Consider the following 57,671-nt stretch of genomic DNA (forward strand, 5'->3'; position numbering starts at 1 on the left):
AGGACCCGTCTGGTTGAACCCAGAAAACGAAACCAGCGCCCCTGAAATCAGAGACGCCGCATGAAATCGGCGGACAACTTGTTTGACAAACACCGAACGCAGAAGGATGGGTCGCATGGATGAATTGGTGGTCTCAACACCATGGCAAATCTTTTCGTGATTCTAGGAGCACTTGGGAGGCGTTCGAGAGCTGTTTTGAACAAGTGATGAGGGATGCCGCATGCCGCGCAGAAAAGAGCTGAGACTTCGACAAGTTTAATTTCGGCTAGGCCCCCCCGAAGCGGACTTGGAGAAATGCTTTCTCTTGCTCCGTTGTCGCCGTCAGCTTACTCGTCTATGACGATTATTCAGATTGGCTACAGACGAAAACGTTCACTCAAGTGCATCCCGACATTCAGAGGTATTATTCAGACGTAAGAGGTTTGGCTATCTCGAAGCCAGTTCCACATGTGAGCGCACAATGCCCTGACACAATCGCCTTCTATTTGGCGACAAAAGATTTGGTTCAAGCAAGCGGCTGGCACTGGCTTGGATATCTATACAACTTACCATGGATCGACGCTAACATGTGGAGGTTGGCAAACCTGTGTGTTCGAGCCGAGCGACGATTGCCGGGTTTGGGCATCCGCTACATTAATGAACTCGCGCACTTAGGTGGACCCGAACGCGACGAACGCCGTTACGAACAGATCTTACAGCTATTTGCCGAGGTGTTCGCGATCGATAGGGTTTTGGTGATGTATTGGAGTGACGAGGCACAGTTTTACTTCGAGCCACGAGGCACAAATGGACTTCGTCCTGAGTTCAGGGTTGTCGACAAAGACGGCGCTTACAATTTTGAAGTTAAGTCGCCAAGCCTACTGGCCCACCAGCGACTAAGAGCAGCAGCTAGCGCTCAACTCCCTGTGCGTATCACAAAGGAGTTTACCACTTCTGTCCGAATGAAAAGCCCAGACGCGCTGTTGCCGCGAGACAATCCAATAAAGGATTTTTTAGTTAGTGCAGATGCAAAGTTCTCCGGGTTCCCCAGAGACTTGGGCGCAAATATTCTGATTATTTTATGGGATGATTTTATTTACGAGCCTATCGGGAGTCTATTGTCAGATTTTGCCGGCCTACTGACAAGTAATTCATTTCATAGATCAGGCGAGGAAGCAGTCATCTTTGAGAATGTTGATGCTGTTATTTGTGTGCGTCAAATGAATGTTTTCCAGGAGGCATTAGCTGAGCGTGCGTTGCCAGATGATAGGACTGACATGTTCGATCTAAGCCACAATCCTTTCACTCCCAACGTATTCATTCCAACACCTTGGGGCAATGCATGCCCCCAATTCATACTCGAAATGTTTGGTGCGCTCATGCATGATGACGAGCGCCTCCAAACCATTGCTGAATATAGGATCCCTGAATACATTTTTTACGTGTAATCTTTGCCTCGAGTTCATTAAATCCGCTTGTCTGTTCCGGGCCGATGACGCAACTTTGCAAAACCCGCTTTCTGCGCTTCGCGGCCCTTCGCCCGAGCGGAGCAAACGACCGCTCTCCGCCCTTCGTGACGGCTGCCGCTTCCGGCGGATGCGGACTTTGGTGGACCAAAAGAAGTGGTCGCTTTGGACCAAATCTAGTAGGTCAAGACGCCTCACAGTCCTTTGGGGAAATAGTGTAAGTATGGGCGCAGCATTGGTTGATCCTTGTAGGTTGTCGTCTCTATGGACTCGTCCAATTCAACAAAGCCAAGCTCAAACCGTACTTTCCCTAGAGCTGCGGGTAGGCGACCGGCGCGTCTTAAGCGGAATTATCTTCTTTAATCGCAATGGCTTACGTTGGAGTGAGACTCCCGCGGAATATGGTCCGCCCGAGACATTGTATAACCGTTGGAAGCGATGGAGTGACATGGGTGTGTTCGCGCGGATCATGACGGGATTGGCGGCACCGAAACCTCAGTTTCAACAACGGTCAATCTTGATCTCCTAGCTCGATCATCACCGGCTCTTCCCCGTCCGTCAAAAACCGTCCAACGTACTGCAGGCCAGATGACGACCGAGCAGCACATTCAATCCGCGCAGGACCGGCGTATGGGTTTTCAAATAAGCACTCCCCCTCGACCAATTGAATGCCACCCGCCAGGACCACCCCATCTATAGGCTGTATCCGAACATTCGCAGACGGAGATTGCTGTTCTTGGCCTTGACCTGAAAAGGTGATGATTTTTCCTCCGGGCCCTTCCGCCATGAAGGCAAAGCCTATCCGCCCGTCGTCGTAATCGGTGTTAAACAAATTACCGTCACACGGCATGGCCTCCCCATCAATTACCAATTTGGCACAAGTTCCGCTAACTGCCATTAAGAACGCCATTTGACGATCAGTGTCCTGGGCGGAAGCAGCAACACCGATGATATTTATCAACAAGCTTGAGATGGTGAATAGTCTGGGTATCATTTGTGTGCCTCACATATCTCTATTACTTCTTCGCCCGCATCAGACAGGCCCTCAGGTGACCGACAGCATTCGCGCATACCTGCGGTGTTTGTCAAACAAGTTGTCCGCCGATTTCATGCCGCATCTCTGATTTCAGGAGCGCCGATTTCGGTTTCTGGGTTAAGCCAGACGGGTCCAGCGGATTGCCAGTTTCGGTTTTAACCTGGTCAAACCCAACACGCTCGATCGGATAATCGAAGCTGTTCAGGCAATCAGCGTCATAGAAGATGTCAGCGATACGATGGGTCATTTCTTTGCCCTTTTCTTCTTCTCAGAGCGGGGTCTTTTACCAGACTTGGCAATCTTTAAAGCTGGCAGAGTAGACCTTAACCTCAAAATCCGACGTCTAAGTTTGTCCATCTCTAGCGAAGAAACATCAGAAGCTGCGGCCCACAACTCCATCCGCTTCTCAAGTTTTAAAAGCTCCTCACGGTCAGCTTTCGTTCGTGCTTTTGCCGCCTTCTGTAGTCCGCGAACGCGTTCCTCTGGACGGGTTGCAGGCTGGTCAGTCGGTCCTCTTTGCCCTTCGGCTGGCTCTGAACCGTTTTGGCGCATCCGGTTGGTGCGATTTAGCTTTTCGTAGTCCAATCGATTTCCGCCCACCCCTAGACCCCCAACACCTTCGTCACCTCGTCTCCTAGATGGGCAAGGGTAAGCCGTTGTCGCCCAATGCTACAAACGACTTTTTGAAAAAGCACCTACAATATTTTCATGGTAAGCATCAATGCCTCGGCTAGCTTTGCGCAGTAATCGCACCTCAGGTCATGTCGAGAAGGAGGGGGTTCCCTGTATGCTTACCCATCGGCGATCACCGACTTCACAAGGCATTTCCCTTTCGAGCATCACCTCGCCTTTGGCATCGACGGCACATGAGCGAAGTGACACATCCAAACTGGCAAATATTCCATCATTCATCTCCCTTGTTCACAGTCTGCCTGTGATTTTAAAGGGAGCTCTACCTCTGAATAGGGGGCAGCCCAATTGCGCATGCTTCGAGCCTATTCAGTCACTCACGAGTTAGCAAATTTTGGGTTAGATCCAAGAAACGTCGTTGTAAGCGTCGTTCAAGTTTTACTTTTGGATCGTCCTCTTAAGACGGCGTCTAATTTTTTCTACTTTTTGCTTGGTATCTGGCTGGGTCTTTGCCCAAGCCAGTGGGCCACCTGAAGCATTGATTTCTTTTGCTATGTTGGTGGGAAGTCCTGATGTAGATGGCATCGCGCTCTCAGTGGCCATGGCCATTCTAATCTTTCCAAGAAACACAGATCGGACTCTACCAGAATCACGTGCTACCTTACTTGGGCCACCAATCGCAGCCTGGCCAACATTTAGGGGCATTCCACTATGACCTATTGGTGCGCCATCAATGGATACACTCCCCCATCTCCGAAGCCGCATTTCTCGACCTATACGCGACCAATTGAACCCACTTTTCATAGCACAACTTTAGCATAGTTTGGATCGCCGCAAAAGGCGAACGGCAGCAAGGTCCCGCATTGCTGACCTTGGTGCCTGGTGCAGATAGCGACGCGTCGACCTTCAGCCCTGAATGGCCGCTTCCATGTTTTTTAACAGGATGCGTTTGCACCTTCAGCGAATGGCGGCAATCCGCCCACATCGATGCTCATACAGGCCGCTTCGTTTGATCTGAAGAACCCCGCTTCATGGCAGTACGCTGATGGACGCGCCTCGGTAGCCTGCCACCATCTCTCGCAGCTGTGCCGGCTCAACCACCTCGACCTCCCTACCCCACTTGCCGAGATGCCAGGCCATCTCTACGAGGCCGCTGGCTTCGAAGCTGACCAGCAGCCCGCCATCGTCTAAGTCAACTATTTCCTGCTTGGAGTGAAACTCAAACTCTCGAGCAATCGCTGCGGCGGCAGGACTGAACCGCCACACGACCCGCGTGAACTCTTTGTCGGAGTGGAACGACCCAAATGACCTCGCCGCATAGGTTTCCAGATCGAAGTCCCTGTCCTTCTCAAACCATTCGTTGGTGATTTCGGCCTTTTCGATGCGATCCATGCGGAAGCGGCGCAGGTTGGTATCTTTGGCGGTGTCACGAGCAACAAGGTAATGCCGCGTGCCCAGCAGAATCCCATAAGGTTCGACGACGCGCTTACGTACCTTGGCATCCTGCGCACCCTTGTATCGAATAACCAGCCGGAACGGCCCTCTGAGAGCTGCTGATACAATGTTCAGCACGTCCGGGGAGGTTTTGACCTTTGGGCCTGGGCGGCAAGCATAGCCTTTGGCCTCGAGGATCGCCTCGGCATCCACCTCCATTTTTCGCGCTAGTGGAGACGGCAAGGTTGCTACCAAGCGGTCGCGCAGCGATCGTAGCGCCTTCACTTCCATATCAGCGCCCTCTCGCTCTGCCCTCGTAATGCTTACCTCAAGCGCGACGAGTTCATGCCTATAAAGCCCCTGCATGCCAAGCATGCTGGTGTCGCGCAGCTTCCACCTGCGACGCCGTTCACCATCGATATCATGCGACATGCTCGGGAATACGTCCTTCAACGCATAGATCATGCGCTGGGCGGTCCGCTCATTTACACAGAACTCCTCAGCCACCTGCTTCACGGTGATGCCGCTGTGTCGGCTCGCGGACATGCCGGCCAGCTTCAATAAGTCCTGTGCCTTTTGAAACGACATATTCGCACTATCCCCGACAGTTATTGACGTAGTGCCTGGTTTATAACTCAGAAGAGGTCGATTCGTCCTAACAAAGCTGATCGATTGAAGAATTTGGCTGCCGCCACTGTGCCACGATCAACGCGGCCCAGCTTCATCAATCGAGCGCCTCGACGTTCTCTCCTCACCGAAGCCCAGACGGATCCAGCCACTCCATCGTGGCAGGCCGTATCACCTTGAATCCAGAACTGGAGCCCGCATGGCACTACCTCAAAGAGCATTCCTCACCTTGCACGAAACCGCCTCCCGATGGGGGTGTACCATTGCCGACATTGGCGGCTGGGCCACGGAGGGCAAACTGGACATCGTGACCGGTATTCCAGTTGTGACCTGCGGAACCGAAAAGGTTTCTGGCAAGATTACAATCTTGCCCATGGACATGCTGCCTTTATTCCGCCGCAGCGGGACCGGTCCGACGGTCATCAAGCTGCAGCGGATCAAACCGGAACATTCGGATGACTGGTGCTACGTGACAGAGCCAGCCGAAGGCGTCGAAGTTTCTATCGCAGATCTGCTGCTCAGTGGGCTTGATGTGCTGCGCTTTGAAGACGAACACGATCTGCTGCGTCGCATCGGTGGTGGCACAGGTGCCCTTTCACCCTACGACTGGGAGGGGATGTATGTAGCGATGATCAAGCGCATCCACGAGCATGGCATCCCTGAAACTCAAGCGGAACTGATCGGAGAGCTGCAGGACTGGTTTGCCGATGTTGCTGAAAACGGGGATGTCCCAGACGAGAGCACCATCCGCCGACGTCTCCGGCCCTTCTGGCGCGCCCTGCGCAGTGAGAAGTAACCGCCCCCACATTCTCAAGCCCGCTTCGCTTCGTTCTGAGCATTTGCGTCATGCACAATCTTCGGCCGTGGCCGGAACATACCGGCCACCGCGTCAACACCGGCGCGCAGAGGCGAATCCATCAAATGCGCATAGCGCAGCGTCGTCTGCATCTGACTATGACCGAGCAGTTTGCCGATCATTTCCAGCGAGGCGCCGCCACTGACTAGAAGCGAGGCGAATGTATGGCGCAGGTCGTGGATACGCACCTCTGAAAGATCAGCTTGTCGCTGTACCGTCATCCAAAACCGGCGGATTTCCTTGACGGGTTGGCCCGGGACATCGCCTGGGAACAGCCAAGGGTTACCCTTTGGTACGACAAGCGCCCGTTGGCGCACGATCGCTGCAACATCAGCTGAAATCGGCACCCTGTGTATCTTGCGCTGCTTGGTGGTGGCAGCTGGCTTTGACCAAATCCCAAGCTCTAGATTGAACTGTTCAAATCGCGCCTGGCGCACCTCGCCCACACGAGAGCCGGTCAGCATGCAGATGCGGATGATACCAGCGGCGCGCTGGTCTTCGGCCGCATCCAGCACCTCGGCGAGTCGACCAATTTCTTCATGGGAGAGGAAGCGCTCACGGGCGGTCTCAACGCGCTTCTTGAAGCCGGCGGCTGGATTGTCCGTGCGCCAGCCCCACTGGATGGCGAGGTTGAACATCTTGCGCAGCACTTCGCCGATCCGGTTGGCACGCACCGGTGTGGGCTTGCGCCCTTGCAGCTTGCGCGCGCGGTTGTTCGGCTTCGCCTTGGATGGCCGTGCCCTGCCCTCTGCGATGAGGTTCAGTAGTTTTGCCACATCATGCGGGGTGATTTCTGTGACCAGCCTGTTTCCCCAATGGGGGGCGACCAGCTTGGTCAGGAAGGATTTGTGATCGGACGCACTCAAGGGTGTCAGGGTCGAGGCGTGCTCGACAAGATAGCGCTCAATCATGTCATCAAAGCGGGGCGCCTCGCGCAGCGTGTCCCGCTCTTCCATAGGATCTGTGCCCTCGTCGATCAGGCGGCGTAATTCGCGGGCGCGCTCTCGGGCCGCGGTTACGCTCCACTCAGGCCAGCGCCCGATCGCCATACGGCGCTGTCGGCCCGCGAAGCGATAGTCCATCGCAAATGACCGCTCGCCCGAGGGCATAACGCGAATGGAGAGTCCTCGTATCTCGGTATCAAAGACCTGGTAAGCTCGATCCTCTTCCGAGATCTGCTCACGCACAGTTTTATCATTTAGTCGCAATCGGTTAACCATGACCACTTCTCCTTTTGCCCATCACACATGCGTAAATGCGAGGGTCTAGCAAGCGAAGCATGGTCCTTTGAGCGGCACATAGGCAGTGACCGGCGGTGATGCGCCAAAACCCTGCCGGTCATTGAAAACATGGGAAAAAATGTCGGGCGGCTTTCATCGCGTTCGGCGAATCCGCTGGGCAGCAGATTGGATTTTGCGCAAAAAGCGCGATCCAAAGGGCATCTTGCTCTCAGATTAGGGGCTGATTTTGTAAATTTCGTTTAAAATCAATGACCGGCAAAGGTCCGGACCCCTTGCCGGTTGGGCGAATGCGTCTGCGCGCCCGTGAAACCTCCTGAAACACGGCGAAATCTTGTAAATTGGCTGATTTTGGGCGGCCACGACTCTGCGCCCGCCAATTTGCGCAGGCTCGACGCCGTCCTTCGCTTTGCACTCTACCGCCACCGCAGCCGAAAAAGATCAATGTTATCAATGACCGGCAGCCATTTGGCGCATCACCGCCGGTCTCCGCCTTCCCGCCACCCTTTCCGCTCTGCGTTTCTGAACCCCTGAACTCTGCCCTTGTCGGGCCAAACCCAGGAGAAACAAGATGCCAAACCTTGGAACCTTACCCCGATCCAGCGGCCCTCAACGCCTTATGAGCGGTTGGATCAGCCGCCTCGACCTCGCCCTCGAGCTTGGTGTCACCGTCGAAACCCTGCACCGCTGGGAGAAAATCCGTTTCGGCCCGCCCTGCGTGCGCGCTGGCCGGAAAATCTATTACCGGCGAGATGCCGTGCAGGACTGGCTGATGCTGCAGGAAGCCCCTGCGCCACGCCGCGCGGGGTCACGCCGATGAGCATCCCCCTTCCCTTCCGCAAGCCCAGCGCCCGGGACCGCGTCCGCCAGGAATGGATCGAAGAGCGTCGGCGCGAAGCGCGCATGGTGGTTGCCGATGTTGCGCACCATTCCGACCACATGCTGCGCCTCGCCTGCAATGTGCTGGTGCAACATGGTGAATCCCCCGAAGAGCGCGAGGACGCGCGCATCCTGCTTGTTGTCCTCGATGCGAAGACGCCAGGGCGGCTGCCCGCGCCAGATCGGGGTGGCCGCACATGAAGCGACGCGGAACTCCAGAAGCAGATTTGCAGCGCGCTGTTGTGACCGCGCTGCGCTTTGTCATACCCAAGGGCGCCATCATTCATCACAGCGCCAACGAGGTGAGCGAGGCAGGCCCGCGTGGTGCCAAGCGCCAAGCGATCTTGGTTGGCATGGGGGTGCATCCTGGTTTTTCCGACCTCGTCATCCTTTGCGACGGAAAGGTCCTTTTCCTTGAGCTAAAATCACTCAAGGGGCGGCTGAGCCCAGCGCAGGAGGCGTTCCGCGACGCGGTGCTGGCGCAAGGCTTCGGTTGGGCACTGGTGCGCTCGCTTGATGATGCGCTAGGCGCCTTGGCAGATCATGGGCTCACGACGCGTGTTGTCAGTGCTCCGAAGTCGTCAACATCAGAAACTGACGTCACCTCATCAGGGAGGGCTGCCCGATGAGCCATGCTGCCACCAACTGGGCCATCCAGCGCCGTGGGCTCAAGCCCACCACCAAGATCGTGCTCTGGCATCTGTGTGATCGCTTCAATCCCGACTACGGCTGTTTTCCCTCACAAGTGCGGCTGGCGCATGATTGCGAGATCAGTCGCTCGACCTTGAATGACCATCTTGGTCAGCTGGAAGCGGCGGGTTTATTGCGCCGTGTGCCGCGCATTCACCCTGTAACCAAACGACAGATGCCCACACGCTACATCTTGGGGTTCGAGCCCGGCTTTACCCCGCATGATCCGAACCCGTGTCCGGAAACCGGACACGGCGCATTGCCATTCGATGGGACAGTGTCAGGGGACCAGGATTCCTGCGAAGAACTGGCCGATGAACAGGACCCGTGTCCGAAAACGGGACACGGGATTGATGTGCGACCCGTGTCCGATTTTGACCCCGACCCGTGTCCGGAAAATGACCAAAGCCGTGTCCGAAATCCGGACACTAACCTTGTAAGAGAACCTTTAAGGGAACCAGTAAAGGAGGAGGAGGGTGCGCGCGGGCGCGAAATCAGTTTTGATGAATTTTTCAGTGACCTGCTGCAAGCGCTGGGCTTCGATTCCGACAGGGCATTGCCTGCCTGGTGGCAAGGCTGGCCAGCACGGCAACACGTGCAGCGCTGGATCGATGATTTGGGGATTTCGGAGGATCGGATCCTTGCCGTAGCCCGTGATAGCCGCGAAGTGCACCCTGCCCCGCCGGATGGGCCCAAGGCGCTTGATCGGGCGATGGAACGCGCCGCCCAGCGTGACGCGCAGCCCGCTACCAATTCTCTGAAAGCTAGGCGCAGCAACAAGTCCCAAAGCAAGCCACGGCCCAGCCCCGATGAAAAGGCTGCGTTCTATGCAGCCAAGGTGAACACCGACGAATACCTGCCCCAAAACATGATCAGCACTGCGACATGCGGATTGATGCTGGAACGCGGACTCGTCACCCTGGAACGCCTCCAGATGCGGGGTGTGCTATGAGCAAGTTTGATCGCAGATTGCCCCGCATGCGCGCACAGCCCAGCGCAGGCGCCAAGCCGAAACGCGGGCTGGGCGTGCAGGCCGCGCTGGAATGGGCCTTCCGGGTCGAGAAAGCTCAGCTTGAACTGCCACCGAGACAGGACGCCGAGGAGGAAAGTCGTGGCTTAGGGCTGGAGTATGTCCTGATGCAACGCGCCGTACTGGGCTGCAAGGTCGATGGCGGACAGTACAAGAGGGAAAGTTACACCCATCCAGACGCCGAGGTCATCGCGGCCACGGTGGCCGGCCTGCCCGACAGCTTGGGCGGGATACGCATGGCGCTACGCGTCACAGAGCTTGCAAGGGCCGGGATGACTCCTAACTGGATGCCGGGTGCGGTGCCGCGTTGTGTGCCGGTCGACATTAAGCGCAACCGGCATGGTGATCGTGCTGTCAGCGTGGTCGTCGGCACCGAGCGCACCCTAGTCGGCGGAAAATGGCGCGACGTGGAAGTTCGCGCATGTCCAGTTACATGGCGCCCCCACCCCGATCAGATTGTATCGGCGCGGCGTGGCTATGACGACTGGTGGGCTGCATTGAACTGGGTGCGCGATGGGTTGGCGGCTGGCGGGATGTTGCGGGAAGTGGAGACGACCGCAGTGATGCCGAAGGTGAGACCGTGGTCCGCTCGCTAAAGTGGTCGCAAAAAAGACCTAGCTTGATGCTTTCAATCATTATCGCACCCTCGATCAACAGAAATGCGCACGAAGAAGGCGTTGCAAAGTTGCGAACAGTGGTCGCCCTTCGATATCTGATAGACCCAGAATGGAGCTTCGTGCTCGACGCAGCTAACGACAGGAACGAGCCGTTAGCAACTAATGCTGCAAGCTGCACGAGCGGCAGCGATGAGAACGCTCCATGGCGCTTGTTTGATACCATTCACCCAAAATCATCTGGCAGCACAGCCTCCGGAATATTCTGATAGCTGACGGGTCTAAGGAAACGCCGAATAGACATTGTACCGACAGACGTAGCGCCGAAGTTAGTTGAGGCGGGGTATGGGCCCCCATGAACCATCGTGTCGCAGACTTCGACCCCGGTGGGAAAGCCATTGGCCAAGACCCGGCCAGCTTTGCGTTCCAGCACTGGCATTAACCTGCGCGCCATCACGGCGTCGCTGTCATCCATATGTAGGGTGCAGGTTAGCTGCCCCTGAAGCGATTGAGCTACGGCCAACATCTCATCCGCATCACAGGCGGTCACGACCATTCCAAGCGGGCCAAACACCTCTTCTCCCAAGGTGTCATTAGCCAGCCATTCCGCCGCGGTCGTGGCGAAAAGATAGGGCGTCGCGTTGCGGAAATCACATGTCGAAGTCATTACCTCGCGCACCCCACTTGTTCCTGAAACCCGATCGCGGCCGTTATGATAGGCCATTGCAATCCCGGCAGTCAGCATTGTCTGCGATCCTGTTTCAGCAAGGGCAGCGCCTGTCGCAGCGATAAACTCATCAGCGCTCGGCCCAGCAATCACAACTGCAACCCCTGGCTTGGTGCAGAACTGGCCGGCCCCCATGGTCAGAGAGCTGGCCCATCCGGCTGCAATCACATCGCCGCGCGCGGACACTGCTCCATCAAGGAGGAACATCGGATTAACCGAACCCAATTCACCAAAGAATGGGATCGGCTCTGGTCTTGCGGCACAAAGATCAAACAGGGCACGCCCCCCGCCCAGAGAGCCGGTGAACCCCACGGCTTTGATCAGCGGATGGGTCACTACGGCCTGCCCAACCGCACGGTTGCCACCTTGGATTTGGCTGAACGTACCGGGATGAACACCGCAGGTTTCTATCGCTGCAGCAATCGCCTGTGCCACAAAATCGCTGACACCGGGATGGGCAGAGTGGCCCTTGACAACAACTGGGCAGCCCGCCGCCAGTGCAGCAGCGGTGTCGCCACCCGCTGTCGAAAAAGCCAGTGGGAAGTTGGATGCGCCAAAGACGGCCACTGGGCCGATCGGGCGCTGCATCAGGCGAATGTCCGGGCGCGGCAAAGGTGCACGATCAGGCAAGGCAACGTCATGACGACGGTCCAAATAATCGCCCGCTTCAATGTGATCCGCAAAGAGCTTGAGCTGGCCAGTGGTGCGGCCTCGCTCACCAATCAGACGCGCTTCGGGAAGGCCGGTCTCCTTACATCCCATCGCGGTAATCGCGTCGCCGCGTGCGTCAATTTCATCTGCAATAGCGCGCAAGAACGTGGCCCGCTCTGAACGGGTCGAATAGCCATATGACCAAAACGCCTCTTCTGCAGCCTGCGCTGCCCGGTCCACCAGCTCTGGTGTTCCAATAGCAAAACTGTCTGGAGTTCCGCTGACAGGTTCATTGGTAAATGTTGCGTCGCCGCCAACCCATAAGCCAGCAATCAAATGTTTTCCCGTAAGCATGTCCATCGTCCTTAGATTAAATTGCGTTGTGCAAGATTGCGCATCAAATGGCTGACCCCGAAGGTCCATTCGGTACAGTCGGTCGAAAGCCTTACCGTATTTGTCAAAGTACCCAGCATGGGTGAGGATATCTCAACCACATCGTCTAGCTTATGGGTAAAGCCTTCGCCCGCATGGTCGCGATCCTGCGTTGGCGCAAACAACGTACCCAAAAATAGCATAAACCCGTCGGGGTACTGGTGATGGCGGCCACAGGTTTGGCGCACCAGATCCTCGGGGTCGCGGCTGATTTGCGCCATTGATGAATGACCATTGAGTATAAACCCATCCTTGCCCGTGACGATCAAGTCCAGCTCGGCATGTCGCACGTCATCGAGTGTGAAACTTTCATCAAATAGCCGGATCATAGGTCCAATCGCACAGGATGCATTGTTATCCTTGGCCTTGGATAACAACAACGCCGAGCGCCCTTCGATGTCGCGCAAATTGACATCGTTACCAAGCGTTGCCCCAACAATCCGGCCCCCTGATGAGACTGCCAGCACCACCTCCGGCTCTGGGTTGTTCCACTTTGAGATCGGGTGCAAACCCACGTAGGCGCCTTGTCCAACCGACGACAGTATTTGTGCCTTCGAAAACACCTCGGCATCGGGGCCAATACCCACTTCCAAATACTGGCTCCACAAACCTTCTTCGATCAGCGCCTCTTTGACTTTGTTTGACTCTGTCGAACCCGGAATAATATTGTTCAGGCTGTCGCCAATCCGCGCACCAATCCGGTTACGAATCTCCTGCGCTTTCAGTGGATCACCCGCCGCCTGCTCTTCAATCACTCGCTCCACCATGGAGCTGGCAAAAGTTACGCCGCAGGCTTTGACAGATTGCAAATCACAGGGTGCGAGGAAATGGGGTTTACTAAGGTCGGCAGCATTTGCAGACAACGCCTCAGCTGACCCCATATCAACACCCTCAGTCGCCCGAATGTAAGCGACAGGGTCGGCCATTTCACAAATGTCGCGCACCAGTGGCGCTGCAGCAGATGTGATGTCAAAAACACGACCTTCGCGGACGGTCACGACACAGGGACCTTGCTCCACAGGGGACCAGATACGGCCGAGAAGTGTGGCGTCGGAGGCGGGCAAAATCATTCTGAACTCCATGAAATTTCCATCCACGTCTGTATGGATTGAGAGGGCGCGAGGGGAACTAAGCCGGGGTGGCCGTTCAGATTGAAAGCATCGACCGGATGTGACACCGGCTCAAAGCAAAAGAAATCGGCCTTGGCATTTGGTGAATATACGATTGCCGTTGAAAGGTTTTCGGAGGCAGTGACGCGGACCGAAACGTGGTCTGCGCCCTGCGTGATCAGCGCGTGACCGCGCCAATCCGTGTAGCCGTTGTTCAGCAGATCGTCGGGAAGTGGCCGCGCGGACCGAAAACTCCAATCGGGAGTATCATCCAAGTTCAAGTTTCGGGTTGGCAGATGGTCGGCATCCTCCATCCACACACTTTTCGCCGAAAAAGATAGTCTGGTCGCAGCACTGCGCGGAAACCAGGGATGAAAACCGCACCCAAATGGCAAAGTCTGCGGCCCTGTGTTCACGAGCGTTAGCGCGACCTGCAATTCGTTTTGTGTAAGTCGAAAGACCTGTTCAGCGCGATATTGAAACGGTCCGATACGACCGGCTTCTAGAACCAATCTTGCCGAATCTACTGATGTTTCTTCGATCGACCAATGTCTTTGAAAACCGTCCCCGTGGATCGGATAAGCATCGCCCGGAAGGTTCGCTTTGATAGGGTGGTGGTCGCCATTCCAATTGATTCCACCGCCTGATATACGATTGGAGAACGGCACCAAGACATTGTTGGCAAGCGAAAACGGATTGCCTGTATCACCGTTCCATGGACGCAAAACCGGCCGTCCGGCAACATCCAGCCGTGCGATAGCACCGCCCAGAGACGGTGCTAAGACCAGCTGCGCTGGTCCCCGCGAAAATTTGAACAACTCCGCCAAAAGCTACCAACCACCATCAATGGCGTAGTTTTGACCCGAAATCATATCGCTCGCCGGAGACACAAGAAAATGCACAAGATCCGCCACGTGAGATGGCTGAATCCGCTTTTTTAGACTTTGGCGGTTAAGAACCCAGTCATTGTATTCATGCAATCGGTCGCCAAAAACTCGCTCCTCCGCCTCGGACACGATCGCCCCTGGTGCCACCGCGTTCACGGTGATGCCATGTGGGCCCAATTCGCGGGCTAGTCCCTTGGTAAGGCCCAACATTGCACCTTTCGACACGACATAAGGCACATAGCCGTCCCATTGCCCCGTCAAAGTAATGGAGGTGAAATTGATGATCTTGCCGTATTTACGGGCCTTCATCGCGGGCGTGCAGGCACGCGTCAGAACAAAGGCAGCAGAGGAATTCACACGTATCTGGTCTTCATATTCGGTTAGAGAAAACTCATCATGCGGCTTGTTAATAATCAGTGCGGCATTGTTAATCAGAATGTCGATGCCACCCATTTTCTCAGCCAGCGCGATAACCGCGGCTTCGGTTTTGGCCAAGTCATTTAGATCACATCCGAAAAAACTGATCCCAGCGCCCAATGCCGCTGCGCGCGCATCGGCATCCTCACTGTCCGGTCGATCCAGAACAATAACCCGTGCCCCTTCGACGTTTAGCTTTTGCGCTTGTGCCCGGCCCAGCGTGCCAAGTCCCCCAGTCAGAAGAACCGTTTTTCCAGCCAAATTTCCCATGATGTCCGCCTTTCAGAGTACGTCGAGAATTTCTTTCATGTTTGTATCTTCCGTGCGCTTGTCCAAAACGACTTCACCACGCGCCATCGCCACGATCCGGTCGCAGCATTCAAACACGTGGTGGATGTTATGACTGATGAAAATGCCGGTGATACCCAGCTCTTTCAAGGAGCGCACAAAGCCAATGACTTTCTGCGTTTCTTTAACCGCTAGATGGTTTGTCGGTTCATCCAAAATCATAACCTTGGATTTGAAATGCATGGCGCGTGCAATGGCGACACCCTGCCGTTGACCGCCGGACAATTCACCTACCAACGCATCGGGGGATCGCAGATGCAGGCCAGCGCCAGCTATCGCCTGCACGCTTTCCTCGGCCATTTTCTTACGGTCCATGACGCCAAGGCCGAACATCGAGTACTTTAGTGGCTCGCGGCCGATAAACAGATTCCGCGAAATGCTCATCGTGGGAACCATCGAGTTGTATTGATAGATCGTCTCAATTCCCAAATCCATTGCATCGCGCGGACTGTTGATTTTGACTGGCTTCCCTTCAAGCATTATTTCCCCCTCACTCGCGGGCTGTGCGCCCGAGAGAATATTGATCAAGGTGGATTTGCCAGCTCCGTTGTCGCCAATCAAGCCAACAGCTTCGTTTGGCGCGAAGTCAAGCGAGACACCTTTGAGGGCATGAACACCTGAATACCATTTGTGCACATTGCGCACCGAGATAATTGAAGTGCTCATGAATCAGGTCTCCAACTTGATAGCTTTGGCGCGTTTGCCAAGCCAGGCATTTGCAACAACTGCAAAGATTGTCAGGAAGCCGATAGCGAATTTGAACCAGTTGGCGTCGACCTGACTTAGGACCAAACCATTATCGATGACCCGGATTAGAACCGCTCCAATCACACCGCCAATAATAGTGCCTACGCCACCAGCAAGGGCTGTACCGCCAATCACTGCCGCGGCGACTGCCTGAAGCTCCCAGCCCTCGCCGATGGAAGGCAGAGGTGAGCCCAAGCGCAAAACCTGTATCATTCCGGCAAAACCAGCAAGCATCGAGCAGAGCATGAAACAGGCGATCTTAACTCGCGCGGTTGGAATACCCATTGCCTGTGCAGCAGGTAAAAAGCCACCGGTTGCGCGAACCCAGTTACCAAAATTCGTACGATTCATCAGAAGCGACATCAGAATAACAACCGCCGCGAACCACAGGAACGACATGCGGAAAATGTCGCCCGGTCCGACAAAGGCCGTGAACAACCACGTTGGCAGTTCGTTAGGTAAGAGTGGGGGAAACCCACCGGATACCACAATCGTCAGGGAGCGAGCGATAAACAGCATACCAAGTGTCGTGATAAAACTAGGTATGCTAAATTTGATTGTCAGATAGCCATTGATAAATCCAATCATCGCAGCAACAGCTGTCCCGATCAGAAACGCGAATATAAATGGCAACCCGTCAGCAAGCAGCACGGCCATGACCATCGGCATTAAGGCGAATACGGATCCTACAGACAAATCAAATTCGCCACAAATCATCAGGATCGTCACACCCACGACCATCAGTCCGATTTCGGGCAAAATGCCTAGAATGCCACGAAGGTTGTTTGCGTTTAGGAAGATGCCATCGGATTGGATCTGAAAAACTGCGATCAGCAGCACGAGAAGAACAAGCGCAGCAAGTTCGGGCTTTTCCATATATATCTTTAAGAGGCGTTTCACTTTCTGCCGATCCTTTTTCATATGCATCCGGGCCGTTCAAAGAACGCCCCGGATGGTTTTCCCGGTGAAGAATAAATTTACCGGAGACCTTGAGCTGCAAGCGTCATGATCTCATCAGCATCTGCAGGTGTCACAATACCTTGTCCGGTATCAATATCTGATGGCGACAACCCAAAGTTTGCAGCGAGATAAGCCTGCATTACAGGCATGAAGCCCTGCATGTATGGCTGTTGATCAACCTGTACTTGAATGTACCCAGCCTGCATTTGCTGCACGGCCTCAGGCACGAGATCGAACCCGCCCAACAATACTTCGCCCGGTGCGATGCCGCGATCGGCAAGCACACGAGCTACAGAAGCGTGCCAGAAACCAGTGTCGAAATACGCTGTTGTTGTTGGGTTTGCGTTCAGATAAGCACCGACGCGATCTGCAGTCACGGCCAGATCGGTTCCGCTATCGATGCGTTCAAATGTGAATTCACGATCTGGATTGTTGGCTTTGTAGTCAGTCAAGAAATCAAGAACACCTCCGCCGCGTGCTTCAGACCAGTTTTGGCCCGGCGCCGAGATACCAACAAGAACGTGAATTGGGCCTTCTGCGGGGAAGTTCGCAGACATTGCATTGCCGAGGGAATAGCCCGCTTGGCGGAAGCCCTGACCAACAAAAGCCGCGCGTGCATTGCCGTCAGCACCTTCACTGTCATCAACATTGACGGCGATGACGATGACGCCGTCAGCCACAGCCCGCGAGATGATATCGTCCAACGCTCGGTCGTCTACAATTGATGTGAACAAGGCATCAGGGCTGCGGGCAAGAGCCGCTTCCATATTGGCCGCTTGCTGCTCAATTGAGCCTTCGGTCTGCGTAAAGATCATCTGGCAGTTTGCCTCAATCTTTTCACAAGCATCGTTAAAACCTTTCTGGACAGCTTGCCAGAAGGTGTTTGACGCAGAGGAATGGTGGGTGAACACAATGTTCATCCCCTCGGCGTGAGCCGCGCCCCCCATCATCAGGGTAGCCAGTGCGGCGGAAGCAAGTAGCTTTTTCATCTCAGGTATCCTCCCATGAGCGTGTTTGGTGTCAGATGTCGCTCGCATCTGACGTTCTTCGATAGGTCGTGAAAGCCCGGTCAAGTTCCGGGTTTAGTTCCATCCCCAAGCCTGCGCCGGGGGGGACGGTGATCCGGCCGTTATTAACCGGTGGTAGAGCGGTAACGAGATCCCGATACCAAGTGCGATAAAAAGCTCGCACGCTTTCCTGAATCAGCGCGTTTGGCGCGTTCAGGGAAAGGTGGGTCGATGCACACAAAACGACCGGTCCGGTGCAATCATGAGGCGCAATTGGGAGATGCCATGCCTCGGCCATTGACGCGATCTTGCGTGCTTCCGACAAACCACCACACCAGCTGATATCGAGGTTGAATATCCCAGCAACGCCGGTTTCGATCAGATCGCGGAACGCCCAGCGGGATGCGAGCGTTTCCGAGGCTGCAATCGGAGCATGGGACGCATCCGCGTAGCGCTTGAGGCTGGACAGGCTATCCATCTTGATCGGATCTTCGTGCCAGTAGGTTTCAAACGGCCGCAACGCACGGGCGATCTCAATTGCTGGCAAGAGCTGCCACATCAGATGGAACTCCACCATGATGTCCATCTTGTCTCCCACGGCATCCCGAATTTTTTCGAAAGGCTTCAGACTGCTTTTCAAATCAGTCGTCTCGATGAACTGTCCTCGTGTCTTTTCAGCTACTAAGTCAAAAGGCCAAATCTTCATCGCGGTGATGTTGTCTTCCAACAGGGAATGGGCGAGATCATCGGCACAGTTCATGAAGGAGTTCAGATCGTCATACCCATCAGCAGTGCCAGTTTTCAGCGCATAATTGGCCGTATTTTGCCCGCTGGCTTTCTTGATATATTCGGTTCCCGCGCATGTGTTGTAGGTCCGGATGTCACGTCGGGTGAAACCTCCGAGCAGTTGTGCAATCGGCTGGCCTGTTACCTTGCCAAAAATATCCCAAAGCGCGATGTCAAAAGCCGAATTGCCGCGCGTTTCGACTCCAGTAGATCGAAAACCGAGATAGCCAACCAAGTCAGCCGAAAGCTTGTCTATCTCCAGTGGATCGCGGCCAATGACAATCGGCGCGAGCGTTTCATGAACATAGGCCTCAACCGCCTTTGCCCCGAAAAAAGTCTCGCCCAGCCCAATAAGACCTTCGTCTGTGTGGACCTGAATCCAAATTAGATTGGGTCGCTCTTCGATGCGAATGGTTTGGATTTTTGTAATTTTCATGTCATCCTCACGACATGCCGGCATCAAGAAGCGCTTTGATGCTGTCGTTAAAATGGGTGGTCATAAGTGCGTTCGCTTTTTGCGGATCACCAGTGGCAATCGCGTCCGCAATATCAACGTGAGTTTGCGCCATAGCTAGACGCTGACTGGGCTCTGTGCGACTACGCCAACCCACAGACCAGCTTTGGCGCGATACACCTTGAAATGCGCCGACAATCATCGAGAAAATCGGGTTGCGTGAAGCTTTTGCAATTTCAAGATGGAAAGCTAGATCATGCTCCATGACCAAATCTGGGTTTTCAACCTGCGTACGCATTTGCGCGGCATGGTAAAGAATGGTTTGCGCTTCAGCTTCCGTTCGACGCAGACTTGCAAGTGTCACGGTTCGCGTCTCAATCGCGCGACGGACATCGTAAATTTGCTGAACGCTGATTTGTTCCGTCACAACGCCATGCTCGATCATTAAAGACATCGCACCATGATCTAGATGGGCAACGGTCGCTCTTTTGCCTGCGCTTAGATTGATCAACCGCATTGCTGCCAGAGACTTAAATGCCTCGCGAACCACTGTCCGTGAAACGCTCAACTCTTTTGCAAGGTTGGTTTCACTGGGCAATCTGTCGCCCGGCCCAAGCTCATTAAGCCGGATGTGCTGCGTAATGACGCCGATCGTATTGCTGACGAGCGAATCTCCACTGATGTCCTGATTAGTCTTTTGCATGATCAACTATCTCGCTACTTTTATCAAACCTGTCCTACAAGTTTGTTGAATTTGATTGCTAGGTATGTTTAATCTTGTTGTCAATAATTATCTAATAAGGACATAAGATGACCGTTCAGATTGCATTGTCTGCGCCAAATATTGTTGGAGAAAGCGTTGTCTGGGACGACGTGCGAAATCAACTTTTATGGGTTGATATTGTTGGAAAATCTATCCACGCGTTTTGTCCTGAAACCGGGGATTATGGGCGATGGGATACCCCTGATTTTGTCACCTCAATCGGGCTGCGAAGAGATGGCGGCGCAATCGTGGCGTTTACTAAATCAATCTGCTTTTGGGATTATGAGGACCAGTTTCAAGTCTTTGCACAGATAGAATCGGAAGTGCCGGATAACCGGCTTAACGAGGGTGTCGTCGGACCGGATGGTGCCTTTTGGGCCGGGACGATGCAAAATAACATCGCCGCAGACGGGTCCCCTTCCGAAATCACCAAAGACACCGGACAGTTGTTCCGCGTAACAGCCGACGGGCAGGTGCAGCGCGTTTCCAACGACATGTTTGGGATCACAAACACATTGATCTGGGCACCGAACGGGCGCCTAGTTACCGCCGACACGCTTAAAAATGAAATCTATAGCTACGCAATCGACCCGGAAACAAATCAACTGACGGACCGCAAGGTCATCGTCGATGGCTTTGAGCGGGGATTGCCTGATGGTTCCGCAATAGATGCAGAGGGATACATCTGGAACTGCCGCGTCGTTGGGGGCAGTTGCCTTCTGCGCTTTCGCCTTGATGGCCAGATTGATCGAGTTGTTGAGTTACCGTGTTCATGGCCAACCAGCTGCGTATTTGGTGGTGAAAATCTCGAGACTCTATTTGTCACCTCCGCCCGCTTCACAATGGAAGAGTCTCATCTAAAAGCGCACAAGCATGAAGGCGCATTATTCGCGGTAAACGTTGGCGTCAAGGGGCTACCATGCAATCGATTTGGGTATTAATTCGTCGCGCGAAGGGTGCGCTCGTGGATGCCTACAGCACCGTCGCCCCTGAGGAATACCTGGTAACGCCCATGCTACAATAATCAACTGTTCCAAAACCCTATGGCCGGTCACTTGACTTGCATGGAATGACAGAGGCTTTGTCCCACTCAGCGGACCTCTGCGCATCGCGTAGCGAAGGGCGGCAACCCACACTAAGTGCCGGTGTCCTCGGTCGGGTCGAGCGCTACAACGGGTGTCGCAAAAGGTCTGGATGCTGTCCTACGCTGCGCCGGGACTGAGCGGCCGCTTCGGAGAATTTCGCGTCACAGTCTGACCTGCCGCTGTGCGCCGGGTACTTCGATACCCCCCGGCATGGTTCCTCCCTGGGCCTTAGCGTATACGGGGGGGCTTGGCGCGCCATTTCGCTAGCGCGTGGCTTTTTCACCGGGGAATCCACTTGGAAGCCAGCTTGGCCAGCCGGTTAAATAAAGTGACTCAATTACAAAGGGTTGGACGCACAAAACTGGCTCTCAAGGTGGATTCTTGAGTGGTTTAGTCAAGAATCCATCAAGCCAAAAGCGAGCCAGTTTGGCCAGCCAGGGAAGCCATGTGTCTCGAAACCACAGAGCCTTTACTGCGGTCCGCTCCTTCGTAAGCAATGACCCATGTCAGCCCCTAAGGAACATTCGACGAATTGCGTGTCGTCGGTGCCGCTCATGCAGGTTGGAGGAAACCGGTCATTGGCTTTGCTAGCGGAGAAAATAGGTTCAAATTTGCGAAAGCAGACATTCTTTGAACGGCGTCCAGATGGGATTTGATTGATCACTGCCCCTGTCTGGAACGAAGGAACTTGGGCCAAATCCGTCGCGTCAACGTCACCAACGCTGCCCAGCTGGATTTTGCATGGGAAGCCAAGAGCGTGCTGCCAAAACTACACAAGCTATCGCAAGCTATGCTCTCGCTGCTGTCTCGCGAACGCGGAAGCGCATCGACGACCGGTGTGGATCTGATCCACCGGATATGGGTTGGAACACCTAAGAACTCCATTGTACCTGTCGCTAAGTGCAGGACAGCTTCTCGAGCGCACCCATCGGGATCAACGCACCCTTCTGGCCAATGACCTGAGCGGCGATGTGGTGCCCCATCACAACCGCCTGAGCAAGGGGCGCGCCTGTTGTGATGGCGGCAAGGAATGCGCCATTGAAACTATCGCCTGCGCCCGTCGTATCGACCGGTTTCACCTTTTTGAAGTGATCGAATATCTGGGTTTCACCGTTCTGGTACCCGACGATCTCTGATCCGCCATTTTTGACAGCGACAATATCTGCGCCATGCGCTGCGTAGCGATTGATTGTGTCTTCGGGGTATGCGTCACCAAATGCCGTTCGTTCATCGTCGAACGAAGGCAGGACCAGGGTCGAAACACGTGCCATCTCGGTCAAAGTGTCTGCTGCAATCTGTAGATTTTCCCAAAGCCGCGGTCTCAGATTTGGATCGAAGGAAATCATAGCCCCTTCATTTTTTCGCTGGCGCAAAACATCTATCAGCGCGGCACGCCCCGCGGGCGGCAATATTGCAAGTGTGATGCCCGACACATGCAGGACTTGAGCGTCCGCGGTCAGGCCAAGAAGCCGGTCAGGATCATCAGCAAGTGTTCGGGCTGCCGATGCGTCACGCCAATAGGAAAAGCTGCGCTCTCCGTCCTCCAGCGAGATCAGGTAGAGACCGACGGACCGCGTGGGATGGGTCAGGACAAGGTCCGTTTCGATGCCGCTCTGCGCAAGAAATTTTGGGATGCGTCGCGAGACATCGTCGGTGCCGATGCAGGTCCCGTAGGCGACCGCCCAGTCCGACGGCAAGCAAGCCCGCGCATACCACGCTGTGTTCAGCGTATCGCCCGCGATCCCCATCCGCCAAAGGTCGCCTCCGGCAGAGGCAAGCTCGAGCATACATTCCCCGATTGAGACGAAGCGCATCACGCGACCTCCACCGAGATGACCTCGGACATGGGCCGCGTCAGCATCTCATGTAGAATGGACTGGACCGCATCCCAGAACGCCGCATCCTGCGAGACGTCGCGCGGCACGAAGGATGCGGCACGCACGGCTCGAACGATTTCCGGCGCGTCCCGATCTTGCGTCATAGTACGCAGCTCGTCAGCACGAGGGTCGCGCAGTTCATACGGCGCGCAATCGTGGGTGGACTGGGATAGGTGACGCAGCCAGGCTGCGGTCGCAAAGGCAAAGGCGCGAGTATCGCCACCACTGGCCCGTGCATCAGGAATCGCTGAAAAAATGCGCTGGGGCATCTTTTCGGAACCGTCCATCGCAATCTGATAGGTCGCGTGCGCAAGGTGCGGGTTGCAAAAACGCTCTGTAAGCTGATCGGCGTAGGCCGCAAAATCGACGCCGGGCAAAGGCGCCAGCGTGGCGGCGGCGGCTGACAAGTGACGCGTCACCAGCCGCGACAGGTCCGGGTCGGCCATCACGTCCCGCACAAAGTGGTGTCCGGCCGCAAATCCGACATAAGCCAGCATCGAGTGGGCGCCGTTCAGCATGCGCAGTTTCATGTTTTCGTAAGGCCGCACGTCGCTGGCAAATATCGCACCGCCGGCTTCCCAGTTCGGTCGGCCCGTCGGGAAATGATCCTCGATCACCCATTGATGAAAACCCTCGGTCTCGATCGCAGCTTCGTCCCTGTAGCCGGTCATTTGTTCGGCAAGATCGCGCGTGTCCTGCGTGGCGGCAGGTGTGATTCGATCCACCATGGTAGACGGGAAGGCCACGCCGTGGACGATGTGGTCTGCCAGATCGGGTGCTGCACGACGTGCAAAATCCACAAGCAGCCCGCGCAGGACCACCCCGTTTTCCGGAAGATTGTCGCAGCAAAGAACTGTAAATGGCGCGCGCCCCAAAGCGCGCCTTTGCCCAAGCGCCCAGACCAGCAGGCCCGCCAGCCCTTGCGCGTCAGAAGGCAGTTTGAGGTCATGCGCGATTGCCGGGTGTGCAGGGTCGACGCCCCCCGTTGCGCGGTCCAAGCCGTAGCCTTTTTCAGTTACCGTGATGGACACGATCCGCGTCTCAGCGGACAAGAGCGCGGCCTCGACCGCTTTCCTGTCGGTTTTCAGGCAATGCGCCGCGGCAATGGCCCCGATCACGCGTGCGCGGCTGCCCGCGGCGTCGCGTTCGATCAGCGTGTAAAGACCATTTTGCGGCCGAAGTTCGTCAGACGGTGCATCACTTCGCAGGCTGACGCCCACAATCCGCCAGTCGCCGCCCGTTTTGGACAGGGCGTCGTCAGTATAGACGGCTTGATGTGCTTTGTGGAACGCGCCCAGACCAATGTGGACGATCCCGACACCGTGATCTTCCCTTCGGTAGACTGGAATGCGTACGCTGTCGGGCATCGTGTCAATTGTGGTCATCTTGATAGTCATGGCCGCGTGCGCGCGTATTGCAGGCCTGCAATTGCGCCGCGCAGCTCTGCAAGGCCCTTGAGCCGACCGATCGCCGGATAGCCGGGCTGCGCCTTGCGCTGCAGATCGCCCAGAATGTCCTGTCCGTGATCCGGACGGAACGGGATCGACCAATCGTCCCTGCCATCCGCACGGCGTCGCTCTTCTTCGTTCAGGACCGCTGCGATCAAGGCGACCATATCGGTGTCACCAGCGAGGTGCTCGTCCTCGAAAAATGATCCAAAGAGTGCATCGCTTTCGCGTTTCACGTTTCGCAAGTGCAGGAAATGGACCCGGTCGCCCAAGCGTTCCATCATGCCAGGCAGGTCGTTGTCCGACCGCGCACCAAGCGATCCAGAGCACAGTGTAATCCCGTTGGCACGCCGGTCCACGGACAGCATGACAGCCGCAAACTGGGCTTCTGTCGACATGACGCGGGGCAAACCAAGAAGCGGAACAGGTGGATCGTCAGGATGGCAGCAAAGACGCATCCCAAGTTCCTCTGCGACCGGAACCACCTCTTCGAGAAAGTCGATCAGGTGCTGGCGAAGGCGGTCCTCGTCGATGGCCTTGTATTCAGCGATGTGTTGGCGCACGTCGTCGAGCGAGAAGCTTTCCGCAGCACCTGGCAGCCCGAAAACGACGTTCTTCGCCAGATCGTCGCGGCGCGTTTCGCTCATAGTCTCAAAGCGTGCGGTGGCCTCTTCTCGCAGGGCTTGATCGAAATCTGCCTCCGCACCGTCACGCGCAAGAATATGCAAGTCAAAGGCGGCGAAATCAACAAAATCGAACCGCATGCAGGTCGCCCCCGACGGACGCGACCAGGCCAGATCCGTGCGCGTCCAGTCCAGCACAGGCATGAAGTTGTAGCAGACCACCGCGATCCCAGCGTCAGCGAGGTTGCGCAGGCTTTGCTTGTACGCCGCGATGTGAACGCGCCAGTCGCCAGTCTGCTTCTTGATATCTTCCGATACAGGCAGGCTTTCAACGACCGCCCATTCAAGGCCCGAGGCACGGCCATCGCGCATCGTGGCGATCTCTTGCTGTCGCTGCCTGATGTCGGCTGGTGACCAAATGTCTCCGGTGGGGACATGGTGCAAGGCCGATACAATTCCTTCGACACCAGCCTGCCGCGTATCGTCAATAGATACGAGGTCCTTGGGTCCAAACCAACGCCACGTCTGCTTCATTTGTCATCCTCCCGAGTCGCCTGCAATTACTCTATCATCACTATCAGTTGCTGACTAGTATGGAAGTATGGTACATTTTCGCAGGGAGGACGGCGAATCATGACAGCTCAAGGGCTCATTGCGAAGGATCTCAATCCGTCTGCTGCGATATCCCCGCAGGTCCACGCCCAATTGCGCGAAGCGATTATTCGCAACCGTTTTTCCCCTGGTGACCGCATTTCAGAAAGCGAGATTGCCGGCACATGGTCGATCAGCCGTCAGCCCGTTCGCGAAGCTTTCATCAAGTTGGCGAGCGAGGGGCTTGTGGCTATTCTTCCGCAGCGAGGGACGGTAATCACAAAGATTGGTTATGGCTCGGTTCTGGACGCACGGTTTCTTCGCGAGGCGATTGAGGCTGATATCGTGGCGATCCTTGCCACCCAATCCGATCCGGTAGTGATCCGCGAATTACGCGAACAGCTCGCGGCGCAAGCCGCCGTAATACGCACCGATCCAATGGATTTCATAGGGCTGGATGATCGGTTTCATCGGACGTTAGCGGATGCCGCCGGCAAGGTCGGCGCGTGGCGTCTGATCGAAGGGCTGAAGTCGCAGATGGACCGCGTACGGTATCTTTCACTGGGCCGTTTTCCGGTAATGAAGCTGATCGAACAACACAAAGCGGTTGTTGATCGCATAGAAATTGGCGACCCACAAAGTGCCAATGCGGCCATCAGGGCGCATCTGCGAGAGGTCCTAAGCGACCTTCCGCAGATCCTTGAGGCCAATCCCGACTTTTTTGACCTGCCGAATGGGAAAATCCCACAACCGGTCAATGCACCAATCCAAGGAGGAGAAAACAAATGACATTTAACTGGAAAAAGACTATCGCCGTGGCAAGCTTTGCCGCGTTGACTGCGATACCGGCCTATGCGCAGGAAATGACCTTGAAGCTGGGCCATCTGGCCAACGAGGATAACCCGTGGCACCTCGGCTCGGTGAAGTTTGGCGAAGAACTGTCGGCGCTAACCGATGGTCGCATCGTGGTTGAGGTATTCCCGAACGAAAGCCTCGGCAAGGAAATCGACCTGATCAACGGCATGCAGCTTGGCACCGTGGACATGACGATTACCGGTGAAAGCCTCCAGAACTGGGCACCGATGGCCGCACTACTGGCTGTCCCCTATGCCTACCGTTCGATTGAACACATGGACGAAGTAGCCTCTGGCGAAATCGGCGATCAGATCAAGGCGCAGATCATCGAAAAAGCACAGATTCGCCCCGTTGCGCATTTTGCGCGCGGCCCGCGGAACCTCACTTCGAACCGTCCGATTGCGCATCCGGATGATTTGAACGGTCTAAAAATGCGCGTGCCTAACGTGCCGTTGTTCGTCGACACATGGCAGGCACTCGGCGCGAACCCAGGCCCGATGGCATTCTCTGAAGTCTTCACATCACTCCAGAACGGTACGATCGAATCGCAGGAAAACCCGCTTGCTCTGATCCGGTCTGCCAGCTTCAACGAAGTGCAGAGCCACGTGAACCTGACCGAGCACGTGCGTTCGTGGATCTATCTGACGATTGCTGAATCCACATGGAGCGAGCTGTCCGCTGACGATCAGGCCGCCGTCATGGAAGCCGCTGCACGCGCGCAGTCTTATGAGCGCGAGTTGTTCAATGCCTCTATCGCCGCTGACCGCGCCTACCTCGAAGAGAAAGGCATGACCTTTGTCGAAGTCGACGGCGCTGCTTTCCAAGCGGCCGCGAAAGATGCGGTTCTGATGAACGTCAACGACGAGATCAAGCCAATCGTCGAAGGCCTGTTCTCAGAGTAACTCAGCACATGCGGCGCCTCTTTGGGGGCGCCGCAACACACCCCAGCCGAGGACACCCTGATGGGACGCACCGACAAGATTATCAACCTGACGACGCGTCTGGCACAATGGGGCGTCGGGCTATCCTTTGCCGTTCTGATCGCGACCGTTCTGTTGCAGGTCAGCGGTCGCCTGACAGGCCTGTCGTTTGTCTGGAGCGAAGAACTGACCCGCTATGCGTTGCTCTACATGGTGGCATTCGGGGCGGGGCTATCGTTTCGGACCGGCGATTTGGTCAACGTGGATGTGATCTGTGAATACTTGCCGGGCAGAGCGCCGTGGATTCTGCGCTTGATCGCCGCCTTGGTGACAGGCGGGTTGGCTGTTTACCTGCTTCCGCATGCATGGCGGTATGTTTCGATCGGCGCGATGCAGACATCTCCGGCACTTAGTCTGCGCATGGATTTCGTGCACGCAACAATCTGGCTTCTCCTGCTCTTTCTCGCAGTATTTGCCGCATTGCGTGCGGTTGGCATGCTCACCGGCGCTGAAGATGGTTTACCCATAAAAGCAGACGAGGAGGTCTGACGGATGGATGTCGCAATACTGTTCATCGTCTTTATAGGCGGATTGATCGTTGGAATACCTGTGGCCATCACACTCGGGGTCTCTTCGCTTGCCTATCTGCTGATTTCGGGCATTCCAGTCGTGGTCATGCCGCAAAAAATGTACGCTGGCATGGACGTTTTTGTTCTGCTGTCAATTCCGGGATTTATTCTCGCGGGCAACTTGATGAACAGAGGTGGGATTACCCAACGCATCATTCGGTTCGCAAATTCGCTAGTGGGCTGGATCCGGGGCGGTCTGGGATTGACCAACATTGCTGCCTCAATGCTGTTTGGCGGCATCACCGGCACGGCAGTCGCTGACGCTGCATCCATTGGGGGCGTCATGATTCCGGGCATGAAAAAGGCCGGGTATCCTGCGGATTTCTCTGCGGCGATCACGGCAGCATCCTCGACCGTCGGACCCATCATTCCCCCGTCCGTACCAATGATCATCGTCGGCGCACTTTCCGGTATCTCGGTCGGGCAAATGTTCTTGGCCGGTGCCGTGCCGGGAATCCTGATGGGATTCGCAATGATGGTCACGGCCTACGTCGTTTCTGTCCGCAAGAAATTTCCCCGTCAACAATGGCAAGGCTTCGGAGAAGTCACACGCTCGTTTGCTGGGGCATTCTGGGCCTTGGCGATGACTTTCCTTATCATCTATGGGCTGCTTTCCGGCCTCGCCACACCGACAGAAACCGCAATTGTGGCCTCGGTCTATGCCTTTATAGTCGGGGCATTCATCTACCGTGAATTGCCCATCGGCAAGCTGCCAAGCATCATCGTTGAAAGTGGAACCTCGGCTGCGGGCATTCTGGCGCTGGTAGGTTTTGCCAACGTCTTCGGCTGGATACTGGTGTCGGAACGTATCCCGCAAGCTATCGCTGATGGCGTTCTTGGCATCACGGACAATCGGATCCTGGTCATCCTTATGATTAACTTGTTGCTGCTTGTCGTAGGCATGTTCATGGAGACCATCGCGGCACTGATCATTTTGTTCGTTCCGCTTCTGTCGCTGGCAGAAGCAGTTGGGATCGAGCCTCTGCATTTCGCTACCTTCGCCGTACTGAACCTGATGATCGGCTTGACCACACCGCCGGTGGGTGTCTGCCTCTTCGTCTGTGCCGGCATCGCACGCCTTCCGCTTATGCCGGTAGTTAAGGCGATCATGCCTTTCCTTCTGACCAACATTACCGTTCTGCTGGCCGTGTCTTATATCCCTGCGCTGGCGACTTGGTTGCCGTCACTCCTGATCAAATGAGGCTCTGAATGAAAACTCGTGTTTGCCGCCTTTACGGACAAAATGAGCTTCGCATTGAAACTGACACTGCCGCCGAGCCGGAGGAGGGTCAGGTTCTCTTGTCCATCGCTGCAGGTGGCATCTGTGGATCGGACATGCATTACCTTACCCAAGGAGGCATTGGCACAATCCGCGTACGTGAACCGATAATTTTGGGTCATGAAGCGTCCGGTCGGGTAGAGCGCGTAGGTACGGGAGTGACAGGTTTCGTCGAGGGCGACGCAGTTGCGATCAATCCAAGCCGCTCTTGCGGCACCTGCCGTTTTTGCACCGAAGGCCTTCATATGCATTGCCTGAATATGCGCTTCAACGGCTCCGCGATGCGCCTGCCCCACGAACAGGGGCTGTTCCGCGATCGTCTGGTGGTCGAGGCAGCGCAGTGCATAAAGGTGCCCGCCGATGCCGATCTTAGTGCCGTTGCCTGCACAGAACCGCTGGCTGTCTGTTTGCATGCTGCCCGCATTGCAGGTGAAATCGCTGGAACACGCGTTCTGATCACTGGAGCAGGTCCAATCGGGGCACTTTGTGCGGCTGTTGCTGCACATGAAGGCGCGTCCGAGATCGTCGTGACCGATTTGCAGGACACTGCGCTGGACGTCGCTGCTCGCATGGGCGCAACACGCTGTATCAACGTGATGCGCGACAGCACTGCACTAGCCGAGTATGAAGCGGATAAAGGTCATTTCGATCTTGTCTTCGAATGCTCTGCTGTCGAATCCGCAATCCGCTCAGCAATCGCATCACTGCGCCCACGCGGAACGTTGGTTCAGGTCGGTGTTGCAGGTGACACACCGATTCCCATGAACGCAATCGTTGCGAAAGAAATAAAATTACAGGGCACGTTTCGGTTCCACGAGGAATTTGGTCAAGCTGTCGACGCAATCACCTCTGGTCGGATCAATGTGCTGCCAATAATCACGCAACGCTTTCCTCTGGATCAGGCAACCGAAGCATTCGTGACGGCGGCAGATCGGTCACGAGCCGTTAAAGTTCATTTGAATTTCTTGACCTAAGTTTAGGTTAATGCACGTGAAACGCCGCTCTTCAGCTATTAGCTTAGGAATCCTCGATAAGGCAATGGTCGTCAGACAGTCTCTTCCGCCTCGAAAGGCCAACACTCGCAAGATCAGAAATGAACCGCAGAAGTGCGGGCCAATTCCTGCGGTGTTCATTGCAATCGACGCAGTTCAGCCGATCGAGGGCTTCTAGGCGGCCTCAACATTTCAGTTAATCCATTCTTCGCGATGGGCGGGTCGTCCGCATTTCGTGTGGTGATCTAGGCAGAGCACCTTTCGATTGAAGGTCCGCTCCTGTGGCGCTACCCCGCGCTGATCGAAGTGTCTTTGAACGGCAGCTGGGGACGGGTGCGACTACAAGTGCTATTAGAGCTCGCAACTTTGCAAACTCCTCTCTCTGCGCATTGTTGCCATTCGTTCCGATCGCAGCATGCGTTGAAATAGACACCACGGCGTCGTCTGACACTTTGATCAGTTTTTCAATAGGTTCGTTGATTTGTCGTTTCCGCTAGTAATCGGATAGTCCGTCGCAGATCAAGCGATCCGGTAAACGGTTCCTCTGTTCTCAACTTTTGCCGAGCTGACCGGCAGGCCCAGCTTTTTCTTCAGGCTACCGGAGATCAGGCCGCGAACACTATGCGCCAACCACCCCGTCACAGCGACGATTTCGGCGACCGACGCGCCCTCGGGCCGCTGCAGCAACGCGATTATCTGTGCCTGCTTGGTGCCAGTTCGCGGGGTCGATGTCTTGGGCATGGTCGCTGCGGCTGCATGCTCGCGAACCGCAGCCATGGTTTTGACCACGACCGGTTCGATCCCGACCGCCAGCAGCCCTGCGTCGGTGACGACCAGCGTGGTGCCGTGACCATCACCGGTTTCGCGCCAGAGGGGTTCGCCTTTGCGGGTGTTGGCATCGACCTCTTCGAGCCAGCCGCGGTCGATCATCATGGTCACGACCTTCTTCGCGGCGGCACCATGCAGCCCTTCGGGCAGCGGCAAGGCAATGTTGTCTGCGCGCTGGGCGCCCGTGGTCAGGATCAGGCTTTGGGTTATGGTGAGATTGGGCATGGTGGTCTCCGGTCAAACGGGCGGCGCAGGAAGCGTGCCCTTCTACCGGCATTGGCCCGCACGAGCGCGGGCGGGCCAGAACGGGCTCTGTGCAAGCCTCAGTCCGCGTCTGCCATTGCAGCTGTGATTGCGAAGTGCTGCACCCAGCCGGTGAGATATGGCAGGCCTGCGGGGATGCCCTCCTCGCGCTCGGTCCGCTTACTGATGCGCCAGCCCTGCCAGCGGCGGATTGCTGCGTTAATGGCCGTCTCGCAGTCGATGTTGCAGCCCGTCATGTTGCCGACCACATCGTCGGCGAAGTGGCGGCCCATCCGGCTATCGAGAAAGTCACGGATCCCGATCATCTCGTCTTCGGTGTCGGCGCTGACGGCTGCGGCGATGAGGCGTGAGGCCAGCGTCCAGACCTCTGCGCTGCGCCGCTCGCGCTGCGGGCAGTTTGTCAGGGTTTGGAAAAAGCCGTAATCTTCGTTGCGGCTGGGCAGAATGGCGTGTGCGGTCATGGTCATGGTCTGCTCCTCAAGCCTTCTGTTCGATCAGGGCGAGAATGGCGATCGCCATCCCGCCGAGATACTCGCTGCGGCGAAACACGATGTCATCGATCTCGCCCGCGCAGGTGATCGTGGGGTCAACCGTCAGACTGTCTGCCATATGCGGCAGCAGGCGTTGGGCTTGGGCGTTGTAACGTTCTGCGAGGGTCATTGCTTTGTCTCCGTTCAGGCGTGTTTGCTTGCACTGAGAATCGCTCTGACGGGCAGTATAATCAACTCAAATAGAGCGGCTTTCCCGTTTATTTCCAATATGTTGAGGATATTCAAAGCGCCATGGAAGGTCTATCTGAACGCGCCTATGCAGAACGATCTGGTCTGTCGCGCGGTGCGGTGCAGAAGGCTCGCAAGAATGGACGGCTGGTGTTGTTTGCTGACGGCTCGATCAACGCGGTGGCGTCTGATGCACGCCGCGGTGCCATGACTGACCCGGATCAACAGATGCGGTCACGCGGCGGTGTTAACGCGGGTGGTGATAGTGCGGGTCTGGGCGCTAGCGGGTTGTCCGGCCCAGGTGAAAGCACCTGCTATCTGAAAGCTCGCACCGCGCTGCCGCACCACACAGAGTATCTCTTATTCCCTGAATGCGGTCTCCTTGACCCGCACCACTGGCGCGATCAGGTAGTCGAGAACGGTACGCTTGCCTGACAGGATATCGACCTGTGCCACCATGCCGGGGAGGATTTCGACCGCATCGCCCGCAGCGTCGGTCAGCCTTGTCAGGGTTGCGATCTCGACGATGAATGCCTGTTCGTCGCGGTCGGGGCGGGTGACCGCATCCGCGCCGACGCGTAAGATTCGCCCGTCGATCCCGCCATAGCGCGACGGATCATAAGCGGTGATGTTGATCCGCACATCTTGACCCGCGCGCACGAATGCGACATCGGCCGGTGTCAGATAGGCCTCGACCAGCAGGTCATCATCGATCGGCACAATCTCGACGAGGGGTTCCCCCGCCCTTGCAAGGCTGCCGCGTGTCGTTGCCAGCACCCGATTAACGATCCCGCGCGCGGGCGCAACCAGCACGGCTCGGGTCAGCCGCGTTTCCACTGAAGGCAAGACTGCCTCAAGCTCTGCCAGTTCCGCTTCTGCCATCACACGTGCCTCCACAGCCGCGGCGATGAAGGCCGACAGGGTCGAAGTAATCCGGTTATCCAACTCGGCCAAGGCCAGCTCTGCCCGCAAGACCGCCGATTTCGCCTCGGACAGGCGCCCGAAGGCGTCGGTCCTACGCCCTTGCAGCGCGATCAGGCGGGTGTGCGGCTCGACATTGGCCGTGACCAGCGGCGCGATAAGGCCGACCTCTTCTTCAACCAGCCCGAGCGCCGTCTCGGCGGTGGCGACCCGTGTTTCGGCCTCGCGCACCTCATGGCGGCGCTGGTCGATCTGCAACTGCAAGACGCCGATCTCTTGCTCAAGCGCAGTTTTCCGCGCCAGATACAGCGCTCTTTCCGCCGCGAACCGTGCAGGGGGCAGGTGGCCGATGGCCCGTGTCAGGACAAAATCCTCCTGCGCAATCTCAGCCGACAGCCGCGCAATCCGAAGCTGCAGGGCCTGCGCACGCATCTGCAGCCGCGCCAGCTCCCCCGCGACCTGCGTGGCGTCAAGCGTGACAAGCGGATCGCCAGCCATCACAAGATCACCGTCGCTGACGTGAATATTGGTGATCACGCCAGGTTCACCGGGTTGCACGATCTGCACTTCACCCGATGGCACGACACGACCGTCGGTGCGGGTGACAGTGTCGATCTCGGTCTGCGCAGCCCAGAACGCGGCAATCCCCAGAAAGGCGATGATCGCCAGCAAAAGCAGCGAGCCGCGGATCGGGTTGCGGCCCTTGACCTCTTGCGCGAATGTCTGTGCGTCCTTGATATAGGGATCCATCAGGTCGCCTTTTGCCATTGCGTGCCCAAGACGTCGTCGCGCGGCCCGTCGGCGGTGATCCTGCCCTCCTGCACGACGATCACGCGGTCCACCAACCGCAACAGGCTGGGCCGATGCGTCACCACCAAAAGGGTGCGCCCCGCGACAACAGGGGTCAACCGCGTGATCAGGGCGGCTTCGGTCATCGTATCCATGGCCGATGTCGGCTCGTCCAGAAGCAGCACGGGAGGTTCGTTCAACAGCGCGCGGGCCAGTGCAACCGCCTGACGCTGCCCGCCTGAAAGACCCTCGCCACGCTCGCCCACGACAAAGTCGTATCCCTGAGGCAGATGCGCGACGAAACTGTCGACACCGGCAATCTGCGCAGCGCGCAGGATCGCGGCATCGCTGGCACGCGGGGCGCCGATGGCGATATTCTCGCGCAGACTGCCCGAGAACAGCCAGCTATCCTGCAAGACCGACCCGACATTGCGCCGTAGATCGCCCGGATCGATCTGGCGAAGATCCACCCCGTCGAGGAGCACGGCACCGGACTGCGGGCGGTATAACCCGATGGCCAACCGCGCAAGCGTGCTCTTGCCCGACCCGATCGGACCAAGGATGGCCACACGCTCGCCCGCCGCGATATCAAGCGACACATCCTGCAGCGATGTCCTGTCGCTGTTGGGATAGCCGAAGCTGACATTGCGGAAGCTGACCTGCCCCTGCAACCGGTCACGGCTGAGGTAGTGGCGACCGGTCTCGCGCTCGCTATCGGCCCGCATCAGCGCGTCGATAGCGCGATAGGCTGTGCGCGCCTGGCTGATCCGCATCAGCGTTTGCGCCACTTGCGCCAACGGCGTCAGCGCCCGCCCCGTCAGGATGACACAGGCAATCAGCGCACCCATCGAGATCACCCCCTCGGTGATCAACAAAACACCATAGAATACGATCACGATCTGCGCTGTCTGCTGCACAAAAGCCGTCGCATTCAGGGCGAACTGGCTGACAGCGCGCGATTTCACCCCATGGCTTGCCTGCGTCGTCAGTGCCTTTTCCCAGCGCGCCTTCATGCGGGTCTCGGCATGGGCGGCCTTGATGGTTTCCAGACCGGAAATCGCCTCGAACAGCACGCTCTGCTTGGATTGCCCGTCCTTGAAACTGCTTTCTGCCAGTCGCGTCAGGATAGGCTGCGCGGCAAGCGCCACCACCAGCACAATCGGCACCGCCAGCATCGGCACGATGGCCAATGGCCCACCGATCATGAAAATCACGCCAACGAACAGCAAGATAAAGGGCAGATCGACAATCGCCACAAGCGAGGCCGAAGCGAAAAAATCGCGCAGCGTATCGAATTCGCGCAAACTCGACGCGATAGACCCTGTCGAGCCTGCCCGCGCCGCAAGCTGCAGCGACATCAGCCGCTCGAAGATGGCCCGCCCCATCACCAGATCGGCCCGCTGCCCCGCACGGTCGATAAAACCCGCCCGCAGCGTGCGGATCAGAAAATCGAACAGCAGCGCGATCCCGACCCCAATCGTAAGCGCAATCAGGCTTTCGATGGCCTGATTGGGCAAAATCCGGTCATAGACCACCATCACGAACAGCGATGTGGTCAGCCCCAAAATATTCGCGACCGCAGCGGCGATGAGCACCTGAACATAGCTCCACCGGTTCTGGGCAAGTGCACCGCGAAACCAATGGCCAGTCGTCGTGCTGCCATCCTCGCCCAGTGCACGGGGCCGCAACAGGATTCCCTGACCTGTCAGGATTTGCGCCAGTCGCGCGGCGTCGATGACTGTCGCTTCCGCGCCAAGGCGCGGGTCGTAGACCTGCCAGCCGCCCTTGTCGCGCCCCTCGACCACTACGGCCCCTGTCTGCGTCAGCAAAACTGCTGGCAGCAGGGTCGCATCCAGATCATCCGGTTTGACGTCACCGAACCCGATCTCATAGCCCGCGGCCTGCGCCGCGCGAATCGGCGACTTCAGCCACCCGCCCACTTCGTCGGGGCGCAGGGCGTCTTCCATCAAGGCGCTGGAAATCGGCCTGCCGTGGACCAATGCCGCATGCGACAGGCATTTCGCGACTGCCCGCTGCGCCGCCGTGGCTGTGCGCGCTGTGGCGGCTGGCGCAGGTTGATCCGCATCTGGTGTCAGGCTTGCCGTGGCCTGAGAAAGCGGGCTTGCAGCCGTCATGCCGGACACCCTTCTGCACAGATGCCGAAAACCTCCAGCAATTCGCCCGTCAGATAGAGCACCACATACCCCGCGATCCGCGCCTCGGACGCCAGCTCTTGCGCCCGCGCGGCGGTCCTTTCGACATCGCGCCCCAGTTCCAGCAGGTCGAGGATATCAACTCGCCCGCCCGCAAACTGCGCCTCGGCATCGGCAAGCGCTGCAGCGGATGTTTCGGCAGCATTGCGTGCAGCCCCCAGTTCGGCGGCCAATGTCGCGGACCGGTCCCGTGCATCCGCCAGCGCACGGGTCAGGTCGCGGGCCGTCAGTTCACGATCCGCAACCGCCTGCGCGACCTGCGCTTCAGCCGAGGCAAGGGCCGCGCTGCGCTGCCCGTCCGTGCCAAAGTCATAGCCCAGGCGCAGCCCTGCCCCGACTGAGGCATCGCTGTTTTGAGGGGCCCGCGCAGTCACATCCAGAAAGACGCTCGGCATCCGCGACGCCATCACGGCGTCACGCGCGCGCCGTGCGGCGCGTTCCTGCGCCTCGAGGGCGATCAGGGCCGGATTGCGGTCGATCCCCGCGACAGGTGGAGGTGCAAGTGGCAGAGGCGCGGGGTCAAGGGGCACATCGAACAACTCGATAATGCGGGTCTCTGCGGCACGCACCCGCCCTTGCGCCGAGGCAAGCAGGGCCGCTGCCTCGGCGCGGCGTGATGCGACACGCAGCATATCGGCATTGCGCCCGACGCCCGCACGCAGACGCAATGCGATCTGATCAGAAAATCTTTGGTTCCGCGCGTCCGCCTCTGCCGCAATCGTCAACAAGCCCCGCGCCAGATACAACTCTTCCCACGCACGGATCGCAGCCAGCGCCCGTCGGGCCAGTTGCGAACGGGTTTCTGCCTGCGCTTGCGCGACGCGGACCCGCGCCGCAGCAGCCTCTTTCTCGGACACGCCCCCATCGAAAATCTGCTGGCTCAGGCGTAAGACCGGCACAAGGCTTGGGTCACTTGCCGTGCTGACGCCTGCGTCGACCCCCGCTCTGATACTGGGGCGCCATGCGCCCTCGGCTTCGGTCACCGCAGCGACCGAGACCGCTTCTCTCGCACGCGCGACGGCCAAAGACGGACCCTCGGTAATGGCCCGCTGCAAGGCGACCCCAAGCGGCGTTTGCGCATGGACCGGCGCCGCCCCCGTCGCCAGATCGGTCTCAGCCGCCTCGACAACCGCCACCATCGGCACGTCCCCTTCAGGCGCATCCACCGGCGGCGCCGAACACGCGGCCAAAAACAGCGGGACACACAGATGAACCAACCCCACCCTCATAAAAACCCCTCACGAAGGACGGAAAGAAATGCATCCTCTGGCGGCTTCTCTACGGGAGACGGCGGTGATGCGCGGTGCAGGTCAAGATGCCCCTGCGAGACCTGCAAAATATGCGCCAGACCAACCGCGCCAACCCCATGCAGCTTGCCCACCACCGTCCCCGAGAGCGCGGCAAGCGCCGCTGCATCCACGATCCGCCATACGGCACTATCTTGCCAAGGCACCAGACAGCCGGCCTGTTGCAGCGCGGTCGCCGCCTTGCGTGCCGCGATCCGGCTTTCCCGCCACGCCCGCAGCCGGATTAGGCGGTGTTCCGTCACGGGTGCAAGAGCCGTATCATCCAAAAACAGGGGCTGGACACTGTCGCCCTGGTCCGCCTCAGGCACAAGCTGGCCCACATCGACCAGCACCAGGTCGCCAAGCGGCGAAGGGGCTATTTGAAACGGACCATGCCGCAAGGCCCAAGGGCTCACCGCCGTCGACCACCGGCCTCCCTGACCGAAGAACGCAGGCCAGGCCTGCTCAAGGGCGCGCACGGGGATCGCAGGTTCCGCCAGATCGCCAGTGGCCCGCACCATTAGCGGCACCTGCAGCGCAAGTGCCGCGATCTCGTCAAGGGCGACGGGAATATGCCCCTGCCCACGCTGAAAGACAGGCACAGTCGAAGGGTGCCAGCACAAGGCACCGTGATCGGCAAAGGAAAGGGGTTTAACCTGTGACATGGAGCGCTTGGATCGGGGCCAGTCGATCAAAGCGACCGGCCCCTGATCACATCAGACCTGCGGTAACTGCAGCGCAATGTTGGTGAACCCGTCATCGGTGATGGATGCCAGATCGTTCGCCGTGACCCCCGTCAGCCTGCCAAAGCTGTCCGATTGATAGTCAGTCCCGTCGAACGTCAGCGTCCAGAGCGAGGTTTCATCCTCATTCGCCGTCACGACGATGATCGCCTCATCCTGCGCCAGCCCGAGGTTTGCAGCATCGGCCCTTGCGATGACGGCAAGGTCATCATCCTCGGTCACACCTTCGAAGATGACGATCCCCGTGTCGTTGCCCAAGGTCACAGGGCTGGCACCGACAGATGCGATCCCCTCACCACGGAAATTCCCGAAATCCGCCTCGATGACCAGCAAGTCCTGTTTCGATGCATCGTCATTGGATGAATCGAACCCGCTCACGATATCGAAACCGCCGCGCCCCTGACTGTTTTCAAGGACGACGGTCTTACGCCCAAAGTCCTCTACGCCGCCGACCAACTCGAACCCGTCAAAGACGGGGTCTACACCTTCACCTTCGACAAAGCCGACCCCAAGCCCGTAGAACGTCGACCCATCCGCCCCACTGACATCAACACTGGCAAGGTCAAGCGTCTCGGGTGGTGTTGCAAGTGCCCGCACCCCTTGCAGATCAATATCCAGCGTGACCCGCGTTGTCTCGATCCCTGTTGAATATGCCGATAGCGCCCCTGCGGGATCTGCCGCCGTATAGGTGCCACCCGTCAAGGTGCCCAGATCGGGTGCCACACTCCCTGCGACGAAAAGATCGAACTGTACCAAAATCGGCTCGGTGCCAACATCAGGCACGCCATCGAAAAACGACAACAATGCCTGTGTTGAAATGGCCAACGTCGCTACCCCGCCGGTCACATTGAGCTGCACAATACCCGCATCCGCCGTCTGGTTGCCGACGATGATCACATCGTCATCCGTGCCGATTGTTTCGTCGCCTCCGTCAAGAACCTCGCGGAATTCCGTCGCGACCATCAGATCGCGGTTGTCATCAATCCCGAGCGTGCCTCCGGTGAATTTCTCAGTTGCGAAATCGAATGTCTCGGTGCGGGTAAAGCCGTCTCCCTCATCAGGTGCCGACAGCGTCAGGCTGACATAATTGCCGTCGATATCCGTCTCGATCAGGTCAAGAACCGCCGCGCGGTCATAGCTTCCGAATTCCGCCACTTCGGTTGTTGCAATAACGCGCTTTATCACCTCGCCATTGGCCATATCGATCGTCCCGATCATTGCTGCGGTCACCGAGTTGCCCTCGGCGATGGTATCCCGCACCGCGACGAATACCGGATTACCCGGCGCATCGGGCAGGAAATCGAGGTCGTAAAACTCGCCCTCCGGCAAGACGCCGCCGAAATCGGCCAAGGTAATCGGCGTGCTGGTCACGCCGGCAGCGCCGGTGTTGATATTCACCTCCGTGCCCGACCCGTCCGGAATAGCCGCAGCGACCGAGGCTGCCGGAATATTATAAACGGTAAACAACGGATCGCCCTGTGACAGGTTCCCGTTGCCGTCATCAACAACATTAAGCTGGGTGAGGACAAGACCGTCGGCACGGACGTCGATCTTTGTGGTCCGCGCGGTGACATCAGCTCCCGCCCCGCCATCAAAGGCAAAAGACCGGATCGGAGCCGACGACTCGCCGTCATAGACCAGTATCGCGGTGTATTGCTCGGAATCGGTATCGGCGGTGTCGATGATCTCGGCGATCACCACAGTCTGCCCGTTGGTCATCTCCTGTCCCTCAAGGATCGTGCGCGTCGTCGCGCCTTCCGCCCCGAAGACACCAATGTCGGTGAAAGGTTCGATCACCGCCCCTCCAGCAAGGAATTGCCCGCTTTCCGGATCACCAAGGCCGGAATTGACGATGGACTTGAGGAGAAATTCCCCGCCGCCACCTGAAATCGTAACGGTTGCCGATTGGGTCATGGGATCAAGCCCCAATACATCAACGTCAGGTATCTCAAGAACAAACCCGACCTCATCGTTTTCATCCAACGCCGTCGTAGCGGTATAGGGCCCTATCAAATTGTTACCAGCGGCATCCTGCACCGTCAGCGTGATCTCGGTGCCCACGGGCGTGTTCGTGATGGTGCCCCGCAAGCTTTCGTTTACTCCGTCGTCCGTGGTGATCATCGACAATTCTTCACCATCGTAGACAACAAGTTCACCCGCAGAATACTCAAAACCTGCAGGAATATCAAAAATACGGATGACCGGCGCGTCATTTGGCACAACGTCCACCACGCGCTCAGCCGTCGCGGAAGGCGAGGTATTGCCAGCCAGATCAACAGATGTGGCTGTGATCGTATAGGTCGCATCTGTTGCTTCGGTCAGATCAAGTGCGCCAGTTGCCCATTTACTGTCCAGACCAACAGAAACCTCAATCGGAGCGTCAAAAAGTGTCGATTCCAGAGTGACCGTCGTGTTTGGTTCGCCCGATCCGCTGATCACGACAGAGCCGATACCGGAGGCATCAATCGTGCCATCCAACGCGTCAAAGCTTGGCTGTGGCGGGATATCCAGATCGACATTCACCTGCACCGTCGCCGACGCGGGAGAGGCATTGCCCGCCGAATCCGCCGCTACCGCAAAGATCGTGTTCTGCGAGAACTCCGTCTCCGGCGTGACCGCGATATCATAGCTCCACGTCGTGCCGCTCACATCGGCCTGCCCGACCGTTCCATCGACACTCACTTCAACGCTCGTCCCTGCCTCGGTCGTGCCGGTGATCGTATAGGCGTCATTCGTCACATCCGCGAGGCCGACAAAGTTGTCCCCCGCGACCACATCAATCGTCGGCACGGCAGGGGCAGATGCATCCACCACCCGCTCTGCCGTGGCCGAGGCCGAGGTATTGCCTGCCGCGTCCGTCGATGTCGCCGTAATAGTGTAGCTGTCATCTCCGGCAGCGCTCAGGTCCAGCGCGCCCGTCGTCCAGACGCCTTCACCATCCACCGGCACCTCGATTGGGGCGGCGAAAATTGATGATACCAGCTGTACCGTCGTATCCGGTTCTGCAGTGCCACTGATCACAACCGCCGCAATGCCAGCAGCATCGATGGTGCCGCTGGCCACGTCAAAGGCAGGAGCGGGCGGGGTATCCAGATCAACATTCACCTGCACCGTCGCCGACGCGGGCGAGTCGTTGCCCGCCGCATCCGTCGCCACCGCAAAGATCGTGTTCTGCGAAAACTCCGTTACTGGCGTGACCGCGATATCAAAGCTCCACGTCGTGCCGCTCACATCCGCCTGCCCGACCGTCCCGTCGACACTCACTTCAACGCTCGTCCCTGCCTCGTTCGTGCCGGTGATCGTATAGGTGTCATTTGTCACATCCGCGAGGCCGACAAAGTTGTCCCCCGCGACCATATCAATCGTCGGCGCGGCAGGGGCAGATGCATCCACCACCCGCTCTGCCGTTGCAGTGGGCGAAGTATTGCCTGCCGCATCCGTCGATGTCGCGGTGATGATGTAGCTGTCATCTCCGGCAGCGCTCAGGTCCAGCGCAGCCGTTGTCCAGACGCCTTCATCATCTACCGATACCTCGATCGGGGCAGCGAAAAGCGTCGACTCCAGCCGTACCGTCGTATCTGGCTCGGCAGTGCCGCTGATCTCGACCGACGCAATGCCCGCAGCATCAATGGTTGCATCCGCAATATCGAAGGCCGGCGCAGCAGGTGCAGATGCATCCACCACCCGATCCGCCGTTGCGGCGGGTGAGGTATTGCCTGCCGCGTCCGTCGATGTCGCCGTGATGGTGTAGCTGTCATCTCCGGCAGCACTCAGGTCCAGCGCACCCGTCGTCCAGACGCCTTCACCATCCACCGATACGTCGATCGAGGCAGCGAAAAGCGTCGATTCCAGCCGTACCGTCGTATCCGGCTCGGCAGTGCCGCTGATCTCGACCGCAGCAATGCCCGCAGCGTCAATAGTCGCATCCGCAATATCGAAGGCAGGCGTAACGGGTGGCAGGGCGTCAATCTCGTAGCTGGGCGCGCCAAGTGCTGGAGAAGATGTCACCCCACCGGCGGTCGCTGTTGCGACGACCGTGACGGTCCCTTCGTCCTCTCCTGCGGCAAGATAGCTGGCTCCGGTGAACTCGACGCTCCAATCGCCGGACCCGTCGACGGCGACGGCACGGGTCGCTTCGCCGAGTTCCACCACAACGGTCGATCCGGCACGCCCCGTGCCGCTGATCGTGATAGCGGTGCCTTCGGCCACAGGGTCAGGCAGGGAGGTAGAACCGGTAATGACCGGACGCAGACCGACTGTGGTGGCAATCGTTTCGGTCACAACCGTCGTCGCAAGCGCCGAAGTCTCCGATGTATCCCCGACCGAGGTCGTGACCGCCTCTGTCAAATCCCCCTGCACGGCTGTCTGGACCTGTTCCAGCGTGGCCAGATCCACCGCCGAGTCGATCTCGGTGGCCACATCGGCGATCACATTGGCAAGATCCGTTGTGTTCACCTGAATGCCGTCACCCGCCGCCGTCAGCGCCGCTTCGATAGCTGGGGGCGAGGTGAAGGGATCATCGCCACCGTCGGTCAGGTCTGCGGTCAGAGCCGACAGCACGCTGTCCACCGCCGCTTGATCGTCCGGGGCCGCGGCGGTGACAAGGTTGATCACGGCAGCCACCTTGGCGGCAGCCTGCAATTGCGTCGTGTCACCGCTTTCGGCAAGCGCCGCAGGGTCAACCGTCAGCAGCTCGGCGGCATCCCCCTCCAGCCCCAGAGAGGACGCGACACTTGCCGTCGCATCCGCCACCGAGATCGGCGTGTCGGTCCCAGCCGTATCCGCGACTAGCTTTTGTACCAGCGTTGTCAGCGGGGTGATATTCGTCGATCCGGCAGGGGCGGTCAGCGTGCCGGTGAAAGTTTCGCCTGTCGAAATATCGATGCCGCCGATGGTCACAAGCGGCACATCGTCGGGGAAAATCGCTGTGTTGAAGCTACCGTCGCTGCCGGTGACGGTCTGGATTTCGCCTGCGTCCAGCACAAGGTTGCCGTTGGCATCACCGTAAACCGTGGCACCTGACAGATACCCGTCGACCGCAAAGCCCAGTTCCACAGGGTCAGGGGTCGTGCCCCCGCCACCGCCATCACCACCGCCACCACCGGCGGCCGCAGCCAGCAGCGCCAACCCACCGACACCCGCACCCAGTGCCGCAAAACTGTCCCCGCCATCGGTGGGAGAGATTTCGGCGGCAGCGACCATCACCGCCTCGGCAGCGGGGCCAGACAGCAGGATCGCCCCGTCATCGCCCACTGAGATATTGTCGCGCCCAATCCGAAGCTGCCGCCCGTCGGCCAGGGTGATGATGGCCGAGCCGTCATCCTGCAAGGAGACATCAACCACACCGGCGATGCTCTCTGCCGCAACCGGCCCCTCCTGCGCCGCCGCCATGCCGGCCATTGGCACGATCAGCGAGATCACCCCCAGACCCTGCGCAATCCTGCGGCTGTTCTTGTGCGCCCAGGCTTTCAGGAATTTCCGCCGCGCGTCTGGCCTTTGCGGAATCCGCACCGCCTCCGCATCTGACAGCGCATCCGGCTGCAGATCATGCGACAAAAACACACCCGGCAGGGCGCAGCCGCGATCAAGGGCAGGGTTGATACGGATGGTCTTGCGGGGGGTCGGGGCCTGAAAGGTCAAATGTCTCTCCAGTTCAGAGTGGGGGGCAATCGGAATGTGGGGCAGAGTTCAGGCCAGGGGCGCGCGACGGACAGGCCTGCCGGATGACAGCTGTCGGTCCCGCAATGCCCAAAGGGACCGCCAGCAATCGCAATTGGGGTTTCAGTCGCAACAAACCATCATCCATTTCCCAAAACAGCGCGGGTCGTCAGCCGAGACCCTTACGCAACACAAAGGTTCCGCCGTTTCCGAGGTCGTTTCACCCCCCTTTAGGGGGGGGTGTTGCAGAAAAATCTCGTATAATATGCGAAAGTCAAAATGAGATGAAGATGACGAACCCCCAAAGCCCTGCAGGAACGCCATGAACAAGCATATGAAACGGCTCCCGCGTCTGGCGCGAACCCTGCGCACTGCCCTGCCCTCATGGGCAGATGACACGATCGAGCAAAACCTCACAAAGGCCTCTTCCGATACCGCGGAAGAGCGGTTCTTTTACCGCACCTTCGGGCACAGCCACTTGTCGGTCGGACTTTATGATCAGGCCAACGGATTGGTCACATCCGATCCGATGGGGCATCCGTTCCCCCCTCGACTTGTCCGTCCCGAAGGGCAAAAGTCAGGCAGCGGTTTTATCCTTGCGGATGATGGCTTGTACTTTACGTTTGACGGCCTTGACCGCTGGCCGGATGTGCCGTCATCCGCGGCATTCGTTGCGGCCCATATCTCGCCCGCACAACTGGTCTCGATCGCCGTGGGCACCGCGCCGCACGGCAAGCTGACGCCCAGCGAATTCCAGCTTGTCGGACTTTTGCTGGAAGGGCTTGACCTGAAAACCGCCGCAGCCCGCGTCGGCGCCACCTATGACACCAAACGCAAGCAGATCCAGAAAGTATTGGAAAAGCTGGGGCTGAATTCCCAGACAGCACTTGTGCGCACATTGGCCCTGGATCTGACGGTCTGGCTTGTGAACGAACTTCTCGCCCAGCCAGCCCATGATGCCGAAACGCTGCTGGCCAAAAAGCACTATGGCAAGACCATCACAATCAACCGGATCAGCGTCGCGGATAGCCCTGAGATTCCGATCTGGGATTTCGGGGCCAGATCAGGGCGTCCGGTGCTTTACTTTCACAGCATGCTTGCGCCGGTCATTCTTACCCGTGACCTGCACAGCAAACTGGTGGCGCAGAACCTGCGCCTTTTGATGATGCCCCGCCATTTCGTCGGCCTCGAAACCGCGATGAGCCCCGATATCCGGCAGGCCCGCGCGATATCCTCCCTTGCCCGCGCACTTGACTACCTGACCAAAGATAAACTGCTTTGCATCGGTGACAGCGCCGGCTGTGGCTGGGCCACCCGTTTTGTGGCGGCAAATCCCGACAGGGTGTCCGGTCTGGTTCTTGTATCGACACCGCAGGCTTTGCCAGTGACCGACCAACGGACCCTCTTCGCCGAGGTTTCGGCACGGATCAAACAGGATCACTTCGTCGTCAGCGGCATGACACGGCTTTACAACACTATCGCCCGCGCCCCCGGTCTGGCCCAACGTGCCCTGTCGTACATGTATCGCCAGTCCCCCGCCGATCTGGCAACGCTCGACGCGGCATTCATCGACGGCCAGCTGGCCGATTGGCTGCGGCTGATCGCCAATCAGGCAATCCATACCTCGATGGACGAGGTGATGAACCTGCAACGCAACTGGACGCACGACCTGCGTGCGGTCCCCGTCCCGTTGCTTTTCCTGCATGGCAACCAAGACCCGATCTGCCCCGCATCCTCGGCACAGGACATGGCCGACATGATGCCAAATGCCGCGATCCACCGCTTCGATGATGCGGGCCATTTCCTGCTGGGCCAAAAGTTTGACGAAATTTGCCAGATGCTGTCTGACGACCGGCACTTGCCGTAAGACAACCCCGCATATGACTGCCGCGCCGTCTTTCGTTGCGGCAGCGCGGGGTTGTTTTCCGCCATATAATTCCCCCAACACAATCACAAGGAGCGATGGATAACAGAAGATGCATTTCCCGGCTGGCGCGGCAGAAACATCGTCGGAGTGCATAAGGGCGGAAAGGTCATCATCGTGGGCAACGGGCAGATCAGCCTTGGCCAAACCGTCATCAAGAGCAACGCCCGCAAAGTCCCCAGGCTTTCTCCCGCTACTCAAGATATGATCTGCAGATTTGCGGCATCCACAGCGCATGCCTTCACCCTAATGGAACGGCTGGACAGCAAACTCGAAGCCTCGCCGGGGCAATTCGCCCGCGCCAACGTGAATCTGGCCAAAGACTGGTGCACCGAAAAATACCTGCAAAAACTCGAAGCGATGCTGATCGTCAGCGACGGCAATGACCTTTTCGTGATCACCGGCGCGGGCGACGTGCTGACACCCCAACATGACATTGCCGCCATGGGATCGGGCGGCAACGATGCGCTGGCCGGTGGCCGCGCGATGATGACCAACGGCAACCTGACAGTGGAAAGAATCGACGGATGATGGAACGCGACGATATCCGCGCCGCTGACGCCACCGGTCTGATCGACGAAAAACGGGCCGCCAGCGTGATCGCCCTCTCCGACAGCCGCCGCGACGCGCGAGAACCTTGCCGCAGGTGACAAACCCTTTGAGCTTCTCAAAGGGTTCAACGAGATTTTCATCGTCATCGGCTTGCTGAGCCTGTCCACCGGCTGGTTGCGTGGTCGCCGTAGTGCTGGCGGATCAGGTCGCAGGCTGGCAGCGCTCTACTGTCCTCATCGGTCTTGAGGGCAGCAGCATTTTGTGGCTTTTGCAGAAATAATTCGTGCGCAAACGGCGGATGGTCGCCCTCGCAATCGCCCTTTCGGTGATGTTCGCCAGCAACGCGGCAAGCGTCTTTATCATCAGGATGCCTCCATTCACTTCCCGATCCGCCCTCCTAGTATCTTTTGACACGATGACTTTGAATGCCCAGCACTGCATCCTAAGCTTTGAAATTACCTTTATCAAAGCGGGGACCTGATAGATGAAAAACGCCATTGTGCTTGGGTCTGTGCTTCTACTCACTACCAGTATCGTACAAGCAGGCGGGCTTGACCGCGCGGGGAACGCCTATTCGGTTTTGTTCGAAGACGGCAACTATGCACAGCTGTCCTTTTCTTCGACAACACCGGATGTCAGTGGTGATTTTCCTGGTACCGTTGGTGGCGGAACGACCGACAATATGGCCAACAACTACACTTCAGTTGGTTTCGCGCTCAAATACGGCATTACGGACAAGATCGACCTCGCTGTGTTTCTTAACCAACCTTTCGGGGCCGACGCAGAATACACGACGGGCTTTTATGAGGGTTTGACCGCAATTTGGGAAAGCAACCAAGCGGCAGCAGTTGTCAAGTATCAGGCCGCACCCCGAATTGCTGTCTATGGCGGTCTGCGCGCAGTACAGTCGAAGGCCGAGATCATGATCCCCGACCAGCTGATCCGCGCCGGTATCGCGAGCCAGATTCCTGATCCGCTTCCTTCGATCAACCCTCTCCCCGACGCGCTACAAAATGCGATTGCACTCGTCCAGTCGCCCGATGGAGCGCTGAGCTATAGTGCCAAGACCGACCAGAACACACAGGTTGGCTATATCATTGGAGCAGCCTATGAACGCCCCGAAATCGCACTTCGTGTCGCGCTGACCTATGAAAGCGGTCTGACACATGATTTCGGTTCAAGCGAAACACTTCCAGCCATCGGGGCAGACAGTTCCAGAGGCACTTTCAACATCGAGATGCCGCAATCTGTCACGCTCGACTTCCAGTCTGGCGTGGCCACCGATACGTTGGTGTTCGGCAGCATCCGCTGGAGCGAATGGTCCGTCTGGGAAGTCCGTCCGAGCGTCTATGAAGGCCTGACAGGTGACAGGGTCACGGGGCTGGACGATGACGTTTACACATACCGGCTTGGCGTCGGACGCCGCATAAGCGAAGATCTTTCAGTATTTGCTCGTGTAACTTACGAGGATGCCCAAGGCGGTATCTCGTCCCGCCTTGCACCGACAGACGGTTTGGCAAGCTATGGTATCGGTGGAAGCTACACCATAGACGCCGTTGAAATCACAGGCGGTATTGAATATGCCGTGCTTGGCGACGCCAACGACGGTTTAACGGAGTTTCAAAACAATACAGCGCTCGGCTTTGGTCTCAATATTGGGTATAGTTTTTAAGGTTGCGGTCTGCGCAGTGCCTGTTTGTTTGGTTTCCATTGCATTGACAACGTGCTGGCCGAAACACAAATCGCAATTCTTCTGGTCGTCCCCTAACTCACAGTTGGCTACATTCCGATTGCCCTCGGTCCTGCCGGACTTGTCGTTGGCAGTTTATGCCCGCCTAAATAATTGGCAAAAAGGACGCCGCTGATGTGGAAAACTACGCTTGCCCGCCGATGGGTGCACCGCTTGGCAGCGACAAGCCTCACGATCCTGTCATCCACCCTATTCCTCCTCAATCTGCGGCGCCCGGGCGAACGCGCCGGGCGCGCAGCAGAGCGCCTGACCAATTTGGAGCATATCGATCATGCACAGCGCGAAATGTTGGATGCGGTCGCAGATCACCCTCGCAGCCACGACGATCTTCTTGACCGGTTGCGCCGTGGTGGGTTCTGAAGCTCCAGACAGTGACTGTCCGCCGGTGGTGGAATATAGTCGGGCGGAACAGACGCAGGTTGCTGGAGAACTCGCTGCATTGCCTGAAGGCACGCTAATCGTTGGGTGGCTGGCGGACTATGCGGTGTTACGGAAACAGGCAAGGGCATGCGGCCCATGACTGCTACACGGGAATAAAATCGAAAGCGTGGTCATCAAAAAAGGCGCGTTGGTGTCCAGCGCCTTTACTGACGACATGTTACCCAATTGAACTCTTTCGCCGAAACTCTATCAAGATCATTCGCCAGCTAAATCATAGATGAATGATCAATGGTTATATCTTCAGCCTCTCGGCCACATCCTCAAAGTCTGGATCAGCGGCAAACAGACGTCCGAATTCACGCCGTGCCTGGGCTTTACGGCCCAACTGTTCATAGAGGACTGCGCGCTCGTAACGGATCTGGTGCATCAGCGCTTCCGGGCGGTCTTTGCGACGACGGTTTGCCAGCGTCAGCACATCGATGGCCGCATCTGGTAAGTTCATCGCCGCCAGCGCCTTCCCGCGATAGAGCAGGATCGACGTGTCAACCGGCGTTTCGTTTCGCACGCTCACCGTATCACGCACGATACGCTCCATCATCGCAAGATCATCCGGCGTATCAAGCGCAAGCTCGGCAAACGAAAGCAGAATGATCGGATCAGTCGGGTCGATCTCTATCAACCGCTCGAGATGCGCCATTGCGTCGCCATGTCGGCCTTCAAGCTGGGCAATTTCCACCAGTGCCAACCGCGTGCCACGCTCACGCGGAAACACATGGGCGAATACGTCAGGGGTGATCGGCAAGCTGACCTGAGCTGCAATATCATATTTGGCAAAGAGCGCGCCAAGTTCGTTTCGACCTGCCAGTGCAACTTCAAAATGGACCTTGGCACGGTCGAATTCTTCCCGACGCAGACGGATCATTCCGGCCATCCACGCCGCATCAGGCAGATCCCGAGACTCTTCCAACGCAGCCAAGGCGCCATCTTGATCGCCATCATTCAGTGCCCGAATGCCATCCACGAAATGGCGTTCATCAGCCGGGGTGATCAGTCGCTGAAAAAAGCCAAGCTTCAAACGATCGCGCTCAACCACTTCAGGGCCAGGCGCAGCGCCACTCCGTCCAGCAAGCTTGCGGTCATGAACCGTGTAGAAAAGCCCCGTCCCCGTAAGTCCGGCAGTCGCCTGATTCCCACGCGGGCTGATGGTATATTTCGCGCCGCGCGGGCCCAGTGACAGCGAGGCGGTCGATTTCGACAGATTCAGCGTAACACCGGGAGCAAGGCGGACGCGCCGCCAGAAACGAAAAGCCAACTATGCTCCCCCTGATCGGCCGATAAATTTCGCCTGAGCCGGATCGTAGGCGAAACTGGCAATCGTGCCGTCCTTGATCTTCTCGACAGCGTCATTGATCGCAAAGAGCGGCACCAGAAACCATTCTTTCGGGGTTACAGGCCGCCCGAAGCGGTCCATGATCTCGATATCAAGCCGTGCTGGTTCAAAAACGCGATGGATCAAGTTTTCGAGGCGGGTGCGGTTTATGTTGTAGAGTTCGTAGGTCGCGACGATTTCAACATTGGCCATCAGGAATGTTGGCTGCAACTGCGCCCCGGCAATGCGCTTTTCCACGCTCGTATTGGTCACACCGATCTTGTGAACCAGATCGCGGTTCTCGGCCACCAGCGGGTGATCAGATTTGCTGCGCAGGACATAGATGGTTCCGCTGGCCTCATCGCCGTCCATCATCCGGTCTGAGAAGAGCGGCCCTGCATGCGGCTCAGATATGCGCCGCCCGGCATCGCCATCTGCGTTCAGGGACCGCTGCAGTGACCGCATCAGCATATTGCTTTCGGTCCCATTGTCGAAGATCACCCGGAGCCGCGCATCTGTGCGTCCTTGATCCGTGAGTGTCATTTCCCCCATTTCGGCGACATAGGCTTTCTGGCCACCTACGATGAAAAAGCGGCCAGGTTCGATTTCTGATTTCAGCTCGAATTTCCGTGCCTCGCGCAGACCGCTGTCGAGTTCCTTTTGCACCTGCTCGAACAGCGGCTTGAAACGCGCGAAATCATCGCAGCGGTCGCGGGCCGCGATCTCTTCCGCAGCCTTCTTTTCTGCCGTTGACCGGACATGCTTCAATTCTGTGATCGCAGGCGCTTCAACCTCGATCCCCAGCGCGTCAAGGAGCGCGTCGTCGTCAAGCTCTTCCGTGTTACCGGGCAGCGCAAGTGATGCGCCACTCAGCAGTCCCTGATGATCCATGGGCTCAATCAGATCACGGCATTCCTGTGACTCGCTGATCCGGTCAAGACGCACTGCATACAGGCGCTCGAAGATATCCTTTTCCCCGCAATGCTGTGGGCGGCGACCGTGCGCCTCGACAAAACGCTGGATCTCTTCAAAACCCGCGATGATCCGCTCTTCACGCGGGGTGCGGGAGACGTGCTTCTTGGTGTCGACCTCGACGCCCAGCTCGGCCAGCAATGCGTCATCTTCATCCGTGAAGCCGTCAGCCATTGGCGGCCTCCTGCTTCATGCGCACAAGATAGGCCACGCCTTCAGCCATTTTCTTCTCCCACGGGTCAGCCGATGTGATCGTCGGCAGGCGCCCCCGTTCTTGCTTGAAGGCGGCGGCACGTTTGGCCAGCGCACGCGCCTCTTCCGGGGTGAGCTGCACTTTCTTCGCCGAAATCACTGCTGCAACTTGCCTGAGGCTTTCCTCACTCATGGTTTTGGCCAGGATCGCATAGGCTTCCCCGAACGGGTTGATCCGGTCGATCAGATCGATATCAAGCTCGCGCACATCCATGGCGAATTTGCGCACCCCGTCGATCAGCGCTGTATTGGCGGACACTTCACCATCATCACCGCTTGTCAGCGCGATTTGCTTGGCCTTTTGCGTCAGGTTAAGCGCGGCTACTGCATGCTGGCGCACGGCCTCCTGATCTTCCGTATCCAGTTCCGGGAACCTGGCCCCGACAATCTTGCCTATGCGCACTTGGGTCAGCTCTTCGGGGACCAGTTCTTCATCAAACAGTCCACGCTCGATCGTGGTTTTGTCCTGCACAAAAGCGGTAATCACTTCGTTCAGGTCTTCCTGACAAATGCGCTTGGCCTCTTTACTCTTGGGTTCGACCAGGCCCTTGATCTCGATCTGGAACTGACCGCTGGCCTCGTTGAAGCCGACGTTCTCCTTGTTCGGATCATAGCCGCCCTCACCGTAATCGAACCCTGCGACAGGTCCACTTTTCACAGTCTTGGGCGTGAAGTTGAAACGTGGGGCGAGGACCTGTTCCATCAGCAGGCTTGCAGCGATGGCCTTCAACGTATCGTTGACCGCCTCGGTCACGGCTTCAGCCGCGGCGTCGGGCTCGGCAATCAGGTTGGTGAACCGCGCGCGCGTTTTGCCCTCGGCATCGCGGGTGGCGCGCCCGATGATCTGCACGATCTCGGTCAGGCTGGCGCGATAGCCGACCGTCAGGGCGTGTTCGCACCAGATCCAGTCGAACCCTTCCTTCGCCATGCCCAAGGCAATGATGATGTCGACATGATCGCGGTTGTTCTTCTGCGTGGAGTCTTTCAGCGCGGCGGAAACCTTGTCACGCTTGGCCGGTTCATCATCCACCAGATCGGCTATGCGTAGCACGCGCCCCTCGGGCGTCTTGACCAACTGAAACCCGGTAGCGGGGTCGCTGCCCTGCCAATCGCCCAGGGCGTCAATGATATGCTCGACCTCGCGATGCTTGTCCTTGGTGCTTTCGCGCGAGTTCACGTTCGGGATGTGAAGGATCGTCTTCTCGGTCGGATCCAAAACCGTGAGGATGTCGTCCGCATAGGACCCAGAATAGAAGAAATACCCGATGTCGAGCGTCTTGAGGTATTTATAGCCATTCAACTGCTGATAGTAGGTATAGGTGAATGTATCGAACTTTGCCTCATCTTCGGGCGACAAAACGGCTTCGGCATCGCCGCGGAAATAGGACCCGGTCATCGCAACCAGATGTACCTTGTCGCGCGCGACAAGGGCGACCAGATGCGTGCCCAGCTTGTTATCAGGGTTGGCAGAGACGTGGTGAAACTCGTCTACCGCGATGAGCCGATCATCAAACGCTTCAATCCCGAACTTGTCCATGGCGAACCGAAAGGTCGCGTGGGTGCAGACCAGGATCTTGTCGTCGCTCGCCAGGAACTTGCCGACAGCGCCCACTTTGCCATCATCCCCGCCGGGAGCGTTGCACAGGTTCCATCGCGGTTGCACAGTCCAGTCTGCCCAAAAGCCGTACTTGCTCAGCGGCTCGTCGTTGAAGCTGGACCCGATAGACTTTTCTGGCACCACGACGATGGCCTGACGCAGGCCTTGATTATGCAGCTTGTCGAGCGCGATGAACATGAGCGCGCGGCTTTTGCCAGATGCCGGCGGCGACTTGATCAGCAGGTATTGCTCGCCCCGCTTCTCATAGGCACCCTCTTGCATTTCGCGCATGCCAAGCTCGTTCGATTTGGTCGAGCTTCCATTGGCCGCGTAATTGACAGAGACGGAAGGAACCGATTTCATTCTCGGGTCAAATGTCATCTTCTGCCCTCCTTGAGGGTCAGTTCGGCAATCCTCTTCAATTCATCCAATTCATCAATTTCGGCATCCGCTTTGCGCTCGGCAATTTTGCGGGCCTCATCAAATTCAGCATATTTTTGTTCAGCAACCTGCACGGCTTGCTGATGGGATCGCGATCCGGCGCCACTCAACACAGGCAGGTCGTTGGACTGAAGGAACACGTCCAGTACCGATTCCCAATCGGCAAGCCGCATCGCCTGACGCCTTCGTGCGCGCAATTCAGCCGTATCGAGGAACATGGTCACGATCAGATTCAGCTCGGAAACCTCACCATCTGCCAAATAGTTCTTGGCCGTGACGACATCCTTTTTGCGAACCCGATTGCCAGACCATGAGGTCAGGCCCATGTTGGGCACATCTGCATCAGCGCGGGCCACGATCAGTTCGGCAGCGGTAAAGCTGGATACGGCGTACAGCATCTTGTTCTGGATCGTTGCAAAGAAAACCTGTGCAGACTGAGATGTGCCATCGTAATCTTCACTGAGCGAAATCAGGTCGCGCACCTTCTTGTAGAACCGCGCTTCCGACGCACGGATGTCGCGTATACGCTCTAGAAGCTCGTCAAAGTAATCAAAGTCCGGCTGCTTCAGGCGCGCGTCATCCATCGCAAAGCCCTTAAGCAGATAGTCCTGCAGCACCGTGCTGGCCCACCGGCGGAACTGCACGCCACGCGGCGAACGGATGCGGTACCCAACGGCCAGGATCATATCCAGATTATAGACTTGAATCTGGCGTTCGACCTGTCGTGCGCCTTCGGTTTGAACTGTCATGGAATTCTTGACAGTTGCCGCCTCGGTCAGCTCATCATCCTCTAGAATGTTTTTGATATGCAGCGAAACGTTCTGCTTTGTCGTCGCGAAAAGATCAGCGATCTGGGCCTGGCTCAACCAGACGGTGCCGCCTTCGGCGCGCAGCTCGATGCGGCTGGTGCCGTCTTCGGTGATGTATAGAACGATGTCACTCATGCGCTCACCTTCGTCGTCATCTTCGTGTACATCTCGAACAGCTTTTCCAGCCGTTCGGTGTCGTTGCGGAAGCGGCGGCCGATGTAGATGCGTTCCAGAACTTCGTCGTTGTGGTCATGTGCGGCGCGCAGGTTGGCGGGCATTTTCTCGGGGTCGTAGAGGTCGGCGATGGTGGCGGGGAAATGCGCCTCACGGGCCAGAAGGATGCCTTCCGCCGCCGCTGCCAGGTCGGCGCGGTTCTTTTCCGTCAGTTTGGGGACGGGGAAGGTGTTCCAGCCCATGGTGTTGGAATAACGGAAATCGGTTTTCATCTTGCCGCAGACAGTGGCGATCCAGACCAGATGCAGGCGCGAGGCGATCAGGGCCATGTTCCAGAGCGGGGCGTCGTAGAGGGCGAAAGCAAGATTGGAGACTATTGTTCCTGGTGCGGAATACCCGCACGGTAGATAGTCACGGCTTTCTGACGATACACTTGGGACTACGATCACCGTTTCTGAGCCAGATTGACGTAACTCGCCAAACTTATGTGGCGTTTGTGCTGCATCAACAGTCGCCTGCTTTGTGCTTTCGAGACGCATAGCTCGAACGCTTTCTATCCGTTCGCGAATTGGTTTGATGCTCATGGCCGCAGATAGATGATGACCCTTGATCCAAAGGCAATAACGCTCTTGGCCACGAATAAATTCCGCTGATCCGTATATTCTGCGAATGAATTGGTCTTGCTCGTCCTTTTCCAAGCCAATACTGACAAGTTCATCAGGACTCAACAAAAGGTGTCCACCATCCGTGGGTTGATTGCCTTTTGTCATGGGGTGTACCGTTCCAACCGGCTGGCTGGATTTCGTGACTATCACATTTGGGGCAGTAACCAAGTAGGCGTTAATATTGTCTGCCTCTTTCACCACCGCACCGCCATCGTCCGCTAACGTGAACAGCTTCCTAATTGGTCCAGCATTATTGGAAATCGCCACAATCGCCACGGTCACACCCGCATTATGGCTGGCAAGGTTCGCCCATTTGAAACTGGTATGAGCAAAGGCGATCTCGTGCCCTGTCTTGAAAATCAGCGGCCAGAGGATCGGCACCTGCTGCCCCTGACAAATCGAGTTGGTGGACACGAATGCCGACACGGTGGGCGTGTGCAGCCCGTAATCGGCGGCCTTCATGAACCAGCCCGCGACATAGTCGAGCGATTTCCAGCTTTTCGTGCGTCCGTCGAGAATGCGCTGCAAATCCTCTTTCTGTTCGGTGCTTTGCCACGTTGACCCCAGATAAGGCGGGTTCCCGCAGATATAGGTCTCACCCCCCTCATTCGCGAAGTCGATCTGCGCCTGATCCAGCGGCGACATGAACAGGTCATCGGCCTGAAACTTCACCCCCGTCCCCGTGGGCGGGCAGACCGACAGCCAGTCCAGCCGCAGGGCGTTGCCACAGGTGATCCAGTTCTGCGCGTCTAGCGGCAGGAACTCGGCCAACGCCTCTTTCTGGCCGCGATAGGTCACGTCGCATTGGTATTCCGCGATGATCAGCGCCAGCCGCGCGATCTCGGCCGAAAAATCCCGCAGCTCGATCCCGCGATAATTGGTCAGGGGAATGTCGGTGCGCCGCAGCGGCTCGCCCCGGCGTTTGTTGATCTCATATTCCAGTGCGCGCATTTCCTTGTAGGCGATGACAAGGAAGTTGCCCGACCCGCAGGCGGGATCGAAGACGCGGATCTTGGCCATGCGCGCCCGCAGATTGGCCAGCTTGCGCGCGTTGTCGCCCGCCGCCTCCAGCTCTGCCCGCAGATCATCGAGGAAGAGCGGGTTCAGCACCTTCAGGATGTTCGGCACGGACGTGTAGTGCATGCCGAGGACCGAGCGTTCCTCTTCATCCGCGACGGCCTGGATCATCGAGCCAAAGATGTCGGGGTTGATCTGCGTCCAGTCGAGGCTGCCGATATGCGACAGGTAGCGCTGCGCGATCTTGGAAAAGCGCGGCACATCGGTGCTGCCCGAGAAGAGCCCGCCGTTCACATAGGGAAAGGTGTCGGCCCAGCGGGGCAGCTTGGCCTCGGCCCGTTTGGGGATGGCGGTGTTCATCGCGCGGAAGATTTCGCCAATGACCTCGTGCGTGTTCGACCCGTCGCGGTTCGCCATCTGGTCGATGGTGGCAGTAAACAGGTTGTCGCTGACGAAGATGTCGGTGTCTTCGGCGAAGAAGCAGAAGATCAGCCGCGCCATGAAGTGGTTCATATCATGGCGTTTCTCGGCGCTGCCCCAGTCGGGGTTGTCCTTGATCAGCTCGACATAGAGCCGGTTGAGGCGGCTGGTCGCGCGGATGTCAAACGCGCTTTCGCGGATCTGCTTGACGGTGGATATGCCGGCGAGCGGCAGGAAGAAGCCGAAATGGTCGGGGAAATCGGTGTAGCGGCAGGCGATGGTCTCGCCGGTCGTGATGTCCTCGGCCTCGAGGTCGATGCCATCGGTGGCGAGGATGAACTTGGCCTTGGCGCGGGTCGTGGCGGGGCTGTCGCGAAGGGCGGTCAGGGTCGCCGCGATGTCGCCCGGGGCGCAGGTCGCAAGGTGGATGTTGTTGGTCTGCAGGACGCCGCCGAGGTCGGACTTGTTCGACGCGCCGGTGCGCAGGCGCTTGATGGTGGTGTCCTTGTTGCCGAAGGCTATGAGGAAAGCATAGGGGAACTCGGCCGCGTCAAAGAGCTGCTCGGCAAGTTCGGAAACAGCTTGTTCGATTTCAACGGCGTTCATTCGGCTGTCCAGGGGTTGATCAGGTCGATATCGCAACCCTCGAAGTCAGGCGTATTGCGTGTCGCGACGGTGGCGCCGCAGGCGTGGGCAATGGATGCGATCTGGCAATCGGCCTGAGCGATCGGTCGCCCGGCGGACCGTCGTGCCGCTGCTATGGTAGCGAAGGACTGCGCGGCGTTGCTGTCGAAGGGCAGAATACGCCCGGCCAGGTCTTCGCGCAGGATGCGGTCCACGGCGTCAACCAGCGCGGCGCGGCGCTTGCCGTTCCCCATGATTGCGAGGCCAAAGCGCAGTTCCGCCTCCGATATCGAGGTCAGGTAAACGTTGAGCCCGTCCTGAGCCGACAACCAGTGTTCAACCTTGGGCTCCGGGGCCGGGCGCAAAAGCTCGGAGATGACATTCGTGTCGAGGATGATCATGCGTCAAGCCTGGTCGAACGCGGGCGGTTCACGCATGGCTTCACGCTGCGGAAGGTCGAGATCAACGCCACCCAGAGGCGCGACCCGTGCACGGATGGCCGCGGCAAGATCGTGGTAGGGCTTTGCTTCGCCCACGACGTGACGCAATATCTCGCGCGCCTCCTCTTCCATTGAACGGCCATGCTCGGCCGCGCGGATGCGAAGGCGGCGCTTCACGTCATCGTCAAGGTTCCGGATGGTAATGCTTGCCATTGCGTACTCCGACTGTGACACCATGGTAATCAGCGATTGCAGTGCTATCAAGTCACGTCTCGCTCGGAGAGAGTATTTACAGACACCTGACAACGCACAAGCAATCAGATCAACGGCACAGCGCTCTTGCATGCCCAAAGGACGATCAACCCTCTACGGCCCTATCTTCCTCAACTTCAGTCGCGCGACACCTTTTGTTGATAAAGCGCCGATGGGCATGATGGTTTATCAATAGTTCTTTACTTTTTGGCGGACCACTGAGCAACTACCATTTCATCTGTACTGCGCGCTCATCCAAAGATACGCAACGCAACCCCCATGCATATTGGCGCATAGGCGGAAAAGGCCCCACACAAGGTGTGCGGCAGCATAGCGATCAGAGGCTCATCAAAAATAGGACAATCTCGATGGTTTTTGGCACAGGCCAAGTCAAACAGCGTTCAGATTGCCCAGAGAAATCTGCAGATAAAAAACTTCGAGACCTTTCTGCCGTTCGAGGAAGAACCGCACCCATGCTTCTGTGCGACGTTGCCATCCACGCGCCCTATTTTTCCAGACCACCTTTTTGTGGCGCTTGATATGTC

At 57.6% G+C, this 57,671-nt stretch carries 51 protein-coding genes and 2 pseudogenes (1 of these 53 running past the window's edge); 21 read left to right on the top strand and 32 right to left on the bottom strand.

The window, feature by feature from the left end:
- Window positions 1-422: 422 nt before the first annotated feature.
- Window positions 423-1,427 carry a hypothetical protein gene (locus C7964_RS18000; protein WP_146214892.1) on the top strand — a complete coding sequence of 335 codons (1,005 nt, stop codon included), beginning with the start codon at window positions 423-425 and terminating at the stop codon, window positions 1,425-1,427.
- Window positions 1,428-1,687: 260 nt separating this feature from the next.
- A pseudogene (locus tag C7964_RS18005) lies at window positions 1,688-1,932 on the top strand (transposase); the annotation flags it as partial.
- 24 nt (window positions 1,933-1,956) lie between these two features.
- Here the strand turns inward: C7964_RS18005 and C7964_RS18010 are convergent.
- From C7964_RS18010 to C7964_RS18025, 4 genes are all read right to left on the bottom strand, one after another.
- Window positions 1,957-2,439 carry a hypothetical protein gene (locus tag C7964_RS18010; RefSeq protein WP_110280972.1) on the bottom strand — a complete coding sequence of 161 codons (483 nt, stop codon included), beginning with the start codon at window positions 2,437-2,439 and terminating at the stop codon, window positions 1,957-1,959.
- Between the two features lie 91 nt (window positions 2,440-2,530).
- A complete protein-coding gene (locus tag C7964_RS18015; protein ID WP_110280973.1) occupies window positions 2,531-2,728 on the bottom strand; it encodes a hypothetical protein in 198 nt (65 codons plus the stop codon).
- The gene (locus C7964_RS18020) at window positions 2,725-3,066 is read right to left on the bottom strand and encodes a hypothetical protein (RefSeq protein WP_146214893.1); all 342 of its coding nucleotides are present in this window, start codon (window positions 3,064-3,066) and stop codon (window positions 2,725-2,727) included. Before C7964_RS18020 ends, C7964_RS18015 begins: the two co-directional genes overlap by 4 nt.
- Before the next feature lie 1,074 nt (window positions 3,067-4,140).
- Window positions 4,141-5,133: a helix-turn-helix transcriptional regulator gene (locus C7964_RS18025; RefSeq protein WP_110280975.1), complete on the bottom strand. Its 993-nt coding sequence runs from the start codon at window positions 5,131-5,133 to the stop codon at window positions 4,141-4,143.
- Between the two features lie 238 nt (window positions 5,134-5,371).
- Here C7964_RS18025 and C7964_RS18030 point away from each other — a divergent pair, with 238 nt between their 5' ends.
- Window positions 5,372-5,968 (top strand): hypothetical protein, encoded by a 597-nt coding sequence (locus tag C7964_RS18030; protein WP_110280976.1) that lies wholly within the window; start codon window positions 5,372-5,374, stop codon window positions 5,966-5,968.
- A 14-nt stretch (window positions 5,969-5,982) separates the two neighbouring features.
- On the opposite strand, the gene C7964_RS18035 is transcribed toward C7964_RS18030, so the two are convergent.
- A complete protein-coding gene (locus tag C7964_RS18035; RefSeq protein WP_110280977.1) occupies window positions 5,983-7,248 on the bottom strand; it encodes a tyrosine-type recombinase/integrase in 1,266 nt (421 codons plus the stop codon).
- A gap of 637 nt (window positions 7,249-7,885) precedes the next feature.
- On the opposite strand from C7964_RS18035, the gene C7964_RS18040 reads away from it, so the two are divergent.
- The 5 genes from C7964_RS18040 to C7964_RS18060 are packed head-to-tail and all read left to right on the top strand — an operon-like array spanning window position 7,886 to window position 10,461.
- Window positions 7,886-8,086 (top strand): MerR family transcriptional regulator, encoded by a 201-nt coding sequence (locus tag C7964_RS18040; RefSeq protein WP_286164048.1) that lies wholly within the window; start codon window positions 7,886-7,888, stop codon window positions 8,084-8,086.
- A complete protein-coding gene (locus C7964_RS18045) occupies window positions 8,083-8,346 on the top strand; it encodes a hypothetical protein (RefSeq protein WP_110280979.1) in 264 nt (87 codons plus the stop codon). The genes C7964_RS18040 and C7964_RS18045 overlap by 4 nt, the downstream gene beginning before the upstream one ends.
- Complete coding sequence (locus C7964_RS18050) at window positions 8,343-8,774, top strand: VRR-NUC domain-containing protein (RefSeq protein WP_110280980.1); 432 nt, start codon at window positions 8,343-8,345, stop codon at window positions 8,772-8,774. The genes C7964_RS18045 and C7964_RS18050 overlap by 4 nt, the downstream gene beginning before the upstream one ends.
- A complete protein-coding gene (locus tag C7964_RS18055) occupies window positions 8,771-9,787 on the top strand; it encodes a helix-turn-helix domain-containing protein (protein ID WP_110280981.1) in 1,017 nt (338 codons plus the stop codon). Before C7964_RS18050 ends, C7964_RS18055 begins: the two co-directional genes overlap by 4 nt.
- Window positions 9,784-10,461: a hypothetical protein gene (locus tag C7964_RS18060; RefSeq protein WP_181417238.1), complete on the top strand. Its 678-nt coding sequence runs from the start codon at window positions 9,784-9,786 to the stop codon at window positions 10,459-10,461. The genes C7964_RS18055 and C7964_RS18060 overlap by 4 nt, the downstream gene beginning before the upstream one ends.
- Window positions 10,462-10,705: 244 nt before the next feature.
- On the opposite strand, the gene C7964_RS18065 is transcribed toward C7964_RS18060, so the two are convergent.
- The 9 genes from C7964_RS18065 to C7964_RS18105 form a co-directional block, all read right to left on the bottom strand.
- Window positions 10,706-12,211, bottom strand: a complete 1,506-nt coding sequence (locus C7964_RS18065) for an aldehyde dehydrogenase (NADP(+)) (RefSeq protein ID WP_220000196.1) — start codon at window positions 12,209-12,211, stop codon at window positions 10,706-10,708.
- An 11-nt stretch (window positions 12,212-12,222) separates the two neighbouring features.
- Window positions 12,223-13,359, bottom strand: a complete 1,137-nt coding sequence (locus C7964_RS18070) for a fumarylacetoacetate hydrolase family protein (protein ID WP_220000197.1) — start codon at window positions 13,357-13,359, stop codon at window positions 12,223-12,225.
- On the bottom strand, window positions 13,356-14,225 hold the full coding sequence (locus C7964_RS18075; protein ID WP_110280984.1) for an aldose 1-epimerase: 870 nt from the start codon (window positions 14,223-14,225) through the stop codon (window positions 13,356-13,358). The genes C7964_RS18070 and C7964_RS18075 overlap by 4 nt, the downstream gene beginning before the upstream one ends.
- A gap of 3 nt (window positions 14,226-14,228) precedes the next feature.
- A complete protein-coding gene (locus C7964_RS18080) occupies window positions 14,229-14,972 on the bottom strand; it encodes an SDR family oxidoreductase (protein WP_110280985.1) in 744 nt (247 codons plus the stop codon).
- Between the two features lie 12 nt (window positions 14,973-14,984).
- A complete protein-coding gene (locus C7964_RS18085) occupies window positions 14,985-15,716 on the bottom strand; it encodes an ATP-binding cassette domain-containing protein (RefSeq protein WP_110280986.1) in 732 nt (243 codons plus the stop codon).
- A 3-nt stretch (window positions 15,717-15,719) separates the two neighbouring features.
- On the bottom strand, window positions 15,720-16,673 hold the full coding sequence (locus C7964_RS18090) for an ABC transporter permease (protein WP_220000198.1): 954 nt from the start codon (window positions 16,671-16,673) through the stop codon (window positions 15,720-15,722).
- A gap of 101 nt (window positions 16,674-16,774) precedes the next feature.
- Entirely contained in the window at window positions 16,775-17,746 is a 972-nt protein-coding gene (locus C7964_RS18095) for a sugar ABC transporter substrate-binding protein (protein ID WP_110280987.1), read from the bottom strand.
- 31 nt (window positions 17,747-17,777) lie between these two features.
- Window positions 17,778-18,986: a mandelate racemase/muconate lactonizing enzyme family protein gene (locus tag C7964_RS18100; protein ID WP_110281020.1), complete on the bottom strand. Its 1,209-nt coding sequence runs from the start codon at window positions 18,984-18,986 to the stop codon at window positions 17,778-17,780.
- Between the two features lie 7 nt (window positions 18,987-18,993).
- Entirely contained in the window at window positions 18,994-19,707 is a 714-nt protein-coding gene (locus C7964_RS18105; protein ID WP_110281021.1) for a FadR/GntR family transcriptional regulator, read from the bottom strand.
- Between the two features lie 107 nt (window positions 19,708-19,814).
- On the opposite strand from C7964_RS18105, the gene C7964_RS18110 reads away from it, so the two are divergent.
- A complete protein-coding gene (locus C7964_RS18110) occupies window positions 19,815-20,708 on the top strand; it encodes an SMP-30/gluconolactonase/LRE family protein (RefSeq protein WP_110280988.1) in 894 nt (297 codons plus the stop codon).
- 1,040 nt (window positions 20,709-21,748) lie between these two features.
- Here C7964_RS18110 and C7964_RS18115 read toward each other — a convergent pair.
- From C7964_RS18115 to uxuA, 3 genes are read right to left on the bottom strand one after another with little or no spacing between them, the layout of a single operon-like run.
- Window positions 21,749-22,666: a sugar kinase gene (locus tag C7964_RS18115; RefSeq protein WP_110280989.1), complete on the bottom strand. Its 918-nt coding sequence runs from the start codon at window positions 22,664-22,666 to the stop codon at window positions 21,749-21,751.
- Window positions 22,666-24,114 carry a mannitol dehydrogenase family protein gene (locus C7964_RS18120; protein WP_286164050.1) on the bottom strand — a complete coding sequence of 483 codons (1,449 nt, stop codon included), beginning with the start codon at window positions 24,112-24,114 and terminating at the stop codon, window positions 22,666-22,668. Before C7964_RS18120 ends, C7964_RS18115 begins: the two co-directional genes overlap by 1 nt.
- Before the next feature lie 8 nt (window positions 24,115-24,122).
- The gene (gene uxuA / locus C7964_RS18125; RefSeq protein WP_110280991.1) at window positions 24,123-25,334 is read right to left on the bottom strand and encodes a mannonate dehydratase; all 1,212 of its coding nucleotides are present in this window, start codon (window positions 25,332-25,334) and stop codon (window positions 24,123-24,125) included.
- Window positions 25,335-25,433: 99 nt separating this feature from the next.
- Between uxuA and C7964_RS18130 the strand changes: the two genes are divergently transcribed.
- The 5 genes from C7964_RS18130 to C7964_RS18150 are packed head-to-tail and all read left to right on the top strand — an operon-like array spanning window position 25,434 to window position 30,048.
- The gene (locus C7964_RS18130) at window positions 25,434-26,180 is read left to right on the top strand and encodes a GntR family transcriptional regulator (protein WP_110280992.1); all 747 of its coding nucleotides are present in this window, start codon (window positions 25,434-25,436) and stop codon (window positions 26,178-26,180) included.
- The gene (locus tag C7964_RS18135) at window positions 26,177-27,148 is read left to right on the top strand and encodes a TRAP transporter substrate-binding protein (RefSeq protein ID WP_110280993.1); all 972 of its coding nucleotides are present in this window, start codon (window positions 26,177-26,179) and stop codon (window positions 27,146-27,148) included. Before C7964_RS18130 ends, C7964_RS18135 begins: the two co-directional genes overlap by 4 nt.
- A 60-nt stretch (window positions 27,149-27,208) precedes the next feature.
- The gene (locus C7964_RS18140; protein WP_110280994.1) at window positions 27,209-27,715 is read left to right on the top strand and encodes a TRAP transporter small permease; all 507 of its coding nucleotides are present in this window, start codon (window positions 27,209-27,211) and stop codon (window positions 27,713-27,715) included.
- Window positions 27,716-27,718: 3 nt separating this feature from the next.
- Window positions 27,719-28,996, top strand: a complete 1,278-nt coding sequence (locus tag C7964_RS18145) for a TRAP transporter large permease (RefSeq protein ID WP_110280995.1) — start codon at window positions 27,719-27,721, stop codon at window positions 28,994-28,996.
- Between the two features lie 8 nt (window positions 28,997-29,004).
- Window positions 29,005-30,048 (top strand): L-idonate 5-dehydrogenase, encoded by a 1,044-nt coding sequence (locus tag C7964_RS18150; protein ID WP_110280996.1) that lies wholly within the window; start codon window positions 29,005-29,007, stop codon window positions 30,046-30,048.
- 537 nt (window positions 30,049-30,585) lie between these two features.
- On the opposite strand, the gene C7964_RS18155 is transcribed toward C7964_RS18150, so the two are convergent.
- The 3 genes from C7964_RS18155 to C7964_RS20055 form a co-directional block, all read right to left on the bottom strand.
- On the bottom strand, window positions 30,586-31,119 hold the full coding sequence (locus C7964_RS18155; RefSeq protein WP_110280997.1) for a DUF3489 domain-containing protein: 534 nt from the start codon (window positions 31,117-31,119) through the stop codon (window positions 30,586-30,588).
- A gap of 98 nt (window positions 31,120-31,217) precedes the next feature.
- Complete coding sequence (locus C7964_RS18160) at window positions 31,218-31,625, bottom strand: hypothetical protein (RefSeq protein WP_286164053.1); 408 nt, start codon at window positions 31,623-31,625, stop codon at window positions 31,218-31,220.
- A gap of 10 nt (window positions 31,626-31,635) precedes the next feature.
- Entirely contained in the window at window positions 31,636-31,818 is a 183-nt protein-coding gene (locus C7964_RS20055; protein WP_181417239.1) for a hypothetical protein, read from the bottom strand.
- Between the two features lie 122 nt (window positions 31,819-31,940).
- Here C7964_RS20055 and C7964_RS18165 point away from each other — a divergent pair.
- Window positions 31,941-32,216: pseudogene (locus tag C7964_RS18165) on the top strand (hypothetical protein); the annotation flags it as partial.
- 21 nt (window positions 32,217-32,237) lie between these two features.
- Here the strand turns inward: C7964_RS18165 and C7964_RS18170 are convergent.
- Genes C7964_RS18170 through C7964_RS18190 form a run of 5 tightly spaced genes read right to left on the bottom strand, consistent with a single transcriptional unit; the run spans window position 32,238 to window position 43,469 of the window.
- Window positions 32,238-33,548 carry an HlyD family type I secretion periplasmic adaptor subunit gene (locus C7964_RS18170; protein WP_181417240.1) on the bottom strand — a complete coding sequence of 437 codons (1,311 nt, stop codon included), beginning with the start codon at window positions 33,546-33,548 and terminating at the stop codon, window positions 32,238-32,240.
- Window positions 33,548-35,722, bottom strand: coding sequence for a type I secretion system permease/ATPase (locus C7964_RS18175; protein WP_110280999.1), 2,175 nt, complete (start codon window positions 35,720-35,722; stop codon window positions 33,548-33,550). The genes C7964_RS18170 and C7964_RS18175 overlap by 1 nt, the downstream gene beginning before the upstream one ends.
- Entirely contained in the window at window positions 35,719-36,966 is a 1,248-nt protein-coding gene (locus C7964_RS18180; protein ID WP_181417241.1) for a TolC family protein, read from the bottom strand. Before C7964_RS18180 ends, C7964_RS18175 begins: the two co-directional genes overlap by 4 nt.
- 59 nt (window positions 36,967-37,025) lie before the next feature.
- Window positions 37,026-37,781: a SapC family protein gene (locus tag C7964_RS18185; protein ID WP_220000199.1), complete on the bottom strand. Its 756-nt coding sequence runs from the start codon at window positions 37,779-37,781 to the stop codon at window positions 37,026-37,028.
- A gap of 21 nt (window positions 37,782-37,802) precedes the next feature.
- Window positions 37,803-43,469: a beta strand repeat-containing protein gene (locus C7964_RS18190; RefSeq protein ID WP_110281002.1), complete on the bottom strand. Its 5,667-nt coding sequence runs from the start codon at window positions 43,467-43,469 to the stop codon at window positions 37,803-37,805.
- Window positions 43,470-43,821: 352 nt separating this feature from the next.
- On the opposite strand from C7964_RS18190, the gene C7964_RS18195 reads away from it, so the two are divergent.
- The 5 genes from C7964_RS18195 to C7964_RS18215 all read left to right on the top strand — a co-directional run bounded on the left by C7964_RS18195 (window position 43,822) and on the right by C7964_RS18215 (window position 48,073).
- On the top strand, window positions 43,822-45,354 hold the full coding sequence (locus tag C7964_RS18195; RefSeq protein ID WP_220000200.1) for an alpha/beta hydrolase: 1,533 nt from the start codon (window positions 43,822-43,824) through the stop codon (window positions 45,352-45,354).
- 99 nt (window positions 45,355-45,453) lie between these two features.
- Entirely contained in the window at window positions 45,454-45,942 is a 489-nt protein-coding gene (hslV, locus tag C7964_RS18200; RefSeq protein ID WP_110281004.1) for an ATP-dependent protease subunit HslV, read from the top strand.
- Window positions 45,939-46,061, top strand: coding sequence for a hypothetical protein (locus tag C7964_RS20270; protein ID WP_286164055.1), 123 nt, complete (start codon window positions 45,939-45,941; stop codon window positions 46,059-46,061). The genes hslV and C7964_RS20270 overlap by 4 nt, the downstream gene beginning before the upstream one ends.
- A gap of 386 nt (window positions 46,062-46,447) precedes the next feature.
- Window positions 46,448-47,635: an outer membrane protein transport protein gene (locus C7964_RS18210; protein ID WP_110281006.1), complete on the top strand. Its 1,188-nt coding sequence runs from the start codon at window positions 46,448-46,450 to the stop codon at window positions 47,633-47,635.
- Window positions 47,636-47,827: 192 nt separating this feature from the next.
- Window positions 47,828-48,073: a hypothetical protein gene (locus C7964_RS18215; RefSeq protein ID WP_110281007.1), complete on the top strand. Its 246-nt coding sequence runs from the start codon at window positions 47,828-47,830 to the stop codon at window positions 48,071-48,073.
- A 313-nt stretch (window positions 48,074-48,386) separates the two neighbouring features.
- Here C7964_RS18215 and C7964_RS18220 read toward each other — a convergent pair whose 3' ends face one another.
- Genes C7964_RS18220 through C7964_RS18250 form a run of 7 tightly spaced genes read right to left on the bottom strand, consistent with a single transcriptional unit; the run spans window position 48,387 to window position 57,087 of the window.
- Window positions 48,387-49,406, bottom strand: coding sequence for a DUF4236 domain-containing protein (locus C7964_RS18220; RefSeq protein WP_110281008.1), 1,020 nt, complete (start codon window positions 49,404-49,406; stop codon window positions 48,387-48,389).
- A complete protein-coding gene (locus C7964_RS18225; protein ID WP_110281009.1) occupies window positions 49,407-50,609 on the bottom strand; it encodes a GIY-YIG nuclease family protein in 1,203 nt (400 codons plus the stop codon).
- Complete coding sequence (locus C7964_RS18230; RefSeq protein WP_220000201.1) at window positions 50,602-52,665, bottom strand: DEAD/DEAH box helicase; 2,064 nt, start codon at window positions 52,663-52,665, stop codon at window positions 50,602-50,604. The genes C7964_RS18225 and C7964_RS18230 overlap by 8 nt, the downstream gene beginning before the upstream one ends.
- Window positions 52,662-53,669, bottom strand: coding sequence for a virulence RhuM family protein (locus tag C7964_RS18235; protein ID WP_110281010.1), 1,008 nt, complete (start codon window positions 53,667-53,669; stop codon window positions 52,662-52,664). The genes C7964_RS18230 and C7964_RS18235 overlap by 4 nt, the downstream gene beginning before the upstream one ends.
- On the bottom strand, window positions 53,666-56,416 hold the full coding sequence (locus tag C7964_RS18240; RefSeq protein ID WP_110281011.1) for a class I SAM-dependent DNA methyltransferase: 2,751 nt from the start codon (window positions 56,414-56,416) through the stop codon (window positions 53,666-53,668). Before C7964_RS18240 ends, C7964_RS18235 begins: the two co-directional genes overlap by 4 nt.
- Complete coding sequence (locus C7964_RS18245; RefSeq protein ID WP_110281012.1) at window positions 56,413-56,835, bottom strand: type II toxin-antitoxin system VapC family toxin; 423 nt, start codon at window positions 56,833-56,835, stop codon at window positions 56,413-56,415. Before C7964_RS18245 ends, C7964_RS18240 begins: the two co-directional genes overlap by 4 nt.
- 3 nt (window positions 56,836-56,838) lie before the next feature.
- Window positions 56,839-57,087, bottom strand: a complete 249-nt coding sequence (locus C7964_RS18250) for a FitA-like ribbon-helix-helix domain-containing protein (protein WP_110281013.1) — start codon at window positions 57,085-57,087, stop codon at window positions 56,839-56,841.
- Window positions 57,088-57,501: 414 nt separating this feature from the next.
- Between C7964_RS18250 and C7964_RS18255 the strand changes: the two genes are divergently transcribed.
- Window positions 57,502-57,671, top strand: partial view of a transcription termination/antitermination NusG family protein gene (locus tag C7964_RS18255; protein WP_181417242.1) — the beginning only. 310 nt of this gene lie beyond the right edge of the window; 170 of the gene's 480 nt are visible here — the first part of the coding sequence; its start codon is at window positions 57,502-57,504; its stop codon lies off the right edge, out of view.

Origin of the sequence: Loktanella sp. PT4BL, assembly GCF_003201935.1 — a bacterium.
In the GTDB taxonomy this organism is placed as follows: Bacteria; Pseudomonadota; Alphaproteobacteria; order Rhodobacterales; family Rhodobacteraceae; genus Yoonia.

What these genes read in the sequence shown, in the direction of transcription:
- C7964_RS18010 (WP_110280972.1), bottom strand. Translation starts at nt 2,439, where the DNA reads ATGATACCCAGACTATTCACCATCTCAAGCTTGTTGATAAATATCATC.
- C7964_RS18015 (WP_110280973.1), bottom strand. Translation starts at nt 2,728, where the DNA reads ATGACCCATCGTATCGCTGACATCTTCTATGACGCTGATTGCCTGAAC.
- C7964_RS18025 (WP_110280975.1), bottom strand. Translation starts at nt 5,133, where the DNA reads ATGTCGTTTCAAAAGGCACAGGACTTATTGAAGCTGGCCGGCATGTCC.
- C7964_RS18030 (WP_110280976.1), top strand. Translation starts at nt 5,372, where the DNA reads ATGGCACTACCTCAAAGAGCATTCCTCACCTTGCACGAAACCGCCTCC.
- C7964_RS18035 (WP_110280977.1), bottom strand. Translation starts at nt 7,248, where the DNA reads ATGGTTAACCGATTGCGACTAAATGATAAAACTGTGCGTGAGCAGATC.
- C7964_RS18040 (WP_286164048.1), top strand. Translation starts at nt 7,886, where the DNA reads ATGAGCGGTTGGATCAGCCGCCTCGACCTCGCCCTCGAGCTTGGTGTC.
- C7964_RS18045 (WP_110280979.1), top strand. Translation starts at nt 8,083, where the DNA reads ATGAGCATCCCCCTTCCCTTCCGCAAGCCCAGCGCCCGGGACCGCGTC.
- C7964_RS18050 (WP_110280980.1), top strand. Translation starts at nt 8,343, where the DNA reads ATGAAGCGACGCGGAACTCCAGAAGCAGATTTGCAGCGCGCTGTTGTG.
- C7964_RS18055 (WP_110280981.1), top strand. Translation starts at nt 8,771, where the DNA reads ATGAGCCATGCTGCCACCAACTGGGCCATCCAGCGCCGTGGGCTCAAG.
- C7964_RS18060 (WP_181417238.1), top strand. Translation starts at nt 9,784, where the DNA reads ATGAGCAAGTTTGATCGCAGATTGCCCCGCATGCGCGCACAGCCCAGC.
- C7964_RS18065 (WP_220000196.1), bottom strand. Translation starts at nt 12,211, where the DNA reads ATGCTTACGGGAAAACATTTGATTGCTGGCTTATGGGTTGGCGGCGAC.
- C7964_RS18070 (WP_220000197.1), bottom strand. Translation starts at nt 13,359, where the DNA reads ATGATTTTGCCCGCCTCCGACGCCACACTTCTCGGCCGTATCTGGTCC.
- C7964_RS18080 (WP_110280985.1), bottom strand. Translation starts at nt 14,972, where the DNA reads ATGGGAAATTTGGCTGGAAAAACGGTTCTTCTGACTGGGGGACTTGGC.
- C7964_RS18085 (WP_110280986.1), bottom strand. Translation starts at nt 15,716, where the DNA reads ATGAGCACTTCAATTATCTCGGTGCGCAATGTGCACAAATGGTATTCA.
- C7964_RS18090 (WP_220000198.1), bottom strand. Translation starts at nt 16,673, where the DNA reads ATGGAAAAGCCCGAACTTGCTGCGCTTGTTCTTCTCGTGCTGCTGATC.
- C7964_RS18095 (WP_110280987.1), bottom strand. Translation starts at nt 17,746, where the DNA reads ATGAAAAAGCTACTTGCTTCCGCCGCACTGGCTACCCTGATGATGGGG.
- C7964_RS18100 (WP_110281020.1), bottom strand. Translation starts at nt 18,986, where the DNA reads ATGAAAATTACAAAAATCCAAACCATTCGCATCGAAGAGCGACCCAAT.
- C7964_RS18105 (WP_110281021.1), bottom strand. Translation starts at nt 19,707, where the DNA reads ATGCAAAAGACTAATCAGGACATCAGTGGAGATTCGCTCGTCAGCAAT.
- C7964_RS18110 (WP_110280988.1), top strand. Translation starts at nt 19,815, where the DNA reads ATGACCGTTCAGATTGCATTGTCTGCGCCAAATATTGTTGGAGAAAGC.
- C7964_RS18115 (WP_110280989.1), bottom strand. Translation starts at nt 22,666, where the DNA reads ATGCGCTTCGTCTCAATCGGGGAATGTATGCTCGAGCTTGCCTCTGCC.
- C7964_RS18120 (WP_286164050.1), bottom strand. Translation starts at nt 24,114, where the DNA reads ATGACCACAATTGACACGATGCCCGACAGCGTACGCATTCCAGTCTAC.
- uxuA (WP_110280991.1), bottom strand. Translation starts at nt 25,334, where the DNA reads ATGAAGCAGACGTGGCGTTGGTTTGGACCCAAGGACCTCGTATCTATT.
- C7964_RS18130 (WP_110280992.1), top strand. Translation starts at nt 25,434, where the DNA reads ATGACAGCTCAAGGGCTCATTGCGAAGGATCTCAATCCGTCTGCTGCG.
- C7964_RS18135 (WP_110280993.1), top strand. Translation starts at nt 26,177, where the DNA reads ATGACATTTAACTGGAAAAAGACTATCGCCGTGGCAAGCTTTGCCGCG.
- C7964_RS18140 (WP_110280994.1), top strand. Translation starts at nt 27,209, where the DNA reads ATGGGACGCACCGACAAGATTATCAACCTGACGACGCGTCTGGCACAA.
- C7964_RS18145 (WP_110280995.1), top strand. Translation starts at nt 27,719, where the DNA reads ATGGATGTCGCAATACTGTTCATCGTCTTTATAGGCGGATTGATCGTT.
- C7964_RS18150 (WP_110280996.1), top strand. Translation starts at nt 29,005, where the DNA reads ATGAAAACTCGTGTTTGCCGCCTTTACGGACAAAATGAGCTTCGCATT.
- C7964_RS18155 (WP_110280997.1), bottom strand. Translation starts at nt 31,119, where the DNA reads ATGCCCAATCTCACCATAACCCAAAGCCTGATCCTGACCACGGGCGCC.
- C7964_RS18160 (WP_286164053.1), bottom strand. Translation starts at nt 31,625, where the DNA reads ATGACCATGACCGCACACGCCATTCTGCCCAGCCGCAACGAAGATTAC.
- C7964_RS20055 (WP_181417239.1), bottom strand. Translation starts at nt 31,818, where the DNA reads ATGACCCTCGCAGAACGTTACAACGCCCAAGCCCAACGCCTGCTGCCG.
- C7964_RS18170 (WP_181417240.1), bottom strand. Translation starts at nt 33,548, where the DNA reads ATGGATCCCTATATCAAGGACGCACAGACATTCGCGCAAGAGGTCAAG.
- C7964_RS18175 (WP_110280999.1), bottom strand. Translation starts at nt 35,722, where the DNA reads ATGACGGCTGCAAGCCCGCTTTCTCAGGCCACGGCAAGCCTGACACCA.
- C7964_RS18195 (WP_220000200.1), top strand. Translation starts at nt 43,822, where the DNA reads ATGAAACGGCTCCCGCGTCTGGCGCGAACCCTGCGCACTGCCCTGCCC.
- C7964_RS20270 (WP_286164055.1), top strand. Translation starts at nt 45,939, where the DNA reads ATGATGGAACGCGACGATATCCGCGCCGCTGACGCCACCGGTCTGATC.
- C7964_RS18210 (WP_110281006.1), top strand. Translation starts at nt 46,448, where the DNA reads ATGAAAAACGCCATTGTGCTTGGGTCTGTGCTTCTACTCACTACCAGT.
- C7964_RS18215 (WP_110281007.1), top strand. Translation starts at nt 47,828, where the DNA reads ATGTGGAAAACTACGCTTGCCCGCCGATGGGTGCACCGCTTGGCAGCG.
- C7964_RS18225 (WP_110281009.1), bottom strand. Translation starts at nt 50,609, where the DNA reads ATGGCTGACGGCTTCACGGATGAAGATGACGCATTGCTGGCCGAGCTG.
- C7964_RS18230 (WP_220000201.1), bottom strand. Translation starts at nt 52,665, where the DNA reads ATGACATTTGACCCGAGAATGAAATCGGTTCCTTCCGTCTCTGTCAAT.
- C7964_RS18235 (WP_110281010.1), bottom strand. Translation starts at nt 53,669, where the DNA reads ATGAGTGACATCGTTCTATACATCACCGAAGACGGCACCAGCCGCATC.
- C7964_RS18240 (WP_110281011.1), bottom strand. Translation starts at nt 56,416, where the DNA reads ATGAACGCCGTTGAAATCGAACAAGCTGTTTCCGAACTTGCCGAGCAG.
- C7964_RS18245 (WP_110281012.1), bottom strand. Translation starts at nt 56,835, where the DNA reads ATGATCATCCTCGACACGAATGTCATCTCCGAGCTTTTGCGCCCGGCC.
- C7964_RS18250 (WP_110281013.1), bottom strand. Translation starts at nt 57,087, where the DNA reads ATGGCAAGCATTACCATCCGGAACCTTGACGATGACGTGAAGCGCCGC.